Here is a 57671-nt window from a genome sequence, read left to right on the forward strand (position 1 = left end):
CTGTTGAGTTCTCAAGGAACGGACGCTTCCTTTGTACTCACCCTCGCGGGCTTTCCTCCGGGCGCTTCCCTTCGGTGTTTCTTTGTTTTGTTTCCATCTTGCGTTTCCGACTCTATCAGACTCTTTCGTGCCCGATTCCCCGTCGGAGCGGGGTTCGCTTTCCAGTTCTTCGCTCTCGCGTTTCCCTTTCCGGCGGTTCCGACTCTATCAGACTCACTCGGCGTGTTCTGCCTCAAGAATTCTGATGGCCTTTGGATTGGCCTTTTGTCTTTCGACGGACCCGACTTTATCAGAAGCCATTCGAGCCGTTTGACCGGCTGTGAGGTTTGATAGTCGAATCGAAGGAGTTCGGCAGGAAATTCGATTTCCACCGAGACTCTCGTAGAGATTAACTTCCGCACTCGGGGCTTGTCCAACTCCGAGGCAACCGTTCAAATCTACCTCCCCACGCCACCCGTGTCAACGGTCCTTGTGGGGCGAAGAGGAGACTAACAGGTCCGGGATGCCGAGCGCACATCAGGCAGCCACCGGAAGCTCGGCGCTCCGGTCCGCCGCCTCCACGTCCCCCTTCTCACCGGCGCGGGCCGCTCTGCCGCCCAGGATGTAGACGTACGCCAGGAAGGCCACTTCGGCCGCGATGCCCAGGGCGATCCTCGCCCAGGTGGGCAGCCCGGACGGTGTCACGAAGCCTTCGATCACACCCGAGACGAACAGCACGAGGGCGAGCCCGATTGCCATCCCCATTGAGGCCCGGCCCTGTTGGGCCAGGGCGGTGCGGCGGCTGTACGGGCCGGGGTCGATCACCGTCCAGCCGAGCCGCAGGCCCGTGCCGGCCGCGACGAAGACCGCCGTCAGTTCGAGCAGACCGTGCGGAAGGATCAGGCCGAGGAAGGTGTCGAGGCGGCCGGCCGCAGACATCAGTCCGATGCCGACCGCGAGGTTCAGCATGTTGACGAAGAGGATCCAGATCACCGGAACGCAGAGGAAAGCGCCCAGGACCAGGCACATGGCCACGGCCTGGGCATTGTTCGTCCAGACCTGAGCCGCGAAGGACGCGGCCGGATGGCTCGAGTAGTACGTCTCGTACTCCCCGCCGGGGCGCGTCATCCTGCGCAGCTCGTCAGGGGCGGCGATCGCCGACTGGATCTCGGGGTGCGCGGCTATCCACCAGCCGATCACCACGGCCACCAGGGTGGAGAGAAGCGCCGTCGGTATCCACCACCGCCGCGAGCGGTACACAGCTGCGGGAAAGCCCTCCGTGAGGAAGCGCGCGGCGTCCCGCCAGCCCGCGCGGCGCGCGCCGGTGACGGTGGCGCGGGCGCGCGCGACGAGCTGGGTGAGGCGGGCGGTGAGCAAGGGGTCGGGGGCGCTGGACTGGATCAGGGACAGATGTGTCGCGGTGCGCTGGTAGAGGGCGACGAGTTCGTCCGCCTCGGGGCCGGTGAGGCGGCGGCCCCGGCGCAGCAACTGCTCCAGGCGGTCCCACTCGGCTTGGTGGGCTGTCACGAAGACATCGAGATCCATGGTCGGCTGCCGCTCCAGGCATCTGGGTGCGGACGGTCCGCACCGCCGCACTGCTGACTGCACTACCGCACTGACCGCACTACTGCGGCGCGCTGTCGGTCAGCTTGGCAGACTGAGGTGTTCATGGGCGGGGAAGGTCGGCGAAGGGTGGGCACCGGTGAATGAGCTTGTGACGGGCGACGCGGTCGTACTGGGACTCCGTCCGGCGAAGCTGCCGAGCCGGGCTCTGGCCCTGGTGATCGATCTGGTGGTCGTCTGGACGGTCTATCTGCTGGTGACGATAGGAATCGCGGTGGCGACGAGTTCACTGGACGACGCGGCGGTGGCGGCTCTGTCCATCGCGACGTTCCTGCTGGTGCTGGTGGGCGGGCCGATCGCGGTGGAGACGCTCAGCCATGGTCGCTCACTGGGGAAGATGGCCGTCGGGCTGCGGGTCGTGCGGGACGACGGCGGGCCCATACGGTTCCGGCACGCGCTCGTGCGCGGCGCCTTGGGTGTGGTCGAGCTGCTGATGACCTTCGGTGTCATCGCGTGCGTCGCGTCGCTGGTATCGGCGCGTGGCCGGCGGATCGGGGATGTCTTCGCCGGAACGCTGGTGGTACGGGAGCGGTTTCCGGCATCGCTGCCGGCCACGGTTCCGCCGCCCCCGCCGTGGCTCGTGGGGCGGTTCACGGAGCTGGACCTGTCCGCCGTGCCGGACGATCTGTGGCTCGCGGTGCGCCAGTACCTGACTCGGATGACCCAGCTCGACGCCTCGGTCGGCCGGTCGATGGCCGAGCGGCTCGCGAGCGACCTGGCGGCGCGTACGGGGGCGCCGGTGCCCCCGGGAGTGCCCGCGGACGCCTATCTGGCTGCCGTACTGAACGAGCGGCAGGCCAGGGACGCGCGGCGCGCCTTCGGCACCCCGCCGGAACCGGGCATCAAGGCTGCTCCGGCGGCTTTCGCCGTGCCGGGCCCCACTGCCCCCACCGCCGCTGCGGCTTCTCCCCCGACCGCGGCCGGCCCCGTCTCGGATGCCGGTGCGCCGCCGGCCACCGGGTTCGTTCCGCCGGCGTAAATGCCCGCCCGGGCCGGGGTGGTCAGGGCAGGGTCGACGGCGGGGATTCGAGGTCTTCGAGTTCGATGCCGGGGGCCGAGAGCACCACGTCCCCGGCGAGGTGGACCGTGTGCTGTTCCCCGGTGTCCAGGGCGTTGACCTGGTACTCGTCCACGGTCAGCGGGCCGTTGTCAGTGGCGTGCGCTTCACTGTTCACCAGCGCCCAGGACTGATCCACGGTCCGGGGGGCCAGAACGGGGTGCGTGAACGCCACCAGGCGTACGCGCGTCGCGGGGGAAGCGGGGGTGAGGCGCAGCAGTCGGGCGGTCGCGACGAGGAAGGCGGGGGAGGTGCCGGAGAAGGCATGGGCGCGCACATTGCCCTCTGTGGCATGAACGCCGGTGGGGTCGGTACGGACCCAGGTGACGCCGTCGAGGGCGGCGCCACGGATCTCCCAGCTCGCGGCGTGGAGTTGCAGGCGGATGGGGCGGCCGAGTTCGTCGAGGGCCAGATCGACGGAGCCCGCGTGGTCGCCGGAGGGAGTGGTGATCTGGGAGACATAGCGCCAGCCGGAGGGGCCCGGCGCGCAGTGGAAGTGTTCGTCGCCGAGGGGGGTGTGATCGTGCGGATCGTGAAGCGAATAGCGGCCGCGGGGCATGGGGGCTTTCGGGTCCTTCGGGTCGTCGGTTCTTCGGCGGCTGATCGCGGGCGCATCTGATCGCGGGCACGCCCGATCACTGCCGCGTCGCTCCGCCGTCGACGGAACAGGCCCCCGCCACGGGGGTGCGGGGGCCTGTTCTCCGGCGCGGTTACTGAGAGGCCGCGGCCTCTTGGATCAGTAGCGGTAGTGGTCGGGCTTGTACGGGCCCTCCACCGGGACGCCGATGTAGGCGGCCTGCTCCGGGCGGAGCGTCGTGAGCCTCACACCGAGCGCGTCGAGGTGGAGGCGGGCGACCTTCTCGTCCAGGTGCTTGGGGAGCACGTAGACGTCGGTCGGGTACTCCTCCTGCTTGGTGAACAGCTCGATCTGGGCCAGGGTCTGGTCCGCGAAGGAGTTGGACATCACGAAGGAGGGGTGGCCGGTCGCGTTGCCCAGGTTCAGCAGGCGGCCCTCGGACAGGACGATGAGGACCTTGCCGTCCGGGAACGTCCAGGTGTGGACCTGCGGCTTGACCTCGTCCTTGACGATGCCGTCGATCTTCGCCAGGCCGGCCATGTCGATCTCGTTGTCGAAGTGGCCGATGTTCCCGACGATCGCCTGGTGCTTCATCTTGGCCATGTCGGCGGCCGTGATGATGTCCTTGTTGCCCGTCGTGGTGACGAAGATGTCCGCGATGGAGACGACGTCGTCGAGGGTGGCGACCTGGTAGCCGTCCATCGCCGCCTGAAGTGCGCAGATCGGGTCGATCTCCGTGATGATCACGCGGGCGCCCTGGCCGCGCAGCGACTCGGCACAGCCCTTGCCGACATCGCCGTAACCGCAGACGACCGCGACCTTGCCGCCGATGAGGACGTCGGTGGCGCGGTTGATGCCGTCGATCAGGGAGTGGCGGCAGCCGTACTTGTTGTCGAACTTGGACTTGGTGACCGCGTCGTTGACGTTGATCGCCGGGAAGAGGAGGACGCCATCACGCTGCATCTCGTACAGACGGTGGACACCGGTCGTGGTCTCCTCCGTGACACCGCGGATCTCGGACGCGAGCTGCGTCCACTTCTGCGGGTTCTCGGAGAGGGTGCGGTTCAGCACGCGGAGGATGCAGGCGTACTCCTCGCTGTCCGCGGTGGCCGGGTCGGGAGCCTGGCCGGCCTTCTCGAACTCGACGCCCTTGTGCACCAGCAGGGTGGCGTCACCGCCGTCGTCCAGGATCATGTTCGGGCCGCCGGTGGGCGTGTTCGGCCAGGTCAGGGCCTGCTCCGTGCACCACCAGTACTCCTCCAGCGTCTCGCCCTTCCAGGCGAAGACCGGGACGCCCTTGGGGTCGTCCGGGGTGCCGTTCGGACCGACGGCGATGGCGGCAGCGGCGTGGTCCTGGGTGGAGAAGATGTTGCAGGACGCCCAGCGCACATCGGCGCCGAGGGCGACCAGCGTCTCGATGAGGACGGCGGTCTGCACGGTCATGTGCAGGGAGCCGGTCACCCGGGCACCGGCCAGCGGCTTCGCCGCGGCGTACTCCTTGCGGAGGGACATCAGACCGGGCATCTCGTGCTCGGCGAGGGTGATCTCCTTGCGGCCGAACTCGGCGAGCGAGAGGTCGGCGACCTTGTAGTCCTGTCGGTTGGCGACAGTCGTCATAACGTGCTGCTCCTCGTGAAGGGGGTCGAGGGTGGATGCGTACGGCCGGCTCTGCGGCGTCGGGCATACGAATGCCCGAGCGCTCGCGGCGCAGTCCGTCGGAGGCCCTCTCTCCCTCGGCCGGTCCGCACGCGGGCCGCCCGACCGCCATCAGCAGCGACGTCTGGCTCTGATCACGAATCTACACCGACCGGCCCGGCGACCCACAGCCGAACGCCCGCGGGATCAGTCCTTGGCGGGGTTCTTCCCGGCCGCGGCGGCCGACGCGCTGTAGATGTCCGGCTCCAGGTAGATCACCCGGGCGATCGGCACGGCCTCGCGGATACGGGCCTCCGCCGCGTTGATCGCCTCGGCGACCTCGGCGGCCGTGTCGTCGTGCTCCACCGCGATCTTGGCCGCGACCAGCAGCTCCTCCGGTCCGAGGTGGAGCGTACGCATGTGGATGATGCCGGTGACGACATCGCCGTCGACGACCGCCGCCTTGATCTTCCTCACGTCCTCCGCGCCCGCGGACTCGCCGAGGAGCAGCGATTTCGTCTCGGCGGCGAGCACCAGCGCGATCACGATGAGGAGAACACCGATGCAGAGCGTGCCGATGCCGTCCCAGATCCCGTTGCCCGTGGCCAGCGCGACGCCCACGCCACCGAGCGCGAGCACCAGACCGATCAACGCGCCGAAGTCCTCCAGCAGCACCACCGGCAGCTCGGGGGCCTTGGCCCGGCGGATGAACTCCTTCCAGGACTGCGTGCCGCGCGTGACGTTGGATTCCTTGATGGCCGTGCGGAACGAGACCGACTCCGCGATGATCGCGAAGACGAGCACCCCGACCGGCCAGTACCAGGACTCGATGGCGTGCGGTTCCTTGATCTTCTCGTAGCCCTCGTAGATGGCGAACATGCCGCCGACGGAGAACAGCACGATGGAGACGAGGAAGGCGTAGATGTAGCGCTCACGGCCGTAGCCGAAGGGGTGTTCCGGTGTGGCCTCGCGCTTGGCCTTCTTGCCGCCGAGAAGCAGCAGCCCCTGGTTGCCGGAGTCGGCGAGGGAGTGCACCCCCTCCGCGAGCATCGACGAAGAGCCACTGAAGGCGAACGCAACGAACTTGGCTACCGCGATCGCGAGGTTGGCGCCGAGCGCCGCCACGATCGCCTTGGTTCCGCCGGACGCGCTCATGAGTGCGTGGGTGTCCCTTCGTCTGTCTGCGGCCCTGGCGCCGCCGTACGGCGGGACATTGTTGCAGCAGCGGATGAAGGCGGTGTCTCAGACCACCACTGTGGCGCGGAAGACGGTTCCCGTACCGGACAGTTCGGTCTTCTCGCCCGCCGGCACGAACACCGAACCGCCCGGGGCCAGCCCGGTGCCGTTCGCGTGGGGCGCGCCCGCCGTGCAGAGCAGGATCTGCGGCGCGCCGACCGTCAGATCACGCGGGGCGCCGCCCGGCGCGAGGGTGTAGCGGGAGAGCCTGAACTCGTCGGTGGGCGTCTCGTACAGCTCCTCGCCCGAGGCGGACGCCTCCGGGCGCAGCACACCGGGCTCCGTCGCTTCGAAGCGTACGACGCGCAGCAGTTCCGGTACGTCGACGTGCTTCGGGGTGAGGCCGCAGCGCAGCACGTTGTCCGAGTTGGCCATGATCTCGACGCCCAGACCGTTGAGATAGGCGTGCGGGACACCCGCGCCGAGGAAGAGTGCCTCGCCGGGCTGGAGCCGCACGTAGTTGAGCAGCATGGCCGCGATGACGCCGGGGTCGCCCGGGTAGTGGCGCGCGATCGACGCGTACGGCGCGTAGTCGCCGCCGAGCCGTTCCGCCGCCGCGGCGGTCTCCGTGACCGTCGCAGCCATCTCGACCGGGTCGGCGGCCAGGACAGCCGTCAGCACCTCGCGCAGCGCGGCCTCTTCGGGGTGGGCGCGCAGCAGATCGACGTACGGCTTGAGCGAGTCGACGTCCAGCCGCGCCAGCAGACCGGCGGCCTCGTCCGGCGCGCGGAAACCGCACAGCCCGTCGAAGGGGGTGAGCGCGCAGATCAGTTCGGGCTTGTGGTTGGCGTCCTTGTAGTTGCGATGGGGCGCGTCGATGGGCACACCCCGGCTCTCCTCGTCCGCGTAACCCGCCTTCGCCTGGGCCAGGTCGGGGTGGACCTGGAGGGAGAGCGGGGAGCCGGCCGCGAGGATCTTGAGGAGGAACGGCAGCCGGGGCCCGAACTTCGCCACCGTGGCCGCGCCGAGTTCCGCCTCGGGGTCGGCGTCGATCAGGTCGGAGAGGGCGTGCTCGCCCCCGCTGCCGCCCCGGTCGAGGCGCGACGGGGCGCCCGGGTGGGCTCCCATCCACATCTCGGCCTGCGGCTCGCCCGTGGGGGTGTCGCCGAGAAGCTCCGGGATGGCTGTCGTGGAACCCCACGCGTAGGGGCGCACGGTGTTGGAGAGGCGGTCCATGGGTGAGCTTCCTTGTACGGGGTGACGCGGCGTGGACGCGGCGTGCGCGGGTACTGGTCCTGATTCTGCTTCTGCGGTGGCGGCGCAGGTCAGGCGGGGGTGCCGCCCGCGAGCGCCAGATAGACCGTGGCGAAGTCGGTGACCGCGATCAGCTCCGCGAGCGCTTCCAGCTCGCTGCCCTCCTCGGGCTCCAGTTCGCTGATCGCCGTGTCGTGCCCCAGCGCGAGTTCGCGAGCCGCGGGCGCGGCGGTCAGTCCGCCCGCCGGACGGTCCCTGAGCAGGACGATCCGGGCCCGCAGCGCCTGTCGCTCCTCCACCCGGTCGCGGAAGAAGTCGTCCTGGCCCGCCTCTCCCCCCGCCAAGTCGCCCGCGAGCAGGGCGCCGTGCGCCGGGATCGCCTCGGGAAGTTCGGCGGCCAGCGCGGGCCGACCGGTCGACTCGGCCAGTACGGCGGCGAACCGGCGTCCGGCCGGGGCCGCGGCCGCCCCCTCCGTCCAGATCAGCGGAAGGCTGTCGGCGAGTTCGGCGGCGAGCGTCTTGGCCGGGTTGCTGTACGTCCCGACCGCCGGCCCGCAACGCTCGGCGACCCTGTCCAGCCGGTCGGCGACCAGCTGGAGCGTCTCGACGGGCGCCGTGAGCAGACCGGCGCGGTCCAGGAGCACGAGCAGCGGTACGAGCAGCGCCCACAGCGAACCGGGCGCGGCGGCGCCCTCGTTCGCGTCGTCGTGTTCGTACTGCTCGTACGGAGCCATCGCCATGGGCACCAGCAGGCCGCGCGAGCCGCCCAACGACTCGCTCAGCGGCGACTCCCGCGGTGCCACGGCGACGACCGTGCAGCCACGGCGGTACGCCTGGTCGGCGAGGAGCGACAGACCGGGTTCGGTGCCCTCGGTCGTGACGATCAGCAGCAGATCAACGGAACCGGCCCAGCCGGGCAGCGCCCAGCGCAGCGCCCCGGCGGCCGGGGCGACACCGGTGGGGTGCAGCCGCGTGACCGGGGCGGCGGGCCCGGCCAGCGCGGCGATCAGATCGGCGGTGCCGGCCGCGGCGGCGCCGGAGCCCGCGATGAGCACGGCGCGGGGGCGGCCCTCGGGGCTGAGCCGGGTCACGCCCGCCTCGGCGGCGTTCCGCAGCGCCGTGCGCACCCGGGCCCCCGCCTCCGCGGCGCCGCGCAGCAGGCCCAGGCGGTCGGCGCGGGTCAGCTCGTCGGGGGCGTCGAGCAGCGACTCGTCGAGCATGGGGTTCAACCTCCGTTGGGCGGGGTCTGGCCGGGGGCGTTTACGCGGGGCGGCGGGCCTCGTCCACGAGCAGTACGGGGATGTCGTCCCGTACGGGGTAGGCCAGGCCGCAGTCCTCGCCCGTGCAGACCAGCTCGGGGGTGTCGGCCGCGGTCTGGTCGCTGAGCGGGGCGTGGCAGGCCGGGCAGGCCAGGATCTCCAGGAGACCGGCTTCGAGCGGCATGGGGGTGTCCCTTCGACATGTGGATCGGGCCACGTCAGCGTACCGCCGGTCGCCACGGGTCGGGCGCGGGTGTCTGGTGGTGGGGGTACGGGGTGGGGGGTGCGGTGGGTGGTGGTGCGGGGCCGCCGTGGTGGTGCGGGGGCCGGAGGCTCCGGAGGCGCATGTCCGGACGGCATGATTTACGGCGCGTGCGGGTCGTCGTGCTCCTGCGGGTGCGTCATGCGCCACAAATCACGCTTTATTGTCCGGACACGCACCTCCTGCGCCCCCGACCCCCTCCCGCCCGGCGGGCCCGCACCACCACCGCCTTGGGTGAGGGGTGGGTGGGTGTGTGCGGGCGTCACGTGGTGGGCGGTCGGCGGGACACCCGGACCCCATCCGCACCCCACCACCGGCCCCCGCCAACAACCCGCCGCACCCGCCGCACCCCGCCGCCGCCAGGCGGACCCTGCGGGAACCCCGGACCCCACCCGCACCCGACCACCGCCCCCCGCCGACAACCCGCAACGGCGGCCCCGCCGCCAACGGCGGCCCCGCCGCTACTCGCGGATCAGGGTCAGCGCCTCGTCCCTGATCCGCGCCATCGTCGCCTCGTCCCGCGCCTCCACGTTCAGTCGCAGCAGCGGTTCCGTGTTCGACGGGCGGAGGTTGAACCACCAGTCCGTGGACGCCACCGTCAGACCGTCGAGTTCGTCGAAGGTGACGTCGTCGCGCGTCGCGAACGCCTCGCGGACCGCGGCCGTGCGGGCAGCCTGGTCGGCGACGGTGGAGTTGATCTCGCCGGAGCCGACGTAGCGGTCGTAGGAGGAGACGAGTTCCGAGAGGGGGCCGGGCTGGGTGCCGAGCGCGGCCAGGACGTGCAGGGCGGCCAGCATGCCGGTGTCGGCGTTCCAGAACTCGCGGAAGTAGTAGTGGGCGGAGTGCTCGCCCCCGAAGACGGCTCCGGTGGTGGCCATTTCCTGCTTGATGAAGGAGTGGCCGACCCGGGTGCGTACGGGGGTGCCGCCGTGTTCCTCGACGACTTCGGGGACGGACCAGGAGGTGATGAGGTTGTGGATGACGGTGCCGCCGGGGTGCTTGGCGAGTTCGCGGGCCGCGACGAGCGCGGTGATCGCGGACGGGGAGACGCCCTCGCCGCGCTCGTCGACGACGAAGCAGCGGTCGGCGTCGCCGTCGAAGGCGAGGCCCAGGTCGGCGCCTTCGGCGAGGACGCGGGCCCGGAGGTCGACGATGTTCTTCGGGTCGAGGGGGTTGGCCTCGTGGTTGGGGAAGGTGCCGTCCAGTTCGAAGTACATCGGCACGATGTCGAGCGGGAGGCCGCCGAGGACGGTCGGGACGGTGTGGCCGCCCATGCCGTTGCCCGCGTCGACGACGACCTTGAGGGGGCGGATCGCGGAGAGGTCGACCAGGGACAGCAGACAGGCGGCGTAGTCGTTCAGCGTGTCGCGCTGTGTGAGGGTTCCGGGGCGGGTGACCGCGGGTGGGGCGCCCTCGGTCAGCCACTGGTCGACCAGGGCGCGGATCTCGGCCAGTCCGGTGTCCCGGCCCACCGGGGCGGCGCCGGCGCGGCACATCTTGATGCCGTTGTAGCGCGCGGGGTTGTGCGACGCCGTGAACATCGCGCCGGGGATGTTCATGCTTCCCGACGCGAAGTACAGCTGGTCGGTGGAGCAGAGCCCGATGATCGTGGCGTGGGTGCCGCGCGCGACGGCGCCCCGGGCGAAGGCCGATGCCAGTCCGGGCGACGAGGGCCGCATGTCGTGGCCGATGACGATCGCCTCGGCCTCGGTGACCTCGGCGAAGGCCGCGCCGAACAGTTCCGCGAGCCGGTCGTCCAGCTGGTCGGGGTACAGCCCGCGGATGTCGTACGCCTTCACGATCTGCGCCAAATCGGCCACGGCCAACCCTCCTGAGCTGCTTGCACTGCGGGGTCGTCAAACTACCCGCGGCGGGGGCGGTCGTCCCATTCGGCCCGGCGGGAGCGCGGCGTCCCTAGGGGAGCATCCAGCCCAGCACCGCCGTGCTCTGGCCCAGCACGATCAGGCACATCACCAGCAGCAGCGCCAGGCTCCACGGCAGCACCTTGCGCAGCAGGTCGCCCTCCCGGCCCGCCAGTCCCACCGCCGCGCAGGCGATGGTCAGGTTCTGCGGCGAGATCATCTTGCCGAGCACCCCGCCGGAGCTGTTGGCGGCGGCGAGCAGTTCCGGCGAGAGGCCGGACTCGCCCGCCGCCGTCACCTGGAGCGCGCCGAAGAGAGCGTTGGCGGAGGTGTCGGAGCCGGAGACCGCGACGCCGAACCAGCCGAGGATCGGTGAGAGGAAGGCGAGGCCCGCGCCCGCCGCCGCGACGAAGTGGCCGATGGTGGCGGCCTGTCCGGACAGGTTCATGACGTAGGCGAGGGCGAGTACGGAGGTGACGGTGAGGATCGCGTACCGCAGTTCGTGCACCGTCGCCGCCCACTCGCGTGCCGCGTCCGCCGCCCGTACCCGGAGCACGGCGGCCGTGAGCAGGCCGGCGAGCAGGACGAGGGTGCCGCCGGTGGCGACGAGCGGCAGGGAGAAGACGTTGGCGCCGACGCGGTCGCCGGCCGCGTCGGCGACGTCGAGGAAGGGCCAGTCGAAGACGCGCGTGGCCCGGGCGAGCGTCTCCTTGACCGGCGGGATCTGTGCGATCGAGAAGATCACCACGATCAGGGCGTACGGGGCGTAGGCGCGCAGCACTTGGCCGCGCGCGTCGTCCTGGTCCAGGTCGTCGCTGCGTACGCCGGTGAGCACGGAGGCGCGTACGGGCTCGGGTGCGGGCCTGCGGGCGGCGGGGAGGGCGACGAGCGCTGCGGCGCCCGCCAGCGCGGCGGCGATGTCGGCGAGTTGGGCGGAGAGGTGGTTGGAGGCGATGAACTGCGCGGCGGCGAAGGCGACTCCACAGGCCAGCGCGGGCCCCCAGGTCTCGCGTACGCCCCGCCCGCCGTCCACGAGCCAGACCAGGACGAGGGGTACGACGAGGGCGAGCAGCGGTGTCTGCCGGCCGACGACGGAGGCGACGGTGTCCAGGGGCACTCCGGTGACCTGGGCGAGCGTGACGACGGGTGTGCCCATGGCGCCGAAGGCCACCGGGGCGGTGTTGGCGACGAGCGCGACCACGGCGGCTTTGACCGGGTCGAAGCCGAGTGCCACCAGCATCACCGCGCTGATCGCGACGGGCGCCCCGAAGCCGGCGAGTGCCTCCAGGAGCGCGCCGAAGCAGAAGGCGATGACGAGGGCCTGGATGCGGGGGTCGTCGGAGAGGCGTCCGAAGGAGCGCCGCAGGATGTCGAAGTGCTGGGTGCGGACCGTCATCCGGTAGACCCAGAGGGCGTTGACGACGATCCACATGATGGGGAAGACCCCGAAGAGGGCGCCCTGCGCGCCGGCCGAGAGGGTCTGGCCGAGGGGCATGGCGAAGACGAGCCAGCCGACGAGTACGGCGACGGCGAGCCCGGTGATGCCGGCGAGGTGGGCTCTCATCCGTACGGCGCCGAGCAGGATCAGTACGGTCACCAGTGGTAACGCGGCGACGAGGGCGGAGAGCGCGAGCGAGTCGGCGACGGGTTCCAGTTGCTGTACGAACACGACGGTCCTCCGGATTCCGCGATACGGAAACTGATCTCTCACCGGTGGAAGAATGGTCGTGCGCACGACAAGGTCGGTCAATGGGTCGTGCGGGATCCGTGACCGATCACGAGAATCCGGGACCGGGTGCGCGGGGTTCGCCGGGTGTCAGAACGGCCCCGCCGTCGGGGCGGGGCCGGCCGTGGAGCGAACCGTCAGGACTCCGGTGAGCGCAGCACCCGCAGATGCCCCCGGCGCCCGACCTCCACCGGGTCTCCGCCGCGCGCGCCCTTGCCGCCGCCCGGCGACGGGCGCTCCTGCGGCCGGGCCGCCTCGCGGACGGCGTTGGCGAGTGCTTCGAGATCGTCCCCGCTCGGACGGGACGGGGCGGAGCCGTCCGTCAGGCGGACGACCTCCCAGCCGCGCGGAGCGGTCAGCCGCTCGCCGTGCTCCGCGCACAGGTCGTAGCAGTGGGGCTCGGCGTAGGTGGCGAGCGGGCCGAGGACCGCGGTCGAGTCGGCATAGACGTACGTCAGTGTCGCGACGGCGGGACGGCCGCACGCGGTGCGCGAACAGCGACGTACAGGGCTCACGATGTTGGACGGTACCGCACTCTTGAGCGGGCCGCGACGACTCGCCACCACGTCACCCGCCCGTGTCGCGGCACGGCCCCCCACCCGAGTTGGCCGGAATCAACTGCCCTGACCTGCGCGGAAAGCGGCGTGACAGAGCGGCGACGCCCCGTGACACGGTCGCCACTTGGGACAAAACCCATCATTGAAGGCGAGATCGGTGATCGCGGGGGCGTAGGGAAGCGAGCCCAAGCTTGGCCGGAATGCTCAATATGCGACATGCCGAGCGAGGGGGGCACCGGCCGCGATATCGAGATCCCGGAGGGGGCTACCCTGCGTCAGTGATGGACAGTCCCGTACCTCCCCGCCCGGCCGAGCAGGGACCGCGCCGCCGCGACCGGCACGGCCGCGGTATGCGCGGTCCCGTCGCGCCGCCCCAGGTGCCGCTCTCGGTCAGCCGCTCGGAGTCCTTCCGCGATCTCGTGCGGGACTCCGTGGACCGGCTGGAGCGGCGCTGGCCCCAGCTGTCCGATGTCGATTTCCTGGTCCTGGACGTGCCGGAGACGCTGGAGGACACCGTTCCCCTCGGCAGCTCGGTCCCGGCGGCCAAGGACCGCCCGGCGCGCATCATGGTCTACCGGCGGCCCGTGGAGATCCGTTCCAAGAACCGCGACGAGCGCGCGCTGCTGGTCCACGAGGTCGTGGTCGAGCAGGTCGCGGAGCTGCTCGGGCTGGCGCCCGAGTCCGTCGACCCCCGGTACGGGCAGGAGTGAGCCCACCGGCCGGAGAGGCCGGCGCGGGGCCCGGACCCGCGGGCCCCGCCGTACCGCTGCTTCCCGCTACCGCTGCTTCCCGTTGTCCAGGATCGACAGGTCCTCCCTGGCCTTCGGTACGGAGACGGTCCCCCGGTCGTCCGGCAGCGTCTGCACCGTGAACATCGGAATGCCGTCCTCCGGCAGCGCGAGCATCCGCGCCGCGTGGACCGGACCGCCCGACTCCGGTTCCACGGTGAGCGCGTACGACCCCTTCAGCCCGGTGGGCAGCGGGGGCTGGACGCCGAGGGTCGTCCCGGCCTTGACGCTGTACGTCTCCACCTTCGCCTCGCCGCCCCCGCTGCCCGCCGAGGCCGTGACCTTGACCTTCGCGGCCTCGCCCGGCGCGGTCAGATAGAGCGTCGAGCCCTTGGCGCGGTTGTCGGCCACGGTCGCCCGTGACGCGATCGGCCCGGTCGCCGGGATGAAGGCGATCTCCCGCTTGTCGCCCTTGCCCCGGACCACGCGCAGCGCCGCGACCACCGGCGCCGGGCGGCTGCCCTCGGCCGGGCTGACGATCAGCGAACCGGCCTCGTTCTTGGTGATGTCGGACAGGTCGAGCGCCGCCGTCATCCTGGACTTGACGTGCAGCGTCTCGTAACCGGCCGGGGTGATCGTGCCGTCGGCGCCCGCGAGCTGCACCTTCAGGTCCGCGTCGCCGTCGCCGGTGGCGAACGCCACCAGCCGCACATCGGTCGCGTCCGCCGGAATGCCCGGCATCACCTGGCGGTTCCCGGCGTCCGAAGCGGCAGCCAGCCAGTCGCTGCCGCCCGCGCTGTCCTCCGCGCGCACCGCCGCGCCGACCCGGCCCGTACGGGTGGTGACATGGACGGTCACATTGGGGGCGTCCTCGGTGGTCAGGGTGGAGAGCAGCACCGGGACGGTGGACCTGGCGGGGACCGGGATGCCCTCGCCGGCCTCCGACTTGATCACGCCGTCCTTCCCGTACAGCTCGATGTCCACGACGGCCACCGTGTCGTCGGGGTTGGTGAGGTGGACGTAGTCCTGGCGCGAGCGCTCGGTGCTCGCGCCGGGGAACCAGAAGTCGGTGTCCGGCGCGGTGCAGGTCATGCCGAGCAGGCCGCGCGCGTCGCCCACGCTCACCGCGGTGGTCTGCTGGGTGGTCCAGCCGGGGGCGAACCTGCCGGTCGCGACGCCGACCAGGGCCGGGACCTCGGCGCCGCTCGCCTCCACGGTGACGGGCGTGCCCGGCTCCTTCAGCGCGACGAACGGCTTCTCCTTCGCCGCGTCCTTCTTCGCGTCGTCCCGCTTCTTGTCGTCCTGCGCGGCGTCCCCGGCGTCCGCGTCGGCGGCGTCCGCCAGGGTGACGGTGGACTTCTTCAGCTCGGCCGATCCGCCCTCCTCCTCGCCCGCCTCGCGGTCCGCTCCGCCCTTGCCCGCGGGCGTGACGGAGGTGTACGTCGTCTCCGCCACCTCCGACAGGCTCGGCGCCGGGCAGAGCTGGGTGGTGCGCTCCACCGGCAGCCGCGCGGGTGTTCCGGCCGCCGCCGGGTCACCGGCTGCCGGAGCGGTCATGGAGGCGAATCCGGTGATGGCGGCGAGGGCGGTGGCGGCCGCGAGGAGGGAGAGGCTCGTACGGTTCACTGGTTGCTGCTCCCGTCGGGGCGCTGACGCGGTTCGTTCTCGGGGCCGTCGGCGTAGGGCTGCTGCTGGGCGTAGCCGTACGGGTCGTAGGGCGGCGCGTCGTACCCCTGCTGCCCGTCCTGCCGGTACGGGGCGTCGGCCTGGTACTGGTCCTGCGGGTACTCGCCCTGCGGGTACTCGCCCTGCGGGAAGTCGCCCTGCTGGTGATCGCCCTGCTGGTACGGGTCGGCGGCGTACTGCTGCTGGTAGGGCTGCTGGTACTGGTCCTCGCCGTACTGCCCGGCCTGCGGCGGGTACTCCGCGCCCGCGTACGAGCGGGAGTCCCACTCGTCGTACGCCGGCTGCTGGGGCACGGCCCCGTACGCCTCCTCCGGCGCGCCGGAGGCATCGGGCCCCGGCGGGACGGGGGGCTGTTGCCCGGTGTCGTACTCCGCCCGCGGAGCACCCGACGCGGAGTCGGCCGACGGGGTCCCGGCGCCCTCGGGGGCCGGTGCGGAGGCCGCCTCGGACTCCGCCGATTCGGCCGCCTGGGCCGCCTCGGCCGCTTCGGCCGCCGCGCGCAGCCTGCGCGCCCGGCGTCCCTCGCCCGAGCCCGGCTGCTCCGGGATGTCCAGCGCCTCCTCGGGCAGGTCGTCGTCGATCTCCCGGCGCCGCCCCGGCAGGGCGAGCACGAGCAGGACGACGGCGAGCGCGATCTGCGTCCAGATCCACACGGTGTGGGTGAAGGGCTCCTCGTACGTCAGGTCGAGGGTGCCGCCCTCGGCGGGCAGCTCGAAGCCCTGCGCCCAGCCGTCGACGGTCTTCTTCGTGAGGATCTTGCCGTCGAGCGTGGCCTGCCAGCCCTCGGCGGCGCGGTCCGCGATCCGCAGGGTCCGCCCGGAGGCGCCCGCCGGGATCTTGGTGTGCGCCTCGACCGGCTCGGACGCGACGGCCAGCGGCTCGCCCTCGCCCTTGCCGTCGACGATGGTGGCCCGCGAGATCTGCCGGTCCACGCGCCACAGCGCGCTGCCGTCCAGCTGGCTGAGCCGGGTCAGGCCCGGGGTGGCGTCCAGCACGCGGCCCGTCTGCCGGGGGGCTCCGTCCCGTACGAGGACGTACCGGATCGCGAATCCGCTGAGCTGGTCGGTCTGGTCGGCGCCGGAGCCCGCGACCAGATTGGCGACGATCTTGTCGAGCCGCGCGTCCCCGCCGCCCGAGGCGGTCAGCTCGGCGTCGCCGAGCCGCGCGCCGGAGCCGCGGACCAGGGAGTACGACACCTCGGCCGCCGAGGTGCCGCCGAGGACCAGGGTGCGCGGCTGGTCACGGGTGACGGACTCCTCGGCGACGAAGGCGGGCACCTGCACCGGGTCGCGGCGCTCCAGCGGTCCTGTCGCGCCGCCGAACATCCAGCCGAGTGCGACGATCAGCGGGCCGAGGCCGGCGGCGGCGGCGATGAGCACGGCCACGGGCTGGCGCCAGCCGAAGCTCTGCTCGGCCACCCGGATCCGGGCGCCGTCGGCGCCGAGCACGGCCGCCGCGATCAGCGCGAGTCCGTAGAGCAGGGTGGCGGGCCCGGCCCAGCCGGAGTTGTTGGACAGGACGGCGAAGACCAGCGCGGTCAGCGCGACGGTCCAGGCCGTACGGATCGCGAACTGCCGCTCGGCGCGCAGCAGCGCCGCCAGCGCGGCCAGCACGACGCCGAGCATCAGGACGCCGCCGGCCGCCTTCGGGCCGCCGGGGCTGATGCCGAGCAGGTCGAGCGCGGAGGCCGAGCCCGTGCCGAATTCGAGGCCCGCTTCGCGGAAGAGGGCGGCCGGGTCGGAGAGCAGCGACAGCGACCAGGGCGCGAGCATCAGGAGCGGTGTGCCGAGCGCGGCGAGCACGCGCGGCGCGTACGCCTTGAGGTCGGCCCGGCGCAGTGCGAGGACGCCCACGGCGAGCACCGCCGCCACCGGCCAGACGACCGGGGTGAAGGCCATCGCGAAGGTGAGCAGGAAGGCGTACGCCCAGGTGGCGCGCCAGCTGCCGCGGTTCTCGCCGCGCGCCCCTTCGCGCATGCCGTACGCGGAGACGGCGGCGCGGGCGATCAGCGGCAGCAGGACGGCGAGTACGGCCGTGCCGAGCCGCCCGGTGGCCAGGGCGCCCGTGGCGGCGGGCAGGAAGGCGTAGGCGACGCTCGCCCAGGCGCGCAGCAGCCGGGACGGCACCAGGGGCCGTGAGGCGAAGTAGGCGGTGACCCCGGCCAGCGGTACGGAGCACACCAGCAGCAGGGTCAGCGCGAAGCCGGTGGAGCCGAGGAACAGCGCGGACAGGGCCGCGAGCACGCCGAGGTAGGGCGGCGCGGTGTCGGTGAGCCCCGTGCCGACGGGGTGCCAGCTGTCGGCGTACCGGGACCACAGGTCGGAGACGTCGGCGGGTGCCGGGAGCAGCGCCCCGCCCGCGAGCGCGCCGCCGCCGAACAGGCCCCGGCAGGCCACGACCGAGACGAGCAGCAGGAGTGCGAAGAGAACCGGGCCCGGCTTGTGGACGAGCTTCTTCAGCCGGGCGAACTGCTCGACCTCCATGAAGTCGGCGTCGTCGCCTCCGGGGCCCGACTCGACGGCGCCGTGGCGCGAGCCGCCGGTGTCGGAGTCCGCGTCGCCGCCGAGGTTGGCGGCGACCTGTTCGACCGTGACGCGGATCGTGGCGCCGGCGGGCGGGAAGAGGGGGCGCAGTTCGGCCGCCTCCACGACGCCCTTGCCGCGCTGCTTGCGGCCGCTGACGATCCGTCCGGGCCGCAGCAGGGTGCCGAAGAGGCCCATGACCTCGTCGACGGCCTGCCCGGGCGCCTTGCCGACGAGGTAGGCGAGGGTGCGCAGCAGAGTGCCGATGACCAGGCGGAACAGGACGTACGGCAGGACGGTGGCCCGCGCGTTGACGAGCATCGTGTAGGCGGCGCCGGCTTTGTCGACGCGGTGCGGGTTGACGACGGAGCGGCCCGCGCAGTCGACGGTGCGGCGCTCGCGGGCGGATGCCTCGGCGTGCCGCAGGACGGCGTCGGGGGCGACGAGGACGCGGTGGCCGGCGGCGTGTACGCGCCAGCACAGGTCGACGTCGTCGCGCATGAGGGGCAGCGCCCGGTCGAAGCCGCCGAGTTCGTCCCAGACGTCCCGGCGGATGAGCATGCCGGCGCTGGAGACGGACAGCACGGTGCGGACCTGGTCGTGCTGGCCCTGGTCCTGTTCGCGCCGGTCGAGTCCGGTCCAGCGGCGTCCGCTGTTGGCGATGGAGACGCCGACTTCGAGGAGCTGCTTGCGGTCGTACCAGCCGCGGAGTTTGGGGCCGACGACGGCGGCGTACTCGTCGGAGTCGGCGACGCGCAGCAGTTCGGCCAGCGCGTCGGGGGCGGGCGCGCAGTCGTCGTGGAGCAGCCAGAGCCACTGCACCGGTTCGCCGTGCGGGAGTTCGGGCAGGTTGTAGTTCTCGTCCTGCCAGGTCTTGGTGACCGGGTCCCAGCCGCCCGGCCGTCTCAGATACGGCAGTTCGTCGGGGGTGAGCACCCCGGCGAGGCGGGCGGCCTCGTCGACCGCCGTGCCGAAGCCGGACCTGCGGGCGAGGTGCAGCACATGGTCGTCGCCGAGCGCCTCGGTGAGCAGTTGGGCGGATTCGTCGGCACTGCCGGTGTCGGCTGCCATGACGTTCTGTACGGGGCGTTCCTGGCCCAGCAGCCCGGCGAGGGCGTCGGGCAGCCAGCGCGCGCCGTCATGGGAGACGAGCACCGCGGTCACGACGTGCCGCGGGAACTCGGGGGCGGTGGCGGGAACGAACGCGGCTGTGGTGGGGGACATTGAGGTGGCGGGCCCTCCGGCCGGGGGGTCGCCCCGAAGGGGCGTAGGAGCGTCTCGGACGGGGCCCCACACTAACGGTAGGAACGGACACCGGGCGCCCGGTCGCCCGATGACGCCGACGGGGGTACGGGACGGGCGTGGCCGGAAGCAACAACGGTCCGCCGCCTGCGGGAAAGCGCGGGCTGCGGACCGTGTTCTACCTAACAGCGGGGCCGGTGGGCCGAGAGGCCGCCGGCCGGTGGGCCGGAGTGGGCCGGCGCCGGGTCGGTTCGACGCGCGGGCCGGAACGCGGGTGGTGGGCGAGCGGACCGGGAACGGGCCCTGGCCCTGTGCCCGGCCGGTTCAGATCGCGGCTTTCTTCAGCCGACGCCGCTCCCGCTCGGAAAGCCCGCCCCAGATTCCGAATCTCTCGTCGTTGGCGAGGGCGTACTCAAGGCATTCGGAGCGGACTTCGCAGGCGAGGCAGACCTTCTTGGCCTCGCGGGTGGAACCGCCCTTTTCGGGGAAGAAGGACTCGGGATCGGTCTGGGCGCACAAGGCGCGCTCCTGCCAGCCGAGTTCCTCGTCCGCGTCCTCGACCAGCAGTTGTTGGAACAGCTCGGTCATGTGCGCCCCTCGTCTGTCTATTGCGTCCCCGTGGGTGTGGCCGCTGTCGAGTTCGGCCGAACGACACGAGTGAAATTACAAGTGCGTGGTCTGGGTGGGTCAAGCCGAGTTCTGCTATTGCCCCCGGTATTCACTCTGCGGAACCAAGCGTATGCGGAAAGTGTGCAAATCACCAAAAATCTGACACATGCCACTGGCCTGCCCGCATCGGCCTCCTCTCCGCAAGCTCGACATCCTCGACAAGCCCGCCCATCTCAACAAGGGAGACGTCGTGAACTCCACCCTTGTTGCGCAACCGAACAGGGAAGCGACCCGGATCACATTTCCGGATCACGCTCCCGGCCGGGAGGAGCGAAGGCGTTTGCGCGCACGGTCGCTGCCCCATGTGTCCCGGACCGTCGATACGCAAACCTCCCTTCCGCCCGAGCGACCGAATGAGGTGAAGAATTACCGCCAAACCGGTCATTGAGTTGACATCCGGGACTGGATTCGGAACCTTGGTCTCCATGCCAGCCAACGCCTCGCAGACCGCGACCCACGTCCGTGGATTCCGCAGCGCTGTCCAGGCTCGCTGTTGCTGTTCCAGCTGTTGACGGCCCACTGCCTCCAGCCGATCGAACCCAGCCGGTTGAACCCAGCCGGTCGAACCGAGTCCTTTCCGTGCGTGTACGACACCCGGCGTGCCCGACGCCCGGGCGCGTCCCCGTACCCCTCGCACTTTCCTGATCCCGAGGAACCACCGCCCCATGAACAGCGACAGCGACCTCCAGATCGCCGGCGACCTTCTTGAGGTCCCGCATCTCCTCCAGCCCGCCCGGGAGCACCCGGTGACCGTGGCGGAATTCGCGGGCCTCGCCCGCACTCTCGCCGCCGACCGGGACCAGTGGGCGCCGCTGGTCCGCTACGACGCCCTCAGCCGCTGGTACCACCGGCTGCGCACCGGCCCCGGTTACGAGGTCTGGCTGCTCTCCTGGGTGCCGGGGCAGAGCACCGACCCGCACGACCACGGCGGGTCGTCGGGCGTACTGACCGTGCTCGAAGGACGGCTGACGGAGCGTTCGCGGCACGGCGACCGCGTCCTGGCGCCCGGTGCGCAGCGGGTCCTGGCCCCCGGTCACGCCCACGAGGTCGTCAATGACGCGCTGGAGCCCGCGGTGAGCCTGCACATCTACTACCCGGGGCTGACGGAGATGCCGACACGTCCGGCGGCGGCCGTCCGGGCCTCGGCCCCGGACCTCGCCGCGGCCGACGGGAACGCCGTACCCGCCTGACGGAACGGGCGCCGGCCGCCCGCCGCCCCGCGACCACCGCCGGGCGGCGGACTGCCTTCGGCTGACACACTGTTGCCATGCGCATTGTGGTTCTGGCCGGCGGTATCGGCGGCGCCCGTTTCCTGCGCGGCCTCAAACAGGCCGCGCCTGACGCGGACGTCACGGTGATCGGCAACACCGGTGACGACATCCATCTGTTCGGGCTGAAGGTGTGTCCCGACCTCGACACGGTGATGTACACCCTGGGGGGTGGCATCAATGAGGAGCAGGGCTGGGGACGTACGGACGAGACGTTCCAGGTCAAGAGCGAACTCGCGGCCTACGGCGTGGGGCCCGAGTGGTTCGGCCTCGGCGACCGCGACTTCGCCACCCATATCGTCCGTACGCAGATGCTGGGCGCCGGCTACGCGCTGAGCGCCGTCACCGAGGCGCTCTGCGCCCGCTGGAACCCCGGCGTACGGCTGCTGCCGATGTCCGACGACCGCGTCGAGACGCATGTCGCCGTCGACGTGGACGGCGAGCGCAAGGCCGTGCACTTCCAGGAGTACTGGGTACGGATGCGGGCGTCCGTGGAGGCCCAGGCGATCGTCCCGGTCGGCGCCGAGCAGGCCAAGCCGGCGCCCGGCGTGCTGGAGGCCATCGCCGCCGCCGACGTCATCCTCTTCCCGCCGTCCAACCCGGTGGTCAGCATCGGTACGATCCTGGCCGTCCCCGGCATCCGCGAGGCCATCGCCGAGGCGGGCGTCCCGGTCGTCGGGCTCTCCCCCATCGTCGGGGACGCGCCCGTGCGCGGGATGGCCGACAAGGTGCTCGCCGCGATCGGTGTCGAGGCGACGGCGTCGGCGGTCGCGCTGCACTACGGCTCGGGGCTGCTCGACGGCTGGCTGGTCGACACCGTGGACGCCGCCGCCGTGCCCGGCATCGAGAGCGCGGGCATCCGCAGCCGCGCGGTCCCGCTGATGATGACGGACGTGACCGCGACGGCCGCGATGGCCCGCGAGGCGCTGGCGCTGGCCGAGGAGGTACGGGCATGACACCGCCCTCGTACCGGGTCCGCGCCCTGCCGGGGCTGCCGGAGGTCCGCCCGGGGGACGACCTCACCAAACTCATCGCGAGCGCCGGTCCCGCACTGGTGGACGGGGACATCCTGCTGGTCACCTCGAAGATCGTCTCCAAGGCGGAGGGCAGGATCGTCGAGGCGACCGACCGCGAGGCCGCCATCGACGCGGAGAGCGTGCGGGTGGTCGCGCGGCGCGGGACCCTGCGCATCGTGGAGAACCGGCAGGGCCTGGTGATGGCCGCGGCGGGGGTCGACGCCTCCAACACCGCGCCCGGCACGATCCTGTTGCTGCCCGAGGACCCGGACGCGTCGGCGCGGGCGATCAGGGACGGCCTGCGGGACACGCTCGGGGTGGAGGTCGGTGTGATCGTCACCGACACCTTCGGCCGGCCCTGGCGCAGCGGGCTGACCGATGTCGCGATCGGCGCTGCGGGCGTACGGGTCCTGGACGATCTGCGCGGCGGCACGGACGCGCAGGGCAATCCGCTGTCCGCCACGGTCGTGGCGCTCGCGGACGAGCTGGCCGCCGCCGGTGACCTGGTGAAGGGCAAGGCCGGGAATCTGCCGGTGGCGGTGGTGAGCGGGCTGGGCCATCTCGTCGCGCCGGGCGACCCAGCCGCCGAGCCGGGCGCCCGCGCGCTGGTGCGGGTCGCGGCCGACGACATGTTCCGGCTCGGCACCTCCGAGGCCGTAAGGGAAGCGGTGACCCAGCGGCGCACGGTCCGCGACTTCACCGACGATCCGGTCGACCCGGGCGCCGTCCGCCGGGCGGTCGCGGCGGCGGTCACGGCGCCGGCCCCGCACCACACGACACCCTGGCGCTTCGTCCTGCTTGAGTCGGAGGCGTCCCGCACCCGGCTGCTGGACGCGATGCGCGACGCCTGGATCGCCGATCTGCGCCGCGACGGCAAGTCCGAGGAGTCGATCGCCAAGCGCGTCCGGCGCGGCGACGTCCTGCGCAAGGCGCCCTATCTCGTGGTGCCGTGTCTGGTGATGGACGGCTCGCACACCTACGGCGACGCCCGGCGCGACACCGCGGAGCGCGAGATGTTCGTCGTCGCCGCGGGTGCCGGCGTGCAGAACCTGCTGGTGGCGCTGGCCGGGGAGCGGCTGGGCTCCGCGTGGGTCTCGTCCACCATGTTCTGCCGCGAGGTCGTACGGGAAGCGCTGGAGCTGCCGGAGCACTGGGACCCGATGGGCGCGGTCGCGGTGGGGCGGGCGGCGGCGCCGCCGAAGGAGCGTCCGGCACGGTCGCCGGAGAGCTTCATCGAGGTGCGCTGAGGGCGGACGGGGGCCCGTTCAGGCGGCCGGCTCACAGGCGCGCGATGTTCCTGATCTCCATCCGGGGCGCGCGCCGGGCCGGGAGACGACCGCTGAGCAGGATCAGCCGGACGGCGCGGTGGCGCTGGCCCTCGTACGGCGCGAGGAGTTCCAGCATCGCCGCGTCGTCCGCGTCCCGGTCGTCCGCGAGGGCGTGCCCGACGATGCCGGGCAGATGGAAATCGCCGACGGTGACGGCGTCGGGGGCGCCGTTGGTCCGCTGGACCACCTCGGCGGAGGTCCACGGCCCGATGCCGGGGATCAGCTCCAGCCGGGCGGCGGCCTGCTCAGGCGCCATCGTCGCGGCCTCCTCCATCCGGCGCGCGACGCGCACGGCGCGCAGGATCGTGGCCGAGCGCTTGGAGTCGACGCCCGCCCGGTGCCACTCCCAGGACGGGATCAGGGCCCAGGTCCTGGCGTCGGGCATCACGTACAGCCCCTCGCCGGCCGGGCCCGGCGCGGGCTCGCCATGCGCGCGCACCAGCAGCCGCCAGGCGCGGTACGCCTCGATCGTGGTGACCTTCTGCTCCAGGACGGACGGAATCAGCGACTCCAGGACCAGTCCGGTCCGGCACAGCCGCAGCCCCGGCCGGCGTCTGCGTGCTTCCGCGACGACGCGGTGGCGCGGGGTGAAGGCGTCCGGGTCGTCCGCGGCGCCGAGGAGCTCCGGCAGCTGTTCGAGCAGCCACTCGGCCCCCGGGCCCCACGCCTCGGCCGCCACATCCCCGCCGCGCCGCTCGACGAGCAGCGTCCCGGGCCCCTCGGGCGTCCGGCACGCCCGCCGCACCACCCCGCCCGCACCGGCCTGGAACGTCGGGTCACCGGGCCCCCGGCGCAGCGGCCCCAGCACGAGCCCGAGGTCGTAGGGGCCGTCCGGCGGCGTCCAGCGCCGACCGAGCCCCCGGGGCCGCGGCACGCTCGCGGCGTGCGCGGACCCGTCGGGGGCGGAGGAGGGAGTGAATCGGCCGGCCACGGGACCGAGCGTACGGGGTCGCCTTCCGGTGGGGGGCCGTGGCCGGGCCCGGCGGAGCCGGCCCGGGCATGCCTGCCGTTCAGGCGGTGGCGCCGGACGACGGCGCGGGGAGCGGGGTATCGGCGGACCAGAAATCGGACCGCACGTTGGGGCGGGGAATCTCGACGCCCTCGTAGCCGGGGCCGTTGGGCGGGGTACTGGGAGCGTCAACCTCGGACTTCCGTACGCAGGGGGTGTTGACCTCCAGGTACGCCTGCCCCTTGTCGCCAATTGTGAGATTTACCCCGAACCCGTTGGGTGTTGTGGCGAAAATCGCGGGGGAATCTTTGCTCTCGTTAACCGATACGATCTTGTATCCACTATTCTTCCAGAAATTCTCGATCACACCGAGAAAGTTTCCGCGTCGCTGTTCCGAGATCACCGTCATGACCGTTCGACGACGAGTCACATCACAGGTCCCCGTCGTAGTGTCATCATGGGCCCACTGGATATTCGGCTTGACTGCCCCAATTGTCGCGTCCAGAATCTCGTCAGAATACTGCGCCGCGCCCCGCATATCCATGGCCGAATTACTCCCCTTCCTGCCGCCCACCGCCATTCCGCAGCCGGAGAGCAGAATACCTGTCATTACGAGGACCGAAAAACGACGTATCATCCACTTCATCGCCATGCCTCACCCTTGATCCCTTCAGCCTTTCCGGCAACAATCCTAGCGATATTGTCCGCCGAGATCGCATCCCGCTCAGGCGTGAAGTACTGACTGTGCGCGTCAAATCCCCCCAGATCGAAGACAGGGCGAGGCCCATCGTCAACCTGGAAACGTGTGGCCCCGAACGCCTTGCTGGCCGGGTCTTTCCCGAAGTAGAGATCTTCGCTCTGGAAACCGATCCCTTTTGTTACCGGCCCGGGCGGCAAACCAAAATTCGCAGCCAAGGCTCCAACTCCGGCCTCTTGCTTGGTGGGAAGATGCGTCACCGGGTCGTTCTCGGCCGCCCCAACAAACACATGCCCCTCACCCACTCCCAGGTCTTCGGCCTTGCTCACGCCGGTGCCGGGGCTACCGACAAGGATGATGTCATCGACTCCAGGAATCCCGCCGTCCCGCTGTGACGCCGTACCCACGGTCAAAGAACCGTACGAGTGACCGATCGCCGTAAAATGTGAGTCCTTGTGCTCATTCGTGGCCGCCAACCCGCTCATGAAAGAATTGTAGAGCGGGGCACCTTTCTTGGCACTGCCCTCCGATGCGACATCCGCGCTCAACGGGGCATCATAACCCAGCCAAATAATTGCAGCACTGGACTCATCGTATTTTTTGGCACCCTTGGCGGTGTCCAAGGCCCGTTTCATCGTCCCGTTAACGAATTCCTCGTCCAGCCTGTTCGACAGTCCCGGCACATACGCCGACACATTCCGCGAGGTGTCCGGGTTTCCGTAGGAAACGATCGCCCTGCCGTTTCCCTCGGTACCGATGCCCAGCAGGTACATAGGCGGCCTGGTCGACTCGCTCAACTTCTGTTCGATGCCGCGCAATGCGGCCAGCTTGGTTTCGGCCCCGCTGCCGCCCTGGTGTTCCAGCTCGTCGATCAGCAGCGGGAGATAATTACGGTTGGCCTCGTCCCGCGCCACCGCCGGAATTCCGTCAAGGTAGCCGACCAGGTCGGGCGCGACCTCGATGTATTCGCGTTGCTGTTCTTCCGACAGGGCGTCCCACCATGCCTTGCGGTCGGCAGGGGACTTGTTTTCGGGGATTCCCTGTTCCAGGTAGCGGCGGGCCGTGTCGCGGACCGCCGCCGTGTCGCGGGCCACGTCGGCGAAGGTCGCTGTGGTGATGTCGAGGCCCTTTGGCCGCCTTGAGTCGGCGCAGCGCGCGAGCGTAGCGGGCGTCGATTTCGTTGGCGGAACCGACAGCCCGGGCCACACGGTCCGCGATGGCCCGGGCCTTCGCGGCGTTCGGGTTGGGGATGCCGAGGGGGCCAGGGGTAGCGGGGGAGGGATTCGGATCCAGGGGAAGACGCGTGGTGCCGTGGACCGAACTGCCCGGGTGGTCCTGCGCACCGAGCAGGCCCTCGGTCGTGGCTGCCGGATAACTGACCGAGCCGTCCGGCCGGACGGTGAAGCCCAGGTCTGCGGCGTCCTCAAGGGCTCGCGTCAACTGCCGCTTCGGGGTGGCGAGTTCCGCGGTCAGGCCGTTGAGCGTGGTGCTGATCAGGCCGGCCTCGGCATGGATGTACTGGAAGTTACGGCTCAGGCGCTCAAGTCGTCCGAGCGCGGCTCGCGACGACTCGCTCTCCTGTGTCTCGCGCAGCTTCGCCGACATCGCGCTGTCCGTGGCGTCGCGGTCGGAACCGGCCCTGCTCGACACCTCGCTCCAGCCGTCCCCCGCGTCCTCGACCTCGGAGAGGTTCAGATCCCGCAGTCGCTGCCAGGTCAGCGCCGCCCCGGTCAACGGGTTGTCCCGCTCTTGGCTTCCATCGGCACCTGCACGCGGCGTACCGCCTTCTGCGCGTCCGAGTCGGCCTCGCCCAGCTCCTTCGCCACGGTACGCAGCGCGCCTTCGAGGTAGTCGCACTCACCGCGTACCGACGTCAGCCGCTCCTCCCAGGACTCCCGTACCGCCACGAGTGCCGCCACCGCGGACAGTCCTTTCCCCGCGGACGCGACGGACTCGTGCGCTTGGCCGAGGCGGACGCGGCTCTTGTCGCTGCTGGTGCTCAGCTTCCCCGCCGTACCGGAGGCGCTGGTCCAGGGCCCGTCGCTGTGCTTCAAGGTGTCCGCGGCGGGGGAACCGCTCGCCGAGGACAGCGACATCCGTGTCCCCGGGCTCCCGGCCGGAGACAACCCTGACAGGGCGAAAATCTCCTCCCACCCCTGCGAACGCGACACGGCATTCCCCTCCCCCACTCCACCGACTCGCCCCGTTCGGCTCGCCTCCCAGCGAAGGTAGCTCACCGCACGGGGCCCGATGCAAGCTGTCATCCATACTGGTCAGCACTCTGATCGGCCGGCCGTAACAGCCATGCCGACAGCGCGCAAGAGTCCGCTTGCTCAGCTCACCCACGACGCCCGGCTCAACTGCCCGCGCTGTACGGACCGGGCCGCACGCGACATCGATCGCGCGGGCCCGGCGCGTACCCCGCAGGGGGGGCACCCGGCGACAACCCGCAGGTACGCGCCGGGTCCCCCCGCGACCCGCTACGCGTCCGAGGAGAAGCGCACCGCCCCCGCCCCCAGCACCGCGTCGCACCACACCCGGACGCCCTCGCGCAGTTCGTTGTCGGGGCCCACCGTCGCGCCGTCGCCGACGACCGCGCCCGTCAGCACCGTACGGGCGCCGATCCGCGCGCCCGCGCCGATCAGCGAGTCGGTGATCACCGCGCCCGGCCCCACCACCGCGCCGTCCAGGACGGCGCTGCCGGCGACCCGGGCGCCCGCGCCGATGACGGCGCAGGCGCCGACCACCGTGCCCGCGGTGAGCTTGGCGTCGTCGGCGACCGAGGCGGTCGGCAGGATCAGCCGGTCGCCGCAGCGGCCGGGGACCGCCGGGGACGGGGCGCGGCCGAGGACGAGATCGGCGGAGCCGCGCACGAAGGCGGCCGGGGTGCCGAGGTCCAGCCAGTAAGTGGAGTCGACCATGCCCTGGAGATGGGCGCCGTCCGCCAGCAGTCCGGGGAACGTCTCGCGCTCCACGGAGACCGGACGGTCCCCGGGTATGGAGTCGATGACCGAGCGCCGGAACACGTACGCCCCGGCGTTGATCTGGTCCGTGACGATCTCCTCGGGTGTCTGCGGCTTCTCCAGGAACGCCGTGACTCGTCCGTCCGCGTCGGTGGGGACGAGACCGAACGCGCGCGGGTCGGGGACGCGGGTCAGATGGAGCGAGACGTCCGCCCCCGACGCGCTGTGCGTCGCGACGAGCGCCCGTATGTCGAGGCCCGTCAGAATGTCGCCGTTGAAGACCAGCACGGGGTCGTCGGGCCCGGAGCGCAGCCGCGACGCGACGTTTCTGATGGCGCCGCCCGTGCCGAGCGGATCGCGCTCGGTCACGTACTCCAGGCTCAGCCCGAGGGCCGAGCCGTCCCCGAAGTACGGCTCGAAGACCTCGGCGAGGTACGACGTCGCGAGCACGATGTGCTCGACGCCCGCCGCGCGCGCACGCGCCAGTTGGTGCGTGAGGAACGGGACACCGGCCGCCGGGACCATGGGCTTGGGCGTGCGCGCGGTCAGGGGCCTGAGGCGGGTGCCCTTGCCTCCGACCAGGAGGATCGCTTCTGTCAACGTGTGGTCTCCGCTTCTCGGGTGGTCTCGGGGCCGCGTTCTCGTACGTACATGGATACATGCGCACGTACCCGGAACCGACCGGCACTCCCCGGCCCGGTCAGCGGCGCCCGGTCAACGGCCCTGGTAGCGGGCCGCCTTGGTACGGACGGTGCCGAGCTTTTTGTAGAGACGGCTCCCCGGGCAGTCGGTGGCGAATCCGTCCCGGTGCCCCGAGATGGTGTTCATCCTGACCCGCTTTCCCTTGGCGTACTTGCCGCTTCCCCCGGAGGTCAGTGTGACCTTGCCCTTCGGATTGACACCGCGCAGCCCGAGCTTCCACGCGGTGAGCCGGGCGACGGCGGTGGTGGCGGCCGTCGACGGGTTCGTACGGCTGTATGTTCCGAGGACGGCGATGCCCACGGTGTTCGTGTTGAAACCGAGCGTATGGGCGCCCAGTACGGGCTTCGCCACGCCCCCGGCGCGCCCTTCGTAGATGTTTCCGCACTTGTCGATGGCGAAGTTGTAGCCGAAGTCGCGCCAGCCGCTGCTCTTGACGTGGTAGCGGTAGATACCGCGCAGGACGGAGGGTGCCTGCTTGCAGGTGTAGTTGTTGCCGGTGGCGCTGTGGTGGACGAAGGCGGCCTTCACCGTGCCGGTGTAGCGGAACCGCCTCTCCCGCAGCGACTCGTTCGCGCCCCAGCCCCTGCGGGTGACGATGCGCGGGCGGGGTGCGGTCTTCTTCTTGGCGGCGGCCGTGGTGACCCGGGCCGCGGACGCCGACTTGGTGAGGGCCGGGATCTCGCGGGCGCCGAGGGCGGCGAGGCCCTCGTCGGCGGACGAACTCTCCGATTCCGCGGCCGACATGGGGGCGAGGGCGGCGCGCTGGTACGCGGCGAGGGGGCCGGGCGCGTCCGCGTCCGTGGTGCCGCCCTGCTCGTCCTCGCCGGTGCCGCTCTCCTCAGTGCCGCCTCCTTCGAAGCCGCCCTGCTCGTCGAAGCCGCCCTGCTCGTCGGTGCCGCCCTGCTCGTCGATGCCGCCCTGCTCCTCGGTGCCGCTCTCCTCAGTGCTGTCCTCCCCGGTGCTGCCCTTGCCGCCGGTGGCCGCTTCACCGGCGTCCGTCTCGCCGGCGTCCGTCTCGCCTGCGTCCGTACGGTCCGCGTCCGTGGTCTCCTCGCCCGGCGGCTCCTCCCCCGGGTCGATCAGCTCCAGCCGCAGCCCCTGCGGAAGCGGTGCCGGGGCGGTGCCGTCCTCGTCGTCCTCCCGCGTGGCCCGTGCGCGCAGCTCCACGCCGTCCGAGCCGCCGACCCAGAGCGGGGCGGTGGAGCCGTGCACGGTTCCCGAGTCGTGCTCCTCCGTGCCGGGGTCGGCGCCGTGTTCCTGGTTGTGCGTCTCCAGGTCCTGCCAGTCGGACCAGTCGTGGGTGGCGGTGGCGCGGGTACGGACCTGGACGGTGCCGTGGAACTCGGCGTCGGCGTCGTCCCAGACGACACCGAGCAGCGAGAAGGGCCGGACCTGGCGGCGGGTCACGCCCTGCTCGGAGGTGGTGCCGTGCGAGCGGCGCGAGCCGATGGCGGTGAGCGGGACGGACTCGGTGGAGCCGGGCACGGCCGTCGCGATGTCCGGCTCCGTGGTGGAGTGCGCCGCCACGGGTGGCGCGGCGAGCGCGTCCGACGGCTGCGACACGGGGAGGACCAGGGCGGCGGTGCACGCGACGCCGATCGAGGTTGCAAGGTAGGCACGCATGAGCCGATCCTGCGGGCACCGACGCCGCCGCGCCCGCCGGGAAAACTGACGGCGCGTCGGCCAACCGATGTACGGCGTCACCGGTACGGCGGCGGCCCCCACAGGCCCCCCGCGTACCCTGTGCCGCGTGAACGCCAGCGACCGTACCCCCGCCGACCTGCTGCGATCCGCCCTCACCGCGGACCCGGCCCGCCCCTTGATCACTTTCTACGACGATGCCACCGGTGAACGCGTGGAATTGTCCGTGGCCACCTTCGCCAATTGGGTGTCCAAGACCGCCAATCTGCTCCAGGACGAGCTGTCCGCCGAGCCGGGCGACCGGCTCGCGCTGCTGCTGCCCGCGCACTGGCAGAGCGCGGTGTGGCTGCTGGCCTGTTCGTCGGTGGGGGTGTGCGTGGAGATCGGTGGCGATCCGGCGGCGGCCGATCTCGTGGTCAGCGGACCGGACTCGCTGGACGCGGGGCTCGCCTGCGGCGGTGAGCGGGTGGCGCTGGCGCTGCGTCCGCTGGGCGGCCGTTTTCCGCGGCCTCCGGAGGGGTTCGTGGACTACGCGGTCGAGGTGCCCTCGCAGGGCGACCGCTTCGCGCCGTACGCCCCGGTGGACCCGGACGCGCCCGCGCTGGTCGTCGGGGGTACGGAGCTGACGGGGGCCCAACTGGTCGCGCGGGCACGCGCGGACGCCTCGGAGCGCGGTCTCGGCGCCGGTACGCGGCTGCTGTCGGGGTTGTCGTACGACAGCTGGGAGGGGCTCTCGGCCGGGCTGTTCGCGCCGCTCGCTGCGGGCGGCTCCGTGGTGCTGTGCCGGCACCTCGGGACGCTTCCGGCACCCGCCCTGGAGCAGCGCGTGACGAGTGAACGGGTCACCCACCGCGCCGTTTGACAGGGCGCTGACAGGAAACCTGTCTCTGCGAGAACGTCCGAAAACCGCCCGTCCCGCACACAACGGACCGGGGTAGCGCAGCCGTAACCAAAACGAAGCACCTGATCGGCAATATGTGCGATCTCCAGCACAACCAACGGCCGTCGCCGCCCGTCTACGACATCACCCGGCGGCCCAGCGCGCCGCCGACGCCTTGAAGGATGGACGAAGACGTGACCGACAGTGCTGGCACGCCGCCCGAGCCGGACGAGAACGCCGGGAGCGAGTCCCGGACCAGATCCGAGAGCGACGCGGCAGCCGAGGACAGAGGCGTCACGGTCCCCCTTGACGACAGACCGCGGGACGGCGACGAGTACCGCGCGGTCCTCACGGCGCTCGCCTCCGCCCTGGCGTCGGCCGCGGCGGGCGCGCCTCCCGCCGCGGCCGCGCCCGCCGGCGCCGCGGCGGGCGCGGCTTCCGCGCCCGCCTCCGCCCTCCCGACGCCGCGCAAGCCCCGCAAGCGCCGCTGGCTGCGCTGGGTGGCCGTCGGCGCCTCGGTCACCGTGCTGGCCGTGACCGCCACCGGCTGGTGGTTCTACCAGCGGCTCGACTCCAACATCAAGACCGATACCAGCACCGCCGCCGAACTTCAGACGTATGAGAAGGAACGGCCGAAGCCCGTCGTCCTGGACGCGGAGAACATACTTCTCGTCGGCTCGGACAGCCGGGCCGGCGAGGGCAACAGCAAGTACGGCCGCGACGACGGCGGTTCACAGCGCTCCGACACGACGATCCTGCTGCACCTGGCGGCCGACCGGAAAAGCGCGACCGCCGTCTCCTTCCCGCGCGACCTGATGGTGGACATACCGAGCTGCCGCCGGGCGGACGGCACCCGAGCCGCCGCGCAGTTCGCGCAGTTCAACTGGGCCTTCGAGGCGGGCGGCGCGGCCTGCACGATCCGTACCGTGGAGAAGCTCACCGGCATCCGCGTCGACCATCACATGGTGGTCGACTTCCAGGGCTTCAAGGACATGGTGGACGCGGTCGACGGCGTCGAGGTCTGCCTCAAGGAGGCGGTGGACGACAAGGAGGCGAAGCTCAAGCTCTCCGCCGGTACGCACATCCTGGACGGCGAGCAGGCGCTCGGCTACGTACGGGCGCGGCACGCCCTCGGGGACGGCAGCGACACCCAACGCATGGGCAGACAGCAGCGGTTCCTCGGCGCCCTCTTCAAGAAGGTGCAGAGCAATGGCGTGCTGCTCGATCCGACGCGGCTCTATCCGGTGCTGTCGGCGGCGACGAAGGCCATCACCACCGACCCGGGGCTCGGCTCGCTCAGCGACCTCTACGAGCTGACGCGTTCGATGCGGAGCGTACCGACCGACAAGGTGCAGTTCCTCACCGTTCCCCGGCAGCCGTACGTCCAGAACCTGAACCGGGACGAACTGGTGCAGCCGGCCGCGAACACCCTCTTCGGACAATTGCGTGAGGACGCTCCCGTCACCGTCGTCCCGCCGAGCGCGGAAGACGCCGAAGAGGCCGCCGATTCACCGGCGGACGAGACGGGCGGGGACACCGTTTTCCAGGGAACGAATGCCGCGGCGGGCGTATGCGAGTAAAGCAATACCCAAAGAGACAGTGACAGTCCACGGAGATTGGGCGGAATGCCCGCTTGTAAGGGACGTGGAATGTGTCACGGGCGTCGCTCGACGCCGAACTGGACGGATAGTGTGGCGCGATCCGGTGCATCCGGCCGTCAGGTCGCGCACCAGCTGGAGCGAAACCGGGCGCCTTCGGGGGAAGGCGACTCGCGTGGCACCGACGGAGGATTCAAACAACCGTGGATGCACATAGCCGTGGACAGGCGGACGATATCGACCCCGCCGACCAGTGGGTGCTCAACCCGGACACGGGTAACTACGAGCTGCGACTGGACCACTCCACAGGGCAGTCACCGGCGCCACGCTCCACCACCGGCAGCAGAACCGACGCCGGACCCGGCGCCGGGCCCGAGCCGTCGGCCACGGCCGGTGACACCGCGCCGCCGCGCGCCGACGTCCCCGGGCAGCGCAGCCGCCGGGCGGGGAAGGGTCCCGGCCGCAACCAGCCGGAGCCGCCCGCCGCCGCGGCCGGCCGCCGTAAACGCAAGGCCGTCAAGGGCAAGAACAAGTCGGGCAAGAAGAAGGCCATGCTGTGGACCGGTGGCGCGCTCGCCTTCGTCCTGGTGGCCGGTTCCGTCGGCGGTTACCTCTACTACGAGCACCTCAACAGCAACATCGCCACCATCGATGTCGCGGGCGCGGGCAGCGGCGGCTTCAAGAAGGGCGAGCCGGTCAACATCCTGCTGATCGGCACGGACAAGCGGACCGGCGCGGGCAACGAGGGGTACGGCGACGCGGGCAGCATGGGCCACGCCGACACCAACCTGCTGTTCCACGTGTCCAAGGACCGTACGAACGCGACGGTGCTCTCCATCCCGCGCGACCTGATCACCGACATCCCCGACTGCGAGACCAAGACGGAGGACGGCACCAAGGTCATCCCCGGTGCCACGCGGCAGCGCTTCAACATCAGTCTGGGCCAGGACGACCGGGACCCCGGCTGCACCATGCGGACGGTCACGGAGCTCACCGGTCTTGAGGTCGACCACTTCATGATGGCCGACTTCAACGCGGTCAAGACGCTGTCCACCGCGGTCGGGGGCGTCGAGGTGTGCGTGGACAAGGACGTCGACGACAAGAAGTCGCGGCTGAAGCTCAGCAAGGGCACGCACAGAATCTCCGGCGAGGACGCCCTCGCCTTCGTCCGTACCCGGCACGCGTTCGGCAACGAGAGCGACCTCAGCCGGATCCAGACGCAGCAGCAGTTCCTCGGTTCGATGATCCGCGAGATGAAGTCGGGCGACACGCTCACCAGCCCCAGCAAGCTGTTCAAGCTGGCGGAGGCGGCGACGAAGGCGCTGACGGTGGACACCGGCATCGGCAGCATCAGCAAGCTCAGCGACCTCGCCAAGGAACTCTCCAAGGTTCCGGCGAAGAACATCACCTTCACGACGCTGCCGGTGCTCGACAACCCGGCGGAGAGGGTCAAGGTGACGGTGGTCCTCAACGAGGCCGAGGCCAAGCCGCTGTTCTCGATGATGCAGAACGACGTCTCCCTCACCGAGGTGAAGAAGAAGGAGTCGGCGAAGGACGCCGCCGCCAAGAAGAAGCAGCAGGCGCTCCTCAAGGGCGCCAAGGCCGCGCCCGCCGATGTGCGCGTCGACGTGTTCAACGGCGGCGGCCCGCAGGGCTCCGCTCAGGAGACCCTGAACTGGCTCCAGAACACCGAGGGCGTGCTGAAGTCCTCCAACAAGGGCAACGCCCCGGCCGATGTGTCCAAGACGACGCTGGAGTACGCGCCGAACCAGGCCGACCAGGCGCGCGCGCTGGCGGAGATGCTGGGGCTGCCGGCCGCCGGGATGAAGCCGGGCACCGAGGACGCCGAGGGGCTTGAGGCGATGACGCTGACCCTGGGCAAGGACTTCAAGGGCGCCGGGGTGCCCATCACCGGGGCGGCGAAGGTGTCGTCCAACGTGCAGAAAGTGGAAGCGGACAAGCAGGTCTGCGCCAAGTGACACCGCGGAACCGGCTCGTACGGACTGCGTGAACGGGGAGTTCGGATGAGCAAGAGCGGTGGCGGTGTGCGCCCGGAGGGCGCGCGGGAGCGTGTCCCGCAGGCGCGGGAGCTGGGCTGGGACGACAGCCTGTACGAAGGGGCCGGGCCGGCGCCGAAGGACGCGGGCGGCGGGCCGGGGTCCGGTGCCGGCGGCGGGCCGGGGTCGGGACCGGGCGGCACGCCTCCGGCCGGAGCGGGCGACAGCGGCACCGCGCGCCCCGTACGCGCCGGGCGCGGCCCGTGGCGCGTGCTGCGCTGGGTCGCCGGCGGGGTGTCGGTGCTGATACTCGGGACGGCCGGCGCCGGTTACTGGTATTACGAGCACCTCAACGGCAACATCCGCTCCGGCGCACGCTCCGGCGGCGCGGCGGACCCGGCGAAGGCGCGGGCGAACGCGGCGGGCCAGACCCCGCTGAACATCCTGCTCCTGGGCTCCGACAGCCGCAGCAAGCCGGAGAACGTCAAACTCGGCGGCAGCAGGGACACCGCGGGCGATCCGCCGCTCGCCGACGTACAGATGCTGGTCCACATATCCGCCGACCGGAAGAACGCCTCGGTCGTGTCCATACCCCGGGACACCCGCGTCGACATACCGAAGTGCGAGGACGCGGCGACCGGCAAGAGCTATCCGCAGGTCAACACGATCATCAACGAGACGCTGGGGCGCGGCGGCGCGGGCTGCACCCTCGCCACCTGGCAGAAGCTGACCGGTCTCTACATCGACCACTGGATGACGATCGACTTCGCGGGCGTCGTGAAGATGGCCGACGCGATCGGCGGGGTCGACGTCTGCGTCAAGGACAACGTGTGGGACCGGCCCCTGCCCGGCGTTCCCGGCGGCTCGGGGCTGAAGCTCACCAAGGGCACCCACCAGGTCAAGGGCGAGCAGGCGCTCCAGTGGCTGCGCACCAGGCACGCCTTCTCCAGCGACCTCGGCCGCGCCAAGGCGCAGCACATGTATCTGAACTCGATGATCCGCCATCTCACCTCGCAGAACGTCTTCACCGACACGCCCCGGCTGACCGGTCTCGCGGAGGCCGCCACCAAGTCGCTGGAGGTGTCGAAGGAGATCGGCACGGTCAAGGAACTCTTCGATCTGGCCATGCAGCTCAAGAGCGTGCCGACCGACCGCGTCACGATGACCACCATGCCGACGGTGACCGATCCGCAGGACCGGAACCACCTGGTCGTGGCACAGGCCGACGCCGACCGGATGTGGTCGATGCTCCGTGACGACGTGGCCTTCGACGCCAACGGCGACAAGGCCGACGCGAAGGCGGTGGCCGACGCGGGGAAGAAGGCCGCCGACCAGGACGCCAGGACGCCGTCCCTGACGCCCGCCGACACGGGTGTGGCCGTACGCAACGGCACCGGCGGCGGTGCGCAGACCCCGGTACGGGGCCGCGCGGCGGCCGTGGCGGCGCTGCTCAGCGGCGAGGGCTACCCCCTGGCCAGGGCGGACGCCCGGCTCACCCCGCAGGAGAAGACGACGGTCGGCTTCCCCAGCGCGGAGCTGGAGGGCGACGCGCAGGCGGTCGCCAAGGCTCTGGGTATTCCGCTGACTTCGGTGAAGAAGAGCACGGACGTGTCGGGGGTCACGGTGACGGTCGGCGCGGACTGGCGCACCGGCTCGGCCTTCCCGAAGGCGGCGGAGCCCGAGGCGGGCTCCGTCCCGGACACGGCGGACGCCCTCAACGGCTCGGAGAAGGGCGCGTGCATGGACGTGTACAAGCCGTACCGCTTCTGACCCCGCGCCGTACGCACGGAAGCAGGTGTGCCGCCCGATGCGTGCCATCGGGCGGCACTGCTGTGCTGGGTCGTTCTCCCCCTACGGGTGTTCTCCCGGTGCGGGCTACACCTCGACGGGCTGCGCCCCGGCGGCCGGGCGGCGGCTCGCGATGACCTTCTTCGCCAGCGAACGCGGGCTGGTCAGGAAGCCGAACCCCCACGACATGTGCATGGTCGCCAGCGCCACCGGGATCTGGAGGCGCGCCTTCAGCGGCAGCCCCTTGCCCGCCGGGAGCGAGCCGGCGACGATCGCGGCGAGATAGCCGGCCGGGACGACCAGGCCCCATGGGGTGACCGCCGCACCGACGACCACGCCTGCCGCGATGGCGCAGACGGCGGCCGGCGGGGCGAGGTAGCGGAGGTTGATCGAGCCGGCGTGGTAGCGGGCGACGACATGGCGCCAGCGGCCGTAGTCCTTGTACTGCTTGGCGAGCGCCTTCACCGAGGGGCGCGGGCGGTATTGCACGCGCAGTTCGGGCGAGAACCAGATGGAGCCGCCCGACTCGCGGATGCGGAAGTTCAGCTCCCAGTCCTGGGCGCGGATGAACTCCTCGTTGTAGCCGTCCTGTTGTTCGAGCGCCTCGCGCCGGAAGACACCGAGGTACACCGTCTCGGCCGGGCCGGCCTCGCCGCCGGTGTGGAACGCCGCGTTGCCGACACCGATCTTCGAGGTCATCGCGGCGGCCACCGCGTGCTCCCAGTCGTTCTCGCCCTCGGCGTGCATGACGCCGCCGACGTTCTGCGCGCCGGTCTCGGCCAGCAGCCGGACGGCGGTCGCGATGTAGTTCGGCGAGAGCATGCCGTGGCCGTCGACCCGTACGACGACGGGGTGCCGGGACGCCTTGATCGCGGCGTTCAGCGCGGCCGGGGTGCGGCCGGTCGGGTTCGGGACGGTGTGGACCCGGGCCCGCGCGTCGGACGCGGTCTCCCGTACCAGCTCCGCCGCGATCTCGTCCGTACGGTCCGTGGAGGGCCCGAGCGCGATCACCACCTCCATCTCGCCGTCGTACTCCTGCTCCAGGATGTGCCGGACGGAGTTCCTCAGATGGCGTTCCTCGTTGAGCACCGGCATGATCACGGAGACCGCGGGCGGCAGGGCAGGCATGTGGGTCCTTCTGGGTCCTTCGGGAGGCTGAGAGCACGTCGGGCGATCTTCGACCGGCTCTGAGGTACGGCCCGCCACGTTACCGCGAACGGGGGACAGCCACGCGCGCCGCCCGGTTGCGGCCCGGTGGCGCTGATCGTATGGGCCTACCGTGCGCGGAATCCGTTCACGGTTTCCCTGGCCCCGGCCTGCCGGCCCTGTCACCGCGGAGGTGCTCCCCGTGTCCACGCCGCCCCGCACCACCCGCCGCCCCGCGCCACCAGGACGCCGGCCCGGCCGCCGGAGACCGCGGTGGGCCATGCGCACGGCGACGACGCTCTCCGTCCTGGTCCTGGGCGCGGGCGGGATCGGCCACGCGGTGATGACCAGCCTCGACACCGGCATCGGCCGCGTCGACCCGTTCAAGGACATGAAGAACCGGCCGCACGCCGGCCGGGGGCTGAATCTGCTGCTGGTCGGCACCGACGGCCGCGACAGGATCACCGAGGAGGAGCGGCAGAAGTACCGGCTCGGTGGCGCGCCCTGCCACTGCACCGACACGGTCATGCTGGTGCACCTCTCGGAGGACGGGCGGCGCGCCAGCGTCGTCAGCCTGCCGCGCGACAGCTACACGGAGCTGCCCGAGCACACCGACGCCACCACCGGCAAGCGCCACGCGCCGCACCCGGTGAAGCTGAACGCGGCGTACGCGGAGGGCGGGCCGCAGCTGACGGTCGGCACCGTCGAGCGGATGACCGGCGTGAAGATCAGCCACTATCTGGAGGTCGACTTCACCGCCTTCATGAAGACGGTGGACGCGGTGGGCGGCGTGGACATCTGCACGCCCCGGCCGCTGAAGGACTCGTACACCGGTCTCGACCTGACAGCCGGCACGCACCGGATGAACGGCGGGGAGGCGCTTCAGTACGTACGGTCCCGGCACATCGACAGCGCGGCCGACCTCGGGCGGATGCAGCGCCAGCAGCGCTTCCTGGCCGCCCTGATCCACCGGGCCACCAGCAGCGGGGTGCTGCTGAACCCGGTGCGGTTCAAGGAGGTCACCTCGACCATGCTCGACTCGGTACGGGCCGACGCCGGGTTCGGCGCGCGGCAGTTGCTCGACCTCAACGAGGCGATGCGCGGCTTCACGCCGGCCTCGTCGGAGTTCACCTCCGTACCGCTGGCGGGGGACGGTTCGGGGGTGACGGTCAAGGGCATCGGCTCGACGGTGAAGTGGGATCCGGTGAAGTCGAAGCAGCTGTTCCGGGCGGTGCGCGACGACAAGCCGCTGACCCCGCCGAGGGACGAGCCCGCGCACCCGCCGAAGTCCGACGGGCCCGGTGTGTCCGCTGAGTCCGACGGGTCCGGGGGGTCCGACGGGTCCGGTGGGAAGGGCGAGCCGGCCAAGCTGGTCGAGGTGAGGCCGCAGGAGATCCGGGTGCAGGTCTACAACGGGACGGCCACGGACGGCCTGGGCAAGCGGGTGGACGACGCGCTGCGCGCCACCGGCTTCCACACCACCCGCGCCCCGCTCACTTCGGACGGCCCCGACACCCGGCGCACGGTCATCATGTACGACCCGCGCTGGGACCGCTCGGCGAAGTCCCTGGCGGCGGCGCTGCCGGGCAGCGAGCTGCGGGCGGTGAAGCAGCAGGGCGCGACGCTGAAGGTGATGGCGGGCACGGACTACAAGGCGGTCACGCCGGTACGGGCGGAGGAGCCGCCGAAGGGCGAGTTCGGGGCGACGACGGGCGACCAGGCGGTGTGCGCGTAACGGGCGCGTGTCGGGGTGCGCTCAGCGGGTGCGCGTCGGGGGCGCTCAGCGGGGCCGGTCCGTTCGCTCAGCGCTCGTCGCCCCCGGCGTCGGCGTCGGCGCCCGCGTCCGGATCGCGCCGGCGCTCGTCGATCCCCGCAGCGGCCCGCCCGGCCCGCAGCTCCTTGATCGCGCGGCGCCGCGCGAGCCGGTGCGTGCGGCGGATCTGCGCCTCCTGGTTGCGCCGCTTGTCCTGCTCGGTCTCCGGGATCACCGGCGGTACGGGCCGGGGCCTGCCCTCCTCGTCCACGGCGGCGAAGACGAGATAAGCGCTGCCGACCTGGGTGGCGGGGGCGGATTCGTTCCAGCGCTCGGCCAGGACACGTACGCCGATCTCCATGGACGACCGGCCGACCCAGTTGACCTGGGCCTTCACATGGACGAGGTCCCCCACCCTGACGGGCACCAGGAAGACCATCTCGTCCATGGAGGCCGTGACGGCGGGCCCGCCGGAGTGCCGGCCGGCGACAGCGCCCGCCGCGTCGTCCACCAGCTTCATGATCACGCCGCCGTGCACCGTACCGAGCAGGTTGGTGTCGCCGCCGGTCATGATGTGGCTGAGCGTGGTCCGTGAGGCGGACGTGGGCTTGCCCGGAATCGGGTGCTCCGGGCGTTGGGCCTGGTCTGTCATGCCCTCCACCCTATGCGCGGGTCCGGTGGCTTCCGCCTTCGCCTCCGCGCGGTCCGCTTTGCATCAGCTTCGCAACAGCCCCGATCCGATTTCCCACCTCCCTGTATGGAGCACAGCCCCGCCCGGCAGACTGTTCACATGAATGATTGGCCCGATGGACGTAACGGCGAGCAGGGCAACGGGTACGGGCGCGGCAGCGGGGGCGCACGGCCCGAGGGCGCGCGTTCCATGCCGCACGTACAGCGTCGTGGGGTTCCCCCGCAGTCCCCGGGGTACGGCCGGGGCGCCGGCCCGGGCCGGGACAACGGGTACGGCGACGGGCACGCCGACGCGTACGACAACGGCTACAACACGGGCCAGGTCTACGGTGCCCCGTCCGGCGGGCCCGGCGGCGGCGGTTACGGCGGCGTTCCCCCGCAGCGGGGCGGCGGCGCCTCCGGCCCCCGGCAGGCGCCCGACTGGGGGCGCCGTATCAAGGTCGGCGCGCTGGTGCTGGTCGTGGTCCTCCTCGGTGGCTCCATCGGCACGTACTTCTGGGCCGACTCCAAGCTGCGGCGCGAGGTCGACCTGTCCGTCGTGATCGACCGCCCCGACGGGGGCAAGGGCACGAACTATCTGATCGTCGGTACGGACAGCCGGGACGGCATGTCCGACGAGGAGAAGAAGAAGCTCCACACGGGCTCGGCCGAGGGCAGCAGGACCGACTCGATGATGATCCTGCACACGGGGTCCAACGGGCCGACGCTGATCTCGCTGCCGCGCGACACCGATGTGCAGATCCCCTCCTTCAAGGGCTCGGAGTCCGGCAAGGTCTTTCCCGCGCAGGCCGCGCACAAGAAGCTCAACGCGGCTTTCGCCGAGGACGGCGCGCCGCTGCTGGTGCGCACCGTCGAGGCCAAGACCGGGCTGCGGATCGACCATTACGTGGAGATCGGCTTCGCCGGGTTCGCCAATGTCGTGGACGCGATCGGCGGGGTGGACCTGGAGATCCCCAAGGCGTTCAAGGACAAGAAGTCGGGCGCGGACTTCCAGGCGGGCGAGCAGACCCTCAACGGCGAGCAGGCGCTGGCCTTCGTACGGACGCGGTACGCCTTCGCGGGCAGCGACCTGGACCGTACGAAGAACCAGCAGAAGTTCCTCTCGGCCCTGGCCTCCCAGACGGCCACCCCGAGCACGATCATCAACCCGTTCCGGTTCTACCCGGCTGCGGGCGCGGGGCTGGACACGCTGGTCGTGGACAAGGACATGTCCCTGTGGTCGCTGGGCAGTATGTTCTTCGCGATGAAGGGCGTGACGAGCGGCGACGGCACGTCCATGAACATGCCGATCGCGGGCCAGAGCGGCGGGAACCTGCTGTGGGACGAGGCGAAGGTCAAGCAGCTCGTCAGCCAGCTCAACAACGACGAGAAGGTCACGGTCACCGGCAACTGATGACGCCTCCTGTACCGCCCCCCGCCCCGAGCGGCACCTCCGGCGCCCCGTCCGCCGCGGCCGACGCCGCTTCCGCCTGCGGCACCGCGGTGGACCACGGCCTCATCGAGGCGGCCACCACGACGGCCCGTACCCACGCCCGGGGCGACAACCACACGGTCGCCGCGGCGGGCCGCGCCGCCGACGGCCGCATCGTCACGGCGATGAACGCCTACCACTTCACGGGCGGCCCCTGCGCCGAACTCGTCCTGGTGGGCGCGGCGGCGGCGCAGGGCGTGTACGACCTGACGACGATCGTGGCCGTGGGCGACGGCAACCGCGGCCTGATGCCCCCGTGCGGCCGCTGCCGCCAGTTCCTCTTCGACTACTTCCCGGAGATCCACGTCATCGTGGGCACCGACGACCATCCCCGCACGCTCACGATCGCGGAGCTGCTGCCGGAGGCGTACGTCTGGGCGGACCACCAGGACTGAGCGGTACGGGGCGCCACGGCCACCGGGGCGCCCCGTACCGTCCGGCATCCGGCGTGGTCCGGCTGCGGTTCCGGCTGGACCGTCCGCCGGTCAGCCGTCCAGCCGTTCAGCCGTGCGAGCTTCTGCCGCTGATCGGGGTGCGCGAGGTACGGCGTGGTCACGCAGGTGCCTGCTCCGCGCGGTCGCCGGAGCGTCGTCCCTGCCGTCTGGGAGGGGCCTGAGTCCGCGACGTACAAGGTGATGGCGACGCCACACGGTCCGCTGTTCCGTGGGTACCGGCGGATGTTCGAGGCGATCATCGAAACAGCGGAACGCACCGTCCGAGTAGGACGATCAGCATGATCGAGGCGGAAATACACAGACGCCGGCCAAGCTCGCCGTGCCTGACCCAGCCATGGCGATGCGCCCCCCGTCCTCCCGTAGGAGAGCGAGGGCGCAGGCGGGGCGGCCGGATTCGAACGGACGTCCTCCTCCATGCTGTGTAGGCGCACTACCTCTGTGCTACGACCTCGCCGAGGCGTGATCATAGCCACGGCAGGATGATCATTCGATCGAATAATCGATTAAAGGCCCGGTTCGGAGGGCCAGTTCGAGTGGGATCTCCGTCGGCGGCGGACCACCGCCGCACACGCGCGGACCGCGATCTGCCGGGATCTCCTGGAATTGATCTTCCAAAAATCTCCCAGATGATCTACAAGCCAAGAAACGAAGCCCCTCGCAGGGATCGCGAGGGGCTTCTCCTTTCGGCCGCACACCCCCATTGAGCTGCAATAACGCGCCGGACACCCTCCCTACGGCAGGTTGCGCGCCATGACGATGCGCTGGACCTGGTTCGTGCCCTCGTAGATCTGGGTGATCTTCGCGTCGCGCATCATCCGCTCCACCGGGTAGTCGCGCGTGTACCCGTAGCCGCCGAGCAGCTGGACCGCGTCCGTGGTGATCTCCATGGCCGCGTCCGAGGCGAAGCACTTGGCCGCCGCTCCGAAGAAGGTGAGGTCCTCCTTGGCGCTGCCTCCGGAGACGCGCTCCGAGCGGGCGGCGGCGGAGTAGGTGAGCTGGCGGGCCGCTTCGAGCTTCATGGCCATGTCGGCGAGCATGAACTGGACGCCCTGGAAGTCCGCGATCGGCTTGCCGAACTGCTTGCGCTCCTTGACGTACCCCGCCGCGTAGTCGAGCGCGCCCTGGGCGATGCCGAGGGCCTGGGCCGCGATGGTGACGCGGGTGTGGTCGAGGGTCTTCATCGCGGTGGCGAAGCCGGTGCCCTCCTCGCCGATGAGCCGGTCGGCGGGGATACGGACGTTGTCGAGGTAGACCTCGCGGGTCGGGGAGCCCTTGATGCCGAGCTTCTTCTCCGGGGCCCCGAAGGAGACGCCCGGGTCCGACTTCTCGACCACGAAGGCGCTGATGCCCTTGGTGCGCTTGTCGGGGTCGGTGACGGCCATGACCGTGTAGTACTCGGAGACGCCCGCGTTGGTGATCCAGCGCTTCACACCGTTCAGGACGTAGTGGTCGCCGTCCCGTACCGCCCTGGTCTTCATGCCGCCCGCGTCGGAGCCCGCGTCCGGCTCCGAGAGGCAGTACGAGAACATCGCGTCGCCCTTGGCCAGCGGCGCCAGGTACTTCTTCTTGAGGTCCTCGTCACCGGCCAGGATCACCGGCAGCGAGCCCAGCTTGTTCACGGCCGGGATCAGCGAGGAGGAGGCACAGGCACGGGCGACCTCCTCGATGACGATCACGGTGGCGAGCGCGTCCGCGCCGGCGCCGCCGTACCCCTCGGGTACGTGGATGGCGTGCAGGTCGGAGGCGACGAGCGCGTCCAGGGCCTCCTGCGGGAAACGGGCCTCCTCGTCCACGGCCGCCGCGAACGGCGCGATCTTCGCCTCGGCGAGGGCGCGGACGGTCTCGCGGAGCATGTCGTGCTCCTCGGACGGGCGGTACAGGTCGAAATCAGCCGATCCGGCCACGGTCTTTCACTCCCCAAGGATGCTAACTACCGTTAAGTAACCCAATTTTAGAGGGCCCGGACGGCATCGGGATAGGTGAGTTCGCCGACAGGCCGTTCTCACTCGGAGAAGTGCCCCTGCGGCGCCCGCCCGACGCGCGGATATGCTCGGGCCCGCACACGACCGTCGCACCTTGGAGCACCCATGGCCCTCAAGATCACCGTGATCGGCACCGGCTATCTCGGCGCCACCCACGCCGCGGCCATGGCCGAGCTGGGTTTCGAGGTCCTCGGGCTCGATGTGGTCCCCGAGAAGATCGAGATGCTGTCGGCCGGCCGGGTACCGATGTACGAACCGGGCCTGGAGGAGCTGCTGCGGAGGCATGTCGCGGGGATCGAGGGATCGAGCGGGCGGCTGCGCTTCACGACGGACTGGGCCGAGGTCGCCGACTTCGGCGACGTGCACTTCGTCTGTGTGAACACCCCGCAGAAGCACGGCGAGTACGCGTGCGACATGTCGTACGTCGATTCCGCCGTGGAGAGCCTCGCCCGGCATCTGCGCCGGCCGGCGCTCGTCGTCGGCAAGTCCACCGTGCCGGTGGGCAGCGCGGACCGGCTGGCCGCCCGTATCGCGGAGCTGGCGCCGGCGGGCGACGAGGTGGAGCTGGCCTGGAACCCGGAGTTCCTGCGCGAGGGCTACGCCGTGCACGACACCCTGCACCCGGACCGGCTCGTGGTGGGCGTGCGCGCCGGCGCGGGCGGGGAGCGCGCCGAGCGGACGCTGCGCGAGGTGTACGCGACCCCGATCGCGGAGGGCTCGCCCTTCGTGGCGACGGACTTCCCGACGGCCGAGCTGGTCAAGACCTCCGCGAACTCCTTCCTGGCCACGAAGATCTCGTTCATCAACGCGATGGCGGAGGTCTGCGAGGCGGCGGGTGGCGATGTGGTGAAGCTGGCGGAGGCCCTCGGCCACGACGAGCGGATCGGGAAGAAGTTCCTGCGCGCCGGGATCGGCTTCGGCGGCGGCTGCCTGCCCAAGGACATCCGGGCGTTCATGGCGCGCGCGGGCGAGCTGGGCGCGGACCAGGCGCTGACGTTCCTGCGCGAGGTCGACTCGATCAACATGCGCCGCCGGGGCCACATGGTGGAGCTGGCACGGGAGGCCGTGGGCGCCGACTCGTCCTTCCTCGGCAAGCGCGTCGCGGTGCTGGGCGCGACCTTCAAGCCGGACTCCGACGACGTACGGGACTCCCCCGCGCTCAATGTGGCCGGGCAGATACACCTCCAGGGCGGCCAGGTCACGGTGTACGACCCGAAGGGCATGGACAACGCCAGGCGCCTCTTCCCGACCCTGGGCTACGCGGACTCGGCCCTGGAAGCGGTGCGCGGCGCCGATGTCGTCCTGCACCTGACGGAGTGGTCCGAGTTCCGCGAGCTGGACCCGGCGGCCCTCGGCGAGGCGGCGTCCCGCCGGCTCATCCTCGACGGCCGCAACGCCCTGGACCCGGAGCGCTGGCGCGCGGCTGGCTGGACGTACCGGGCGATGGGGCGGCCGCGGGCCTGACCGGTACGAGCCGACGCGCCCGCGCACGCCCGCGCACGCTCCAGGCGGGCAGGCGGGCGCGGATCAGTGCGGCTCAGTCGTGCGGGCCCACGCCCGCGCGACGGCCTCGGCTCAGCCGTTCTCGGTCAGCCTCGCCCGGTACGCCCGCATTTTCGCCCGCGCGCCGCAGACCGCCATCGAGCACCAGCGGCTGCGGCCCGCCGGGCTGCGGTCGTAGAAGACCCACCGGCACTCCTCCGCCTCGCACGCCTTGAGGCGCTCCCAGGTGCCGTCGGCGGCGCCTGCCGCGATCGCCTCCGCGATACGGGACGTCAGTCCGGCCGGCGCCGTGGCCGGGCGGAGGGTGGCGGCGCCGGTCGTGTCGACCGCCACCCGCAGCGGGGCTCCCGCCAGCAGCCGGTCGAGGTCGGCGGTCGAGGGCCGGGGCGGGCCCACGGGGCCGGTCGGCGGCTCCCCGGCGCGCGGGAGCCGTGCGGTGCGCGGGATCGCGTCGGCGTGCGCCAGGCAGGCGGCGCGCAGGGCCTCGCGGAGTTCGCGGGCGGCGGGTATGTCCTGTGCCGCGAGGCCGAAGGCGGCGCGGCCGTCCGCCGTGTCGAGGCTGTCGGTGCCCTCTTCGATGTCGAGCGTGTTCACCAGGGCCTCGACCAGCGCCAGCCCTCCGGGGGCGGGTGGCCTGTTCGTCATGGTGTGACGTTACCTCTTGCCCGTTACCTCTTGCCCACGGGTATATGGTCACCCACACTGTTACCAGTTGAAGCCACTCAGCGGTAACGATCGCCCGCAACCGAGGAGACTCCGATGGCCGTCGCCACGCTCAGCACCGTCGTCCTGGACTGCCCCGCCCCCGTCGCCCTCGCCGGTTTCTACGCCGGTCTGCTGGGCGGCGAGATCGTCGAGAGCAGCGACAGCGGCGACCGGTGGGTGGACCTGACGGGCATCCCCGGCACGCCGCTCGCCTTCCAGGCCGCGCCCGGCTTCGTACCTCCGGTGTGGCCGGCGGCCGACGGCTCGCAGCAGCTCCATCTGGACCTGAGCGTCCCGGACCTGGACGTGGCGGAGAAGCAGGTGCTCGCGCTCGGCGCGACGGTGCTGGACGCGGCGGACCGGGAGCGGAGTTTCCGGGTCTACGCGGACCCCGCCGGCCATCCCATCTGCCTCTGCCGCGCCGCCTGATCGCCGTCCAGTTCTTCGATCGTCGCGGTCGACGGCCCGCGCCGCTGCTGGGCGGTGCGGGCCGCGAACTCCGTGTCCCTTACCACTCGGGCCGCGTTGCCCCAGGTCAGCCCGGCGATGTCGGCGTCCGTCCAGCCCCGGTCGAGCAGTTCGGCGAGCAGGAGCGGGTAGCGGGAGGCGTCTTCGAGGCCCTGGGCGCGCGGGGTGCCCGCCGTCGCGCCGTACCCGCCGGAGAGGCCCACGCACCGCGCGCCCGCCACCTCGCGTACGTGGTCGAGGTGGTCGGCCACGTCCCGGAGGGACGGCGGGCGACCGGCGCGGGCGATCCGGTCCGGGGCGAAACTCACCATGCAGACACCGAGGTTGGCGCCGAGGAGCGCGAGACCGGCGTCCGAGACGTTGGCGGGGTGGTCGGTGAGCGCGCGGGCGCCGGAGTGGGCGAACATGACGGGCGCCTTGGCCATGGTGAACACCGCGCGCATCGTGTCCTCACGGGTGCCGGAGAGGTCGACGACGATCCCGAGGCGGTTCATCTCCCGTACGGCCTCGTGGCCGAACCGGCTCAGTGTGCCGTCCTGGTCGGCCCAGCGGGCTCCGGCGAGCGTGACGGCCCGGACGCCGAGTGCGTGATAGGCGCGCAGGACGCTCAGCGAGTCCCCGAGCGCGGGCCCGTCGACCGGCCCGAGCAGCGAGGCGACGCGCCCGCAGTTACGGGCGTCGGTGATGTCCCCGGAGGTCAGCACGAGCCTGAACCCCTCGGGGCAGCCGTCGACCATGGCGCGCACCCGGTCGATCAGCTCCAGCGTGGCGCTGATGGCGTGGTGCCGGCCGGCGTCGTGCGCCGGGACCCGTAGCGACCAGAACTGCGCGCCGACCCCGCCCGCGCGCAGCCGGGGCAGGTCGGTGTCGAGAGCGCTCTCGCCGAATTCGAGGTCGTGCGGGGGCGTGCGCCCGAGGAGCTGGGCGAGACCGCTGTGGCCGTCGAAGACCGGATGCGCGGCGAGGAGGACGCGGACGCGTTCCGCCGTCCCGACCACCTCGGACGTCTCGACCCCGTGTGAACGGCCCGCGGACCCGGTCGTCCCGGCCGTCACCACTGCCTCGGCGCACGCGACGACTGTCTCGGCGCAGGCGGCGCTCTCGGGGCTCTCGTCGGCGCTCTCGGGGCTCTCGTCGGGGCTCTCGGCCTGAGCTTCGAACGACGGTGGTTCCTCTCCGGACGCCGTCGGTGCCTCGGCGTACGGATCGTCTCGCAGATCTGCCATGACGGGCGCTCCGGGGTCGGCGGCAGCAGTACCGCCACGGTGACACGCCCGGCCCGGATGGTCGCGGCGGACGGTGCGTCCGGGGTACGGGTACGGGCCCGCCGGCATGAGTACGGGGTACGAGGCCGTCCCCGTACCCCGTACCCCCGCGTACCGGCCTCAGCGGCCGTCCGGGCCGTTCACGCGCCGTCCAGCGCCTCGATCGTCGCCTGCGACGCCTCGCGCGTGGTCCGCAGCGACCGCGAGACGTCCTCCGCCGCGCGCAGCACCCGTACCGCGTTCTGCCATGTCAGCTTCGCGATGTCCGGCGTCGACCACTTCCGCGACAGCAGCTCGGCGATCAGGTTCGGATAGCCCGCCACATCCTCCAGGCCCTCCGGCGTGAAGGGTGTCCCGTCGAAGTCGCCGCCGATGCCGATGTGGTCGACGCCCGCCGTCTCGCGCATGTGGTCGAGGTGGTCGGCGACCGTCGCGACCGTGGCCACCGGGCGCGGGTGCGCCGCCTCGAAGGCGTTGTGGACCTTCATCGCCTCGGGGGTGGTGGCGAGGTGGTGCAGCCCGTGGGCGTCCATGTTCCGGTCCGCGAGCCGGGTCCACTCCACCGCCTCGGGCAGGATGAACTTCGGTACGAAGGTGACCATCGCGACGCCGCCGTTCCCGGGCAGCAGCTCCAGCACGTCGTCCGGGACGTTGCGCGGATGGTCGCAGACCGCGCGCGACGACGAGTGGGAGAAGATCACCGGCGCCTCAGTCACGGCGAGCGCGTCGCGCATGGTCGTGGCGGCGACGTGCGAGAGGTCGACCAGCATGCCGAGGCGGTTCATCTCCCGGACGACCTCGCGGCCGAAGGCGGAGAGCCCGCCCACGCCCGGCGCGTCCGTGGCGGAGTCGGCCCAGCGGAGATTGTCGTTGTGCGTGAGCGTCATGTAGCGGACGCCCAGGGTGTACAGGGCGCGCAGCGTGGCGAGGGAGTTGTTGATGGAGTGGCCGCCCTCGGCGCCCATCAGCGACGCGATCCGGCCCTGCCGGCGCGCCTCCTCCATGTCGTCCGCCGTCAGGGCGCGGGCCAGGTCGTCGGGGTAGCGGGCGAGGAGCCGGCCGACCACGTCGATCTGCTCCAGTGTCGCGCTGACCGCGTCGTCCCCGGCCATGTCGGACCGTACGTACACGGACCAGAACTGGCCGCCGACCCCGCCGCGCCGCAGCCTCGGCAGGTCGGTGTGGAGGTGCGCCGACGTGTCGTCGGCGATGTCGAGCCGGTCCAGGTCGTAGCGGACGTGCTCACGCAGCGCCCACGGCAGGTCGTTGTGGCCGTCGACCACGGGGAAGTCGGCGAGCAGGGCGCGGGCCCGGTCCAGGAGGCCGACCTCGGGCACGGGCGGCGTCACTTGCCGAACCCGAAGTGGTCCGAGCCCTCGACCTTGGCGCGCAGCCGCTTGCCCTTCGCCGTCGCCTGGTCGTTCAGCTCCCGCTGGAACTCCCGCATCCGGCTCCGCAGTTCGGGATCGTGGGCCGCGAGGATACGGGCGGCCAGCAGCCCGGCGTTGCGGGCGCCGCCGACCGAGACGGTGGCGACCGGCACGCCGGCCGGCATCTGCACGATGGAGAGCAGCGAGTCCATGCCGTCCAGGTACTTCAGGGGCACGGGGACACCGATCACCGGCAGCGGCGTCACCGACGCCAGCATGCCGGGCAGGTGGGCCGCGCCGCCCGCGCCCGCGATGATCGCCTTGAGTCCGCGGTCGGCCGCGTGCTCGCCGTAGGAGATCATCTCGCGCGGCATCCGGTGGGCGGAGACGACGTCGACCTCGTACGGGATCTCGAACTCGTGCAGGGCCTGCGCCGCGGCCTCCATGACGGGCCAGTCGGAGTCCGAGCCCATCACCACGCCGACCAGGGGGGGAATCATTCGGTGATCGTTCCTCGCAGATAGCCGGCGGCGTGGCGGGCGCGCTCCAGCACGTCGTCCAGGTCGTCGCCGTAGGTGTTGACGTGGCCCACCTTGCGGCCGGGCTTCACGTCCTTGCCGTACATGTGGATCTTCAGCCGCGGGTCCCTGGCCATGCAGTGCAGATAGGCCGTGTACATGTCGGGGTAGTCGCCGCCGAGGACGTTGCACATGACCGTCCAGGGCGCGCGGGGGCGCGGGTCGCCGAGGGGGAGGTCGAGTACGGCCCGCACGTGGTTGGCGAACTGGGAGGTGATCGCGCCGTCCTGGGTCCAGTGCCCGGAGTTGTGGGGGCGCATGGCCAGTTCGTTGACGAGGACGCGTCCGTCGCGGGTCTCGAAGAGTTCGACCGCGAGATGGCCGACGACGCCGAGTTCCGAGGCGATCCGCAGCGCGAGCCGCTGGGCCTCGCCGGACAGTTCCTCGGAGAGCCCGGGCGCGGGCGCGATCACGGTGTCGCAGACGCCGTCGACCTGCTGGGACTCGACCACGGGGTAGGCCACGGCCTGGCCGTGCGGCGAGCGGACTATGTTCGCCGCCAGTTCGCGTACGAAGTCGACCTTCTCCTCGGCGAGGACGGGGACCCCCGCCAGGAAGGGCGGTTCGGCCTCGGCCTCGGAGCGTACGACCCACACGCCCTTGCCGTCGTAGCCGCCGCGCACCGTCTTGAGGACGACGGGGAAGCCGCCCACCTCGGCGGCGAAGGCCGCGGCGTCGGCGGGGTCGGTCACGATGCGGTGGCGCGGGCAGGGGGCGCCCAGCTCGGTGAGCCGGGCGCGCATCACTCCCTTGTCCTGGGCGTGCCTGAGCGCGTCGGGACCGGGCCTGATGGGGATGCCATCGGCCTCCAGTGCGCGCAAATGCTCGATCGGCACATGTTCGTGGTCGAACGTGATCACATCGCAACCCCGCGCGAAGTCACGCAATGTGTCCAGGTCGCGATAGTCGCCGACGACGACATCGTTCACCACCTGGGCAGCCGAGTCCTGGGGGGTGTCACTGAGGAGCTTGAATCTGAGGCCGAGGGGGATGCCCGCCTCGTGGGTCATACGGGCGAGCTGACCGCCGCCGACCATGCCGACTACCGGGAACGTCACACACCCAGGGTATCCGGACGCGGCGGGCGGTACGCCGAGGCCGCCCCGCCCGCCGCCGCCGGTACCACCGGCGCCACCGCACTCGCCACCCACCGTCACCGAGCGTGACGTACGGTCGCCCGGGCGGGTGCGGAGGGTGCTGGTTAGCATGGTTCGATACTGCTGGATCGAGCGAACCGCCGAACGGACTGGGGCTGAACGAGCATATGAGCGAACGCGGCGCACTCCGTGTGCGACTGGACCGCCTCATGCGCGAGGCGGTCAAGTTCGGCGCGGTGGGCGGAGCGGGGCTGCTGGTCAACCTCCTCGTCTTCAACCTCGTACGGCACACCACCTCGCTGCCCGTCGTACGGGCGAGCGTCCTGGCCACCGTCGTCGCGATCGTCTTCAACTACGTGGGGTTCCGCTACTTCACCTACCGGGACCGCGACAAGAGCGGGCGCACCAAGGAACTGACGCTGTTCCTGCTGTTCAGCGCGGCCGGCCTGGTGATCGAGAACGGCATTCTGTACACCGCGACCTACGGGTTCGGCTGGGACTCACCGCTCCAGAGCAACGTCTTCAAGTTCATCGGCATCGGCATCGCGACGCTCTTCCGCTTCTGGTCGTACCGGACCTGGGTGTTCCGGGCGCGGCCCGTCGCGGAGGGCGGGTCGGGCGCGGACCCGGAGTCCGGGCCCGGCGGTGGCGAGCAGTCGGAGCCGGTACGGGTGCGCTGACGCCCGTATCCCCGTACACCTGCCGTATCCCCGTCCCCGTATCCCCGTCCCCGTATCCCCGTCCCCGTATCCCCGTACCGCCGGCCCTGTCCCCCTGCCCCCGCCTGGCTTTGCCGCCCGCGGGGGTTCTCGCCCGTCCGGTCCTCGGCGGCCTCAGCGGACCGGGCGGTGCGTCGCATCCGCCGACTTGCGGGTACGGGCCTCCCGGCTGAGGAACAGCGCGAAGACCGGCGGCTGCTGCTGGAGCAGTTCGAGGCGACCGCCGTCGGCCTCCGCCAGGTCGCGCGCCACGGCGAGGCCGATGCCGGTGGAGTTGCGGCCGCTGATGGTGCGCTCGAAGATCCGTGCGCCGAGGTCCGCCGGTACGCCGGGCCCCTCGTCGGTGACCTCGATGACGGCCTGGTTCCCGGTGACCCGGGTGCGCAGGGCGACCGTACCGCCGCCGTGCATCAGCGAGTTCTCGATCAGCGCCGCGAGGACCTGGGCGACGGCGCCGGGGGTCGCGACGGCGCGCATCCCCGGCCGGCCGGAGCAGACGATGGCGCGGCCGGCGCTGCGGTAGGCGGGCCGCCACTCCTCGATCTGCTGCTTGACGACTTCGTCGAGGTCGAAGGCGACGGCGGAACCGGTGCGCGGGTCGCGGGCGTTGGTGAGCAGCCGTTCGACCACGTCGGTCAGCCGCTCCACCTGGGTCAGCGCGATCGTCGCCTCTTCCTTCACGGTGTCCAGGTCGTCGGTCACGGAGATCTCCTCCAGCCGCATGGACAGCGCGGTCAGCGGGGTGCGCAGCTGATGCGAGGCGTCCGCCGCGAGCCGCCGCTCGGCGGTGAGCATCCGGGCGATCCGCTCGGCGCTGGAGTCGAGGACGTCCGCGACCCGGTCCAGCTCGGGGACGGCGTAGCGCCGGTGGCGGGGGCGCGGGTCGCCGGAGCCGAGGCGCTCGGCGGTCTCCGCGAGGTCGGTGAGCGGCGAGGCGAGGCGGTTGGCCTGCCGTACGGCCAGCAGCGCGGCGGCGATGACGGCGAGCAGGGCGACCGCGCCGATGATCAGCAGGGTGCGGCCGACCTCGCGGGTGACGGAGGAGCGGGTCTCCTCGACCGTGACGGTCTCGCCCTCCTCGCCCCTGGCCTGGCCCCGCAGGACGCTGCCGGTGGGGCGTTCGCCGATCTCGACGGGGTTCCGGCCGGGGATCTCGATCCGGGCGTACCGCTTCTTGGCCACCTGCTCGGAGAGCACCTTGGCGTTGACCCGGTCGCCGCCGAGCAGCCGGCTGTCGACGATGCTGACGAGGCGCAGTGCCTCGGAGTCCACGCTCTCCTGGGCGCTGGCGCTGATCGTGCGGGTCTCGACGATGACGAGCGACACCCCGAACACGGCGATGACGATGAGTACCACGGCGAGCGTGGAGCTGATCAGACGACGGCGCACGGTGCGCTCCCCACATGGATCGGTGACACGGCCACGGCACCAGGCCCCGCGATCCCGGCGAGATCCGAACGGGAGGGACCGGGGTGCGGTCTGCCGTCCGGAGCCGGCCGAACGGGAGGCGTCAGCTCTTCTCGAACCGGAAGCCGACGCCCCGTACCGTCGCGATGTAGCGCGGGTTGGCGGCGTCGTCGCCGAGTTTCTTGCGCAGCCAGGAGATGTGCATGTCGAGGGTCTTGGTGGAGGACCACCAGGTGGTGTCCCAGACCTCGCGCATCAGCTGGTCGCGGGTGACGACCCGGCCGGCGTCGCGGACCAGCACCCGCAGCAGGTCGAATTCCTTGGCGGTGAGCTGGAGCTCCTCGTCGCCCATCCAGGCGCGGTGCGACTCGACGTCGATCCGAACGCCGTGCGTGGCGGGGGCGGGACCGGTGTCGGCGGCGCCGCGCCGCAGCAGGGCCCGTACGCGCGCCAGCAGCTCGGCGAGCCGGAACGGCTTGGTGACGTAGTCGTCGGCACCGGCGTCGAGTCCGACGACGGTGTCGACCTCGTCGGCGCGCGCGGTCAGCACCAGGATCGGGATGGCGTGGCCCTCGGCGCGGAGTCGGCGGGCGACTTCGAGGCCGTCCATTCCGGGCAGCCCCAGGTCGAGGACCACCAGGTCGATACCGCCCTGGAGTCCAGCGTCCAGTGCGGTCGGGCCGTCTTCGCGGACCTCGACCTCGTAACCCTCCCGTCGCAGGGCGCGGGCCAGCGGCTCCGAGATGGAAGCGTCGTCCTCGGCGAGCAGTACACGGGTCATGAGGTGATGGTAGACCGCGCGGGGCGGCGCCCGGGCGGTGCTCGCGAGGGCGCTCGCGGGAGCGGCTCGCGCGACCGCGGGTCACCGCGCCGATCCGATGATCTTCCTTCGAATTTCGGCGGCCGCCCGGTCGGCACCTGTGATCCATGTCTCTCCGTTACGTCGGTCCTTCCTTGTCGCACTCTGTCGTGCCGTATGGTGTCGAGGCACCTTTAAGTACTACTCACCCCACTTGCACCACTCGCACTGCCCAACCCCCCACTCGTAGACCTTTGAGACCTTCAAGACCTTTGGCCTGCCGAGCGCCGAAGGTCTCCTTTTATGCGGTCTCTCATGCGGTCTCTTCCTATGCGCAAGGATCGATCGATGGCGCCCAGCCTGACGAAGGACTCGCCCAGCGCCCCCGCCGGCCCCGAGAAGACCTTCTTCGGCCACCCCCGCGGACTGGCCACCCTCTTCATGACCGAGATGTGGGAGCGCTTCAGCTTCTACGGCATGAGGGCCCTGCTCACCATCTACCTGATCTCCGGCGGTCCCGATGCCTCGAAGGGGCTTCAGGGCGGCGGGCTGGGGATGGACCTGGCCACCACCACGGCCATCTACTCCATCTATCTCTCGATGGTCTATCTGCTGGCCATGCCGGGCGGCTGGCTGGGCGACCGCGTGTGGGGGCCGCGCAAGACGGTCACGATCGCGGCCTGCACGATCATGGTGGGCCATCTGACGCTGGCCCTGCCGGGCTCGGGGACATTCTTCGCCGGTCTGGCGCTGGTGGCGCTCGGCTCCGGCCTGCTGAAGGCCAACATCTCCACGATGGTCGGGCAGCTCTACGACGGTCCCGACGACCCGCGCCGGGACGGCGGCTTCACCATCTTCTACATGGGCATCAACATCGGTGCCTTCTTCGCCCCGCTGGTCATCGGCACGGTCGGCGAGACGTACAGCTGGCATCTCGGCTTCGCCCTCGCGGCGGTCGGCATGGGGATCGGGCTGGTCACGTTCCTGTTCGGTACGCGCCACCTGAACCCGGCCAGCAGCCGCGTCCCCACCCCGCTCTCCCGCGAGGAGCGCGTCTCCTGGCTGCGCAAGGGCATGACCTGGCTGCTGATCGCGGCCGTCTTCTACGGCGTCGTCGGGCTGACCGGTCACTTCACCCTCAACTGGGCGATGGTCCCGTTGACGCTGGCCGGGGTCGTCATCCCGGCCGGGGTGCTGATCCGGATCAAGCGCGACAAGGACCTCTCGGCGGTCGAGCAGACCAGGATGTCCGGGTACATCTGGTTCTTCGTGGCCGCCGCCGTCTTCTGGATGATCTACGACCAGGGCGGCTCCACGATCCAGGCGTTCGGTACGACGAAGGCCGCGACGGAGCTGTTCGGGATCGGCTTCCCGACCTCCTGGTACCAGTCGCTGAACCCGGTGTTCATCATGGCGCTGGCTCCGGTGATGGCCTGGCTGTGGCTGTGGCTGAACCGGAAGGGCCAGGAGCCGACGACGGTGGTGAAGTTCGCGGCCGGGCTGGTCCTCATCGGTGTCTCGTTCTTCTTCTTCCTGATCCCGCTGCTCATGTCGGGCGGCGGCACGCTGGTGAGCCCGATGTGGCTGGTGGGGATCTATCTGATCCAGACGGTCGGCGAGCTGTGCGTGTCACCGGTCGGGCTGTCGGTGACCACGAAGATGGCGCCGGCGAAGTACGCGAGCCAGATGATGGGTGTCTGGTTCCTCGCGGTCACGGCGGGCGACTCGGTCACGGGGCTGCTCTCCATCGCCGGGGTCGACCTGAGCAAGTCGGGCGTGGTGGCGCTGGAGGCTCTCCTGGCGACGCTGGCGGGGGTCGCGGTGTACATGTACCGCAAGAAGGTCAGGGCGCTGATGGGCGACATCCACTGAGGCCGGCGTATCGCCGAGCCGCCTTTCGGGGGCTCGGCGAGGGCCTCGGCGAGGGCTCGGCGAGGGTCGAGACGTGCTGATGGCCGTACGTACGGGAGGGCCCGCCGCGCCGGAATGGTGCGGCGGGCCCTCCCGTACGTACGGCCATCGTGCGTGCGGCGCGGCGCGGGGTGCCCGGCGCGGCTCGGGCGGGAACGGCTCAGGCGGGGGCGGTTCGGGCGGGAACGGCTCAGGCGGGGGCGGCCAGTTCCGCCCAGACGGTCTTGCCGGCCGCGTCCGGGGTCCTGACCACGCCCCAGTCGAGGCACAGCCGCTGGACGATGAACATGCCGTGGCCGCCGGGCCGCCCCGCCCGGTGCGGGGTGCGCGGTGCGGGCTGGCCCGTGCCCCGGTCGGTGACTTCCAGCCGCAGCGCCTTGGGCCCGTAGGTGACGCGCAGCCCTTCGGGGCCGTCGGCGTGCAGGCAGGCGTTGGTGACCAGCTCGGAGACGACCAGCAGGACGTCCTCCGCCGCCGCCCGCCGGTCCGCGGTCGCGGCGGGGAGCCAGCCCCAGTCGTACAGCGCCTGGCGGGTGAAGTCGCGTGCGAGCGGGACGACGCCGCTGGCACCGGACAGCACGAGCGTCCGTACCCGCGCGTCGGACGTCGCGGGGCGTGGCCCCGCCTCGTCCGACTCGGGGCCGAGGTCGCCCGGCGGAGGCTGCCGGGTGGTGCTCATCAGCGCTTCACCTCACCGAATTCACCCATGTGTGAGTTCCGTCAATACAGAGCGTGCGTGTCAGGGTTCCATGGTCCCCTGAGTGACCTGCCCGGGGTCTTCTGCCCCTCCGAATCGTGACAACACCCACTTCCCCGCACGGAAAGCGTGACGCACACAACAGGAGTGACCGGTGGGCCGGTGAAAAGCGTCCGGCCGATGGTCGGGCCGGAGTCCCTACCGGTGACCTTACCGAGACTTCGGCAGGGGCCTGACCAGGGATTTGAGCAGAAATTCGACGGGAGGGCCGACCGGGCGGGCCGATCGGCGTCCGGGCCGCCGGAGATCGGGTCAGTCGGCGAGGGCTTCTTCCAGCGAGCCGTGGACGGTGAAGACCGCGTCCGCCCCGGTGATCTCGAAAACCCTCGCGACCACGGGAAGCATCCCCGCCAGGTGGACCCCTCCGCCGGCGGCGTCCGCTTTGAGGCGGGCTCCGAGCAGCACGTTGAGTCCGGTGGAATCGCAGAACTCCAGCTGCGAACAGTCGATGACCAGGCGTGCCCGGCCCTGTTCGAGCGCGTCGTCCAGAGGAGCCCGCAACACCTCGGCCGTGTGGTGATCCAACTCACCGGCCGCCGTCACTACCTCGCTCCGGCCCTCGGTCCGAACCGCGACCTGGAGCCGGCCCCGGTTCGCACTGCCGACCGTCTGGCGGTCCATGCCGTCCCTCTTCGCCGTGTCGTACGCCGTCGTCAGATGGTGTCATCTCATCGTCATCACAACTCGATGACGTCCGTCGAACATTACGCCTTCCGGCCGCCGGCCGGTACTCAAAGTCCCCAACAATACGGGCATATCACACAATTAACACTTGCAACCGTCCACGTGTACCGGGTAGGGCTTGTAGGAACACATTCGACCCCGGCCGGCTTTGGAGGCGCCGCACACCGTAGCAACGCGCACCGGCATCGGCAGCCATATGCCGAAAACGTATGGAGGAGACCATGTCACCCCGGCTCGACGAAACGCGTACCCCGCACGCGCCGTCGGCAA

Annotated in this window: 47 protein-coding genes and 1 pseudogene (1 of these 48 running past the window's edge); 17 read left to right on the top strand and 31 right to left on the bottom strand. The window is 71.3% G+C overall.

The features are described from left to right. Nucleotides 1-516: 516 nt before the first annotated feature. Entirely contained in the window at nt 517-1524 is a 1008-nt protein-coding gene (locus tag ACFY6S_RS28795) for a stage II sporulation protein M (RefSeq protein WP_388830621.1), read from the bottom strand. A gap of 157 nt (nt 1525-1681) precedes the next feature. Here ACFY6S_RS28795 and ACFY6S_RS28800 point away from each other — a divergent pair, with 157 nt between their 5' ends. After that, entirely contained in the window at nt 1682-2581 is a 900-nt protein-coding gene (locus ACFY6S_RS28800; protein ID WP_388830624.1) for an RDD family protein, read from the top strand. A gap of 22 nt (nt 2582-2603) precedes the next feature. On the opposite strand, the gene ACFY6S_RS28805 is transcribed toward ACFY6S_RS28800, so the two are convergent. From ACFY6S_RS28805 to ACFY6S_RS28845, 9 genes are all read right to left on the bottom strand, one after another. Beyond that, nucleotides 2604-3218, bottom strand: coding sequence for a hypothetical protein (locus ACFY6S_RS28805; RefSeq protein ID WP_388830627.1), 615 nt, complete (start codon nt 3216-3218; stop codon nt 2604-2606). Nucleotides 3219-3395: 177 nt separating this feature from the next. Beyond that, nucleotides 3396-4853: an adenosylhomocysteinase gene (gene ahcY, locus ACFY6S_RS28810; protein ID WP_388830630.1), complete on the bottom strand. Its 1458-nt coding sequence runs from the start codon at nt 4851-4853 to the stop codon at nt 3396-3398. Between the two features lie 225 nt (nt 4854-5078). Continuing rightward, nucleotides 5079-6026: a cation diffusion facilitator family transporter gene (locus ACFY6S_RS28815; RefSeq protein WP_388830633.1), complete on the bottom strand. Its 948-nt coding sequence runs from the start codon at nt 6024-6026 to the stop codon at nt 5079-5081. An 87-nt stretch (nt 6027-6113) separates the two neighbouring features. Continuing rightward, on the bottom strand, nt 6114-7283 hold the full coding sequence (manA, locus tag ACFY6S_RS28820; RefSeq protein ID WP_388830636.1) for a mannose-6-phosphate isomerase, class I: 1170 nt from the start codon (nt 7281-7283) through the stop codon (nt 6114-6116). 89 nt (nt 7284-7372) lie between these two features. Further along, nucleotides 7373-8521, bottom strand: coding sequence for an SIS domain-containing protein (locus tag ACFY6S_RS28825; protein WP_388830639.1), 1149 nt, complete (start codon nt 8519-8521; stop codon nt 7373-7375). Nucleotides 8522-8561: 40 nt separating this feature from the next. Continuing rightward, nucleotides 8562-8744 carry a Trm112 family protein gene (locus ACFY6S_RS28830; protein WP_329067640.1) on the bottom strand — a complete coding sequence of 61 codons (183 nt, stop codon included), beginning with the start codon at nt 8742-8744 and terminating at the stop codon, nt 8562-8564. 539 nt (nt 8745-9283) lie between these two features. Beyond that, nucleotides 9284-10648, bottom strand: coding sequence for a phosphomannomutase/phosphoglucomutase (locus ACFY6S_RS28835; protein ID WP_388827802.1), 1365 nt, complete (start codon nt 10646-10648; stop codon nt 9284-9286). Nucleotides 10649-10736: 88 nt separating this feature from the next. Further along, nucleotides 10737-12353, bottom strand: coding sequence for an L-lactate permease (locus ACFY6S_RS28840; protein WP_388827805.1), 1617 nt, complete (start codon nt 12351-12353; stop codon nt 10737-10739). A 194-nt stretch (nt 12354-12547) separates the two neighbouring features. After that, complete coding sequence (locus ACFY6S_RS28845; RefSeq protein WP_388827808.1) at nt 12548-12973, bottom strand: DUF3499 domain-containing protein; 426 nt, start codon at nt 12971-12973, stop codon at nt 12548-12550. A 275-nt stretch (nt 12974-13248) separates the two neighbouring features. Between ACFY6S_RS28845 and ACFY6S_RS28850 the strand changes: the two genes are divergently transcribed. Beyond that, a complete protein-coding gene (locus tag ACFY6S_RS28850) occupies nt 13249-13677 on the top strand; it encodes a metallopeptidase family protein (RefSeq protein WP_388828549.1) in 429 nt (142 codons plus the stop codon). Between the two features lie 66 nt (nt 13678-13743). Here ACFY6S_RS28850 and ACFY6S_RS28855 read toward each other — a convergent pair whose 3' ends face one another. From ACFY6S_RS28855 to ACFY6S_RS28865, 3 genes are all read right to left on the bottom strand, one after another. Then, nucleotides 13744-15321: a DUF5719 family protein gene (locus ACFY6S_RS28855; protein ID WP_388827811.1), complete on the bottom strand. Its 1578-nt coding sequence runs from the start codon at nt 15319-15321 to the stop codon at nt 13744-13746. Continuing rightward, nucleotides 15318-19127: a glycosyltransferase gene (locus tag ACFY6S_RS28860; RefSeq protein WP_388827814.1), complete on the bottom strand. Its 3810-nt coding sequence runs from the start codon at nt 19125-19127 to the stop codon at nt 15318-15320. Before ACFY6S_RS28860 ends, ACFY6S_RS28855 begins: the two co-directional genes overlap by 4 nt. Nucleotides 19128-19469: 342 nt before the next feature. Further along, nucleotides 19470-19733, bottom strand: a complete 264-nt coding sequence (locus ACFY6S_RS28865; protein ID WP_014046372.1) for a WhiB family transcriptional regulator — start codon at nt 19731-19733, stop codon at nt 19470-19472. A gap of 746 nt (nt 19734-20479) precedes the next feature. On the opposite strand from ACFY6S_RS28865, the gene ACFY6S_RS28870 reads away from it, so the two are divergent. The 3 genes from ACFY6S_RS28870 (at nt 20480) to ACFY6S_RS28880 (ending at nt 23345) form a co-directional block, all read left to right on the top strand. Further along, complete coding sequence (locus ACFY6S_RS28870; RefSeq protein ID WP_388827818.1) at nt 20480-21004, top strand: cysteine dioxygenase; 525 nt, start codon at nt 20480-20482, stop codon at nt 21002-21004. Nucleotides 21005-21081: 77 nt separating this feature from the next. Then, nucleotides 21082-22038, top strand: coding sequence for a 2-phospho-L-lactate transferase (cofD, locus tag ACFY6S_RS28875; RefSeq protein ID WP_388827821.1), 957 nt, complete (start codon nt 21082-21084; stop codon nt 22036-22038). After that, complete coding sequence (locus tag ACFY6S_RS28880; RefSeq protein ID WP_388827824.1) at nt 22035-23345, top strand: coenzyme F420-0:L-glutamate ligase; 1311 nt, start codon at nt 22035-22037, stop codon at nt 23343-23345. The genes cofD and ACFY6S_RS28880 overlap by 4 nt, the downstream gene beginning before the upstream one ends. A gap of 31 nt (nt 23346-23376) precedes the next feature. Here ACFY6S_RS28880 and ACFY6S_RS28885 read toward each other — a convergent pair whose 3' ends face one another. From ACFY6S_RS28885 to ACFY6S_RS28910, 6 genes and pseudogenes are all read right to left on the bottom strand, one after another. Continuing rightward, nucleotides 23377-24357: a DNA-3-methyladenine glycosylase family protein gene (locus tag ACFY6S_RS28885; RefSeq protein ID WP_388827827.1), complete on the bottom strand. Its 981-nt coding sequence runs from the start codon at nt 24355-24357 to the stop codon at nt 23377-23379. A 79-nt stretch (nt 24358-24436) separates the two neighbouring features. Continuing rightward, entirely contained in the window at nt 24437-25027 is a 591-nt protein-coding gene (locus ACFY6S_RS28890) for a hypothetical protein (protein WP_388827830.1), read from the bottom strand. Continuing rightward, a pseudogene (locus ACFY6S_RS28895) lies at nt 25018-26806 on the bottom strand (alpha/beta hydrolase). Before ACFY6S_RS28895 ends, ACFY6S_RS28890 begins: the two are co-directional and overlap by 10 nt. After that, nucleotides 26803-27168 carry a hypothetical protein gene (locus ACFY6S_RS28900; RefSeq protein ID WP_388827833.1) on the bottom strand — a complete coding sequence of 122 codons (366 nt, stop codon included), beginning with the start codon at nt 27166-27168 and terminating at the stop codon, nt 26803-26805. The pseudogene ACFY6S_RS28895 and the gene ACFY6S_RS28900 overlap by 4 nt, the downstream one beginning before the upstream one ends. Nucleotides 27169-27552: 384 nt before the next feature. Beyond that, the gene (locus ACFY6S_RS28905; RefSeq protein ID WP_388827836.1) at nt 27553-28635 is read right to left on the bottom strand and encodes a sugar phosphate nucleotidyltransferase; all 1083 of its coding nucleotides are present in this window, start codon (nt 28633-28635) and stop codon (nt 27553-27555) included. Between the two features lie 114 nt (nt 28636-28749). Continuing rightward, nucleotides 28750-30360 (bottom strand): N-acetylmuramoyl-L-alanine amidase, encoded by a 1611-nt coding sequence (locus ACFY6S_RS28910; RefSeq protein ID WP_388827839.1) that lies wholly within the window; start codon nt 30358-30360, stop codon nt 28750-28752. Nucleotides 30361-30487: 127 nt separating this feature from the next. On the opposite strand from ACFY6S_RS28910, the gene ACFY6S_RS28915 reads away from it, so the two are divergent. The 4 genes from ACFY6S_RS28915 to ACFY6S_RS28930 all read left to right on the top strand — a co-directional run bounded on the left by ACFY6S_RS28915 (nt 30488) and on the right by ACFY6S_RS28930 (nt 36623). Then, on the top strand, nt 30488-31240 hold the full coding sequence (locus ACFY6S_RS28915; protein ID WP_388827842.1) for a TIGR03089 family protein: 753 nt from the start codon (nt 30488-30490) through the stop codon (nt 31238-31240). A 212-nt stretch (nt 31241-31452) separates the two neighbouring features. After that, nucleotides 31453-32838 carry an LCP family protein gene (locus ACFY6S_RS28920; RefSeq protein ID WP_388827845.1) on the top strand — a complete coding sequence of 462 codons (1386 nt, stop codon included), beginning with the start codon at nt 31453-31455 and terminating at the stop codon, nt 32836-32838. 221 nt (nt 32839-33059) lie between these two features. Further along, the gene (locus tag ACFY6S_RS28925; protein WP_388827848.1) at nt 33060-34835 is read left to right on the top strand and encodes an LCP family protein; all 1776 of its coding nucleotides are present in this window, start codon (nt 33060-33062) and stop codon (nt 34833-34835) included. 45 nt (nt 34836-34880) lie between these two features. Further along, nucleotides 34881-36623, top strand: coding sequence for an LCP family protein (locus tag ACFY6S_RS28930; protein ID WP_388827851.1), 1743 nt, complete (start codon nt 34881-34883; stop codon nt 36621-36623). A 105-nt stretch (nt 36624-36728) separates the two neighbouring features. On the opposite strand, the gene ACFY6S_RS28935 is transcribed toward ACFY6S_RS28930, so the two are convergent. Next, a complete protein-coding gene (locus tag ACFY6S_RS28935) occupies nt 36729-37769 on the bottom strand; it encodes a glycosyltransferase family 2 protein (protein WP_388827854.1) in 1041 nt (346 codons plus the stop codon). Nucleotides 37770-38067: 298 nt separating this feature from the next. On the opposite strand from ACFY6S_RS28935, the gene ACFY6S_RS28940 reads away from it, so the two are divergent. Next, nucleotides 38068-39522 carry an LCP family protein gene (locus tag ACFY6S_RS28940; protein WP_388827857.1) on the top strand — a complete coding sequence of 485 codons (1455 nt, stop codon included), beginning with the start codon at nt 38068-38070 and terminating at the stop codon, nt 39520-39522. A 67-nt stretch (nt 39523-39589) separates the two neighbouring features. Here ACFY6S_RS28940 and ACFY6S_RS28945 read toward each other — a convergent pair whose 3' ends face one another. After that, nucleotides 39590-40192: an acyl-CoA thioesterase gene (locus ACFY6S_RS28945; RefSeq protein ID WP_388827860.1), complete on the bottom strand. Its 603-nt coding sequence runs from the start codon at nt 40190-40192 to the stop codon at nt 39590-39592. Nucleotides 40193-40330: 138 nt separating this feature from the next. Here ACFY6S_RS28945 and ACFY6S_RS28950 point away from each other — a divergent pair, with 138 nt between their 5' ends. Both ACFY6S_RS28950 and ACFY6S_RS28955 read left to right on the top strand, forming a co-directional pair. Beyond that, nucleotides 40331-41623, top strand: coding sequence for an LCP family protein (locus tag ACFY6S_RS28950; protein ID WP_388827863.1), 1293 nt, complete (start codon nt 40331-40333; stop codon nt 41621-41623). Beyond that, nucleotides 41623-42096, top strand: a complete 474-nt coding sequence (locus ACFY6S_RS28955; protein ID WP_388827866.1) for a cytidine deaminase family protein — start codon at nt 41623-41625, stop codon at nt 42094-42096. Before ACFY6S_RS28950 ends, ACFY6S_RS28955 begins: the two co-directional genes overlap by 1 nt. Nucleotides 42097-42887: 791 nt before the next feature. On the opposite strand, the gene ACFY6S_RS28960 is transcribed toward ACFY6S_RS28955, so the two are convergent. Then, a complete protein-coding gene (locus ACFY6S_RS28960; protein ID WP_388827869.1) occupies nt 42888-44060 on the bottom strand; it encodes an acyl-CoA dehydrogenase in 1173 nt (390 codons plus the stop codon). A 183-nt stretch (nt 44061-44243) separates the two neighbouring features. Between ACFY6S_RS28960 and ACFY6S_RS28965 the strand changes: the two genes are divergently transcribed. Then, the gene (locus tag ACFY6S_RS28965) at nt 44244-45602 is read left to right on the top strand and encodes a UDP-glucose dehydrogenase family protein (protein WP_388827872.1); all 1359 of its coding nucleotides are present in this window, start codon (nt 44244-44246) and stop codon (nt 45600-45602) included. Between the two features lie 111 nt (nt 45603-45713). Here the strand turns inward: ACFY6S_RS28965 and ACFY6S_RS28970 are convergent, their stop codons facing one another. Continuing rightward, nucleotides 45714-46286, bottom strand: a complete 573-nt coding sequence (locus ACFY6S_RS28970; RefSeq protein WP_388827875.1) for a CGNR zinc finger domain-containing protein — start codon at nt 46284-46286, stop codon at nt 45714-45716. Nucleotides 46287-46400: 114 nt separating this feature from the next. Between ACFY6S_RS28970 and ACFY6S_RS28975 the strand changes: the two genes are divergently transcribed. Further along, nucleotides 46401-46775: a VOC family protein gene (locus ACFY6S_RS28975; RefSeq protein WP_388827878.1), complete on the top strand. Its 375-nt coding sequence runs from the start codon at nt 46401-46403 to the stop codon at nt 46773-46775. On the opposite strand, the gene ACFY6S_RS28980 is transcribed toward ACFY6S_RS28975, so the two are convergent. The 4 genes from ACFY6S_RS28980 to ACFY6S_RS28995 form a co-directional block, all read right to left on the bottom strand. Beyond that, a complete protein-coding gene (locus tag ACFY6S_RS28980) occupies nt 46727-48040 on the bottom strand; it encodes a dipeptidase (RefSeq protein ID WP_388827881.1) in 1314 nt (437 codons plus the stop codon). The genes ACFY6S_RS28975 and ACFY6S_RS28980 overlap by 49 nt on opposite strands. Nucleotides 48041-48219: 179 nt before the next feature. Then, nucleotides 48220-49428 carry a dipeptidase gene (locus ACFY6S_RS28985; protein WP_388827884.1) on the bottom strand — a complete coding sequence of 403 codons (1209 nt, stop codon included), beginning with the start codon at nt 49426-49428 and terminating at the stop codon, nt 48220-48222. Continuing rightward, nucleotides 49425-49949, bottom strand: coding sequence for a 5-(carboxyamino)imidazole ribonucleotide mutase (gene purE, locus ACFY6S_RS28990; protein WP_388827886.1), 525 nt, complete (start codon nt 49947-49949; stop codon nt 49425-49427). The genes ACFY6S_RS28985 and purE overlap by 4 nt, the downstream gene beginning before the upstream one ends. Beyond that, nucleotides 49946-51085 (bottom strand): 5-(carboxyamino)imidazole ribonucleotide synthase, encoded by a 1140-nt coding sequence (locus ACFY6S_RS28995; RefSeq protein ID WP_388827889.1) that lies wholly within the window; start codon nt 51083-51085, stop codon nt 49946-49948. Before ACFY6S_RS28995 ends, purE begins: the two co-directional genes overlap by 4 nt. A 206-nt stretch (nt 51086-51291) precedes the next feature. On the opposite strand from ACFY6S_RS28995, the gene ACFY6S_RS29000 reads away from it, so the two are divergent. Next, nucleotides 51292-51804 carry a GtrA family protein gene (locus tag ACFY6S_RS29000; protein ID WP_388827892.1) on the top strand — a complete coding sequence of 171 codons (513 nt, stop codon included), beginning with the start codon at nt 51292-51294 and terminating at the stop codon, nt 51802-51804. A 153-nt stretch (nt 51805-51957) separates the two neighbouring features. Here ACFY6S_RS29000 and ACFY6S_RS29005 read toward each other — a convergent pair whose 3' ends face one another. Both ACFY6S_RS29005 and ACFY6S_RS29010 read right to left on the bottom strand, forming a co-directional pair. Next, nucleotides 51958-53232, bottom strand: a complete 1275-nt coding sequence (locus tag ACFY6S_RS29005) for an ATP-binding protein (protein ID WP_388827895.1) — start codon at nt 53230-53232, stop codon at nt 51958-51960. A 121-nt stretch (nt 53233-53353) separates the two neighbouring features. Continuing rightward, entirely contained in the window at nt 53354-54031 is a 678-nt protein-coding gene (locus tag ACFY6S_RS29010; protein WP_114623002.1) for a response regulator transcription factor, read from the bottom strand. A 366-nt stretch (nt 54032-54397) separates the two neighbouring features. Between ACFY6S_RS29010 and ACFY6S_RS29015 the strand changes: the two genes are divergently transcribed. Then, on the top strand, nt 54398-55921 hold the full coding sequence (locus ACFY6S_RS29015) for a peptide MFS transporter (RefSeq protein ID WP_388827899.1): 1524 nt from the start codon (nt 54398-54400) through the stop codon (nt 55919-55921). Nucleotides 55922-56150: 229 nt separating this feature from the next. On the opposite strand, the gene ACFY6S_RS29020 is transcribed toward ACFY6S_RS29015, so the two are convergent. Next, the gene (locus tag ACFY6S_RS29020; protein ID WP_388827902.1) at nt 56151-56639 is read right to left on the bottom strand and encodes an ATP-binding protein; all 489 of its coding nucleotides are present in this window, start codon (nt 56637-56639) and stop codon (nt 56151-56153) included. Nucleotides 56640-56969: 330 nt separating this feature from the next. Next, complete coding sequence (locus ACFY6S_RS29025) at nt 56970-57338, bottom strand: STAS domain-containing protein (protein WP_388827905.1); 369 nt, start codon at nt 57336-57338, stop codon at nt 56970-56972. Nucleotides 57339-57622: 284 nt separating this feature from the next. Here ACFY6S_RS29025 and ACFY6S_RS29030 point away from each other — a divergent pair, with 284 nt between their 5' ends. After that, nucleotides 57623-57671, top strand: partial view of an RNA polymerase sigma factor SigF gene (locus ACFY6S_RS29030; RefSeq protein WP_388828552.1) — the beginning only. Its footprint extends 887 nt past the window's final position; the window shows 49 of its 936 coding nt (coding positions 1-49); the start codon lies at nt 57623-57625; its stop codon lies beyond the right edge, outside the window.

This window comes from Streptomyces sp. NPDC012835 (genome assembly GCF_042900885.1).
GTDB lineage: Bacteria > Actinomycetota > Actinomycetes > Streptomycetales > Streptomycetaceae > Streptomyces.

Bases quoted from the DNA above. Each gene is read 5' to 3' on its own strand.
- ACFY6S_RS28795 (WP_388830621.1), bottom strand. From the start codon at position 1,524: ATGGATCTCGATGTCTTCGTGACAGCCCACCAAGCCGAGTGGGACCGC.
- ACFY6S_RS28805 (WP_388830627.1), bottom strand. From the start codon at position 3,218: ATGCCCCGCGGCCGCTATTCGCTTCACGATCCGCACGATCACACCCCC.
- ahcY (WP_388830630.1), bottom strand. From the start codon at position 4,853: ATGACGACTGTCGCCAACCGACAGGACTACAAGGTCGCCGACCTCTCG.
- ACFY6S_RS28815 (WP_388830633.1), bottom strand. From the start codon at position 6,026: ATGAGCGCGTCCGGCGGAACCAAGGCGATCGTGGCGGCGCTCGGCGCC.
- manA (WP_388830636.1), bottom strand. From the start codon at position 7,283: ATGGACCGCCTCTCCAACACCGTGCGCCCCTACGCGTGGGGTTCCACG.
- ACFY6S_RS28825 (WP_388830639.1), bottom strand. From the start codon at position 8,521: ATGCTCGACGAGTCGCTGCTCGACGCCCCCGACGAGCTGACCCGCGCC.
- ACFY6S_RS28830 (WP_329067640.1), bottom strand. From the start codon at position 8,744: ATGCCGCTCGAAGCCGGTCTCCTGGAGATCCTGGCCTGCCCGGCCTGC.
- ACFY6S_RS28850 (WP_388828549.1), top strand. From the start codon at position 13,249: ATGGACAGTCCCGTACCTCCCCGCCCGGCCGAGCAGGGACCGCGCCGC.
- ACFY6S_RS28860 (WP_388827814.1), bottom strand. From the start codon at position 19,127: ATGTCCCCCACCACAGCCGCGTTCGTTCCCGCCACCGCCCCCGAGTTC.
- ACFY6S_RS28865 (WP_014046372.1), bottom strand. From the start codon at position 19,733: ATGACCGAGCTGTTCCAACAACTGCTGGTCGAGGACGCGGACGAGGAA.
- ACFY6S_RS28870 (WP_388827818.1), top strand. From the start codon at position 20,480: ATGAACAGCGACAGCGACCTCCAGATCGCCGGCGACCTTCTTGAGGTC.
- cofD (WP_388827821.1), top strand. From the start codon at position 21,082: ATGCGCATTGTGGTTCTGGCCGGCGGTATCGGCGGCGCCCGTTTCCTG.
- ACFY6S_RS28880 (WP_388827824.1), top strand. From the start codon at position 22,035: ATGACACCGCCCTCGTACCGGGTCCGCGCCCTGCCGGGGCTGCCGGAG.
- ACFY6S_RS28890 (WP_388827830.1), bottom strand. From the start codon at position 25,027: ATGGCGATGAAGTGGATGATACGTCGTTTTTCGGTCCTCGTAATGACA.
- ACFY6S_RS28900 (WP_388827833.1), bottom strand. From the start codon at position 27,168: ATGTCGCTGTCCTCGGCGAGCGGTTCCCCCGCCGCGGACACCTTGAAG.
- ACFY6S_RS28910 (WP_388827839.1), bottom strand. From the start codon at position 30,360: ATGCGTGCCTACCTTGCAACCTCGATCGGCGTCGCGTGCACCGCCGCC.
- ACFY6S_RS28930 (WP_388827851.1), top strand. From the start codon at position 34,881: ATGAGCAAGAGCGGTGGCGGTGTGCGCCCGGAGGGCGCGCGGGAGCGT.
- ACFY6S_RS28935 (WP_388827854.1), bottom strand. From the start codon at position 37,769: ATGCCTGCCCTGCCGCCCGCGGTCTCCGTGATCATGCCGGTGCTCAAC.
- ACFY6S_RS28940 (WP_388827857.1), top strand. From the start codon at position 38,068: ATGCGCACGGCGACGACGCTCTCCGTCCTGGTCCTGGGCGCGGGCGGG.
- ACFY6S_RS28945 (WP_388827860.1), bottom strand. From the start codon at position 40,192: ATGACAGACCAGGCCCAACGCCCGGAGCACCCGATTCCGGGCAAGCCC.
- ACFY6S_RS28950 (WP_388827863.1), top strand. From the start codon at position 40,331: ATGAATGATTGGCCCGATGGACGTAACGGCGAGCAGGGCAACGGGTAC.
- ACFY6S_RS28955 (WP_388827866.1), top strand. From the start codon at position 41,623: ATGACGCCTCCTGTACCGCCCCCCGCCCCGAGCGGCACCTCCGGCGCC.
- ACFY6S_RS28965 (WP_388827872.1), top strand. From the start codon at position 44,244: ATGGCCCTCAAGATCACCGTGATCGGCACCGGCTATCTCGGCGCCACC.
- ACFY6S_RS28970 (WP_388827875.1), bottom strand. From the start codon at position 46,286: ATGACGAACAGGCCACCCGCCCCCGGAGGGCTGGCGCTGGTCGAGGCC.
- ACFY6S_RS28975 (WP_388827878.1), top strand. From the start codon at position 46,401: ATGGCCGTCGCCACGCTCAGCACCGTCGTCCTGGACTGCCCCGCCCCC.
- ACFY6S_RS28980 (WP_388827881.1), bottom strand. From the start codon at position 48,040: ATGGCAGATCTGCGAGACGATCCGTACGCCGAGGCACCGACGGCGTCC.
- purE (WP_388827886.1), bottom strand. From the start codon at position 49,949: ATGATTCCCCCCCTGGTCGGCGTGGTGATGGGCTCGGACTCCGACTGG.
- ACFY6S_RS29000 (WP_388827892.1), top strand. From the start codon at position 51,292: ATGAGCGAACGCGGCGCACTCCGTGTGCGACTGGACCGCCTCATGCGC.
- ACFY6S_RS29010 (WP_114623002.1), bottom strand. From the start codon at position 54,031: ATGACCCGTGTACTGCTCGCCGAGGACGACGCTTCCATCTCGGAGCCG.
- ACFY6S_RS29015 (WP_388827899.1), top strand. From the start codon at position 54,398: ATGGCGCCCAGCCTGACGAAGGACTCGCCCAGCGCCCCCGCCGGCCCC.
- ACFY6S_RS29020 (WP_388827902.1), bottom strand. From the start codon at position 56,639: ATGAGCACCACCCGGCAGCCTCCGCCGGGCGACCTCGGCCCCGAGTCG.
- ACFY6S_RS29025 (WP_388827905.1), bottom strand. From the start codon at position 57,338: ATGGACCGCCAGACGGTCGGCAGTGCGAACCGGGGCCGGCTCCAGGTC.